This window comes from Pseudomonas sp. 1L-C-7-B-C1 (assembly GCF_057291635.1).
Window position 1 is genome coordinate 1 of the sequence record NZ_JBXAWH010000005.1, and the last position, 55,108, is coordinate 55,108.

Sequence of the window (55,108 nt, forward strand, 5' to 3'; positions counted from 1 at the left end):
GGTGGTTAAGATCTTTCGTCTCAACCGAGGCGCGCATTCTACAGCGTCTCTTGTATCTGTCAAGCGGTTATTTTAAGAAGTTTTCAAAGTTTCCTGATCAACTTCAACCACTTGCGCTTCGTTCGACTTGGCGTCTCACGTCAGCGGGAGGCGAATTCTACAGCGTTACAACCTGCTGTCAACTGCCTTTTTCACCGCTGTCGATTCAAGCATCTGAACCGAAGCATTCCTCGCTGCTTACTTCGTCCAACTCTTTGATTATCAAGGAGTTTTCCGTTTCGTCTGCGCCGGAAGTGGGGCGAATTATAGACACATCCAGAGGGGCGTCAAGCACTTATTTTCACTTACCGCCAATCACTGATATTCGCCGCCTTTGCTGATTAACCGACCTCTATTCATAGATTCCTATATGGAGTGTGAGGCTGGAGCCCCCCCACATGCGGCTCTGAGAAGCGAGCGGGAGCAACGCCATCGGCGTGATACACGATGTCACTGGCATTTGTCTCACTATTGAGCGATGTTTAGCCCGTGCGCCTTAACATGCGCGCCCTCTCCACACGGACGTGAACGTCGGCGGCAGCATGCGAATTCTGGATAGTCACTGACCGCAACGTGCCGGTCAGGTAAGGATATGAATGAAGTACTTTTTGATGGCACTGGCAGCATTGGCTGTCGCTGGATGCGCAGCGACATCTAAACCGGTCATGGGCAAACGCGGTATTCATATCAATTGCTCGGGGCTGTCGTCCTCATGGGAGCAGTGCTATGAAATGGCGACCAACTCCTGCGTTTCCAAGCAATATCGGGTAATCGCCAAATCCGGTGACGGCGCCGAAGACACTGGAGGCTACCCGCTCGGTCTCAATCCGGCCGGGTACACCAGCCGCAGCATGATCATTGTGTGCAAAAAGCCGACTAACCCCTAGTCGGCTACCGGCATACCACCCTCTGCTAACCCGGCAGGTTTCTAACGGCGCCTATAAAGAAAGCCAAAGGCGTCTATATAGAAAGAGGACGCCAGGCACACGACCCGCACGTGGTGCCACCGCCTACACAGCGGCGGCAGTGGCATCAGACCGCTTGAGTACGACCGTTCAGCCACGACAACGCGGCGCCCCCCACTAAGGGACTGAGCCGCTGCCTGACCTGAGCGTGGTATTCATTCAGCCATTCACGCTCCTCTTTCGTCAGCAAACTGATTTCCAGGCAACGCGTGTCTATCGGGCACAGCGTGAGGGTCTCGAACTTGAGAAACTCGCCGAAATCGGTCTTGCCCGCCTCCTGATTGATCACCAGGTTTTCAATGCGCACGCCCCACTGTCCCGGCCGATAGGTGCCCGGCTCGATCGACGTGATCATCCCCGGCTGCATCGCGGTTTGCGGTGTAGCGGCGGCTTGATAGGCAATCACCTGCGGGCCTTCGTGCACGTTCAGGAAGTAGCCGACGCCATGACCGGTGCCGTGGCCGTAGTTGACACCCTCGGCCCAAATCGGTGCGCGAGCGATGGCGTCGAGCAGCGGCGAAAGAATGCCGCGCGGAAAGTGCGCACGAGACAACGCGATGACGCCCTTCAGAACGCGCGTGCAGTCGCGCTTCTGCTCAGCCGTCGGCGTGCCGATGGGTACCATGCGGGTGATATCGGTCGTGCCGCCCAGGTATTGGCCGCCGGAATCGATGAGCAGCAAGCCATCACCTTCGATTTGCGCGTGCTCTTCTTCGGTGGCGCGGTAGTGAGGCATCGCCCCGTTACCGTTGAAGCCGGCAATGGTGGCGAAACTCTGGGACACGTAGCCCGGACGACGGGCCCGCGCCGCGCTGAGCTTCTCGTCGATGGTCAGTTCGCTGACGGGCTCGTTACCCAGCGCTGAATCCAGCCAGGCGAAGAACTCGCACAGCGCCGCGCCGTCCTGCTCCATCGCCTGGCGGATATGCCGGGTGTCGGCAGCACTCTTCTGCGACTTGAACAGCGTGGTCGGGTTCAGACCTTCGACCAGCGTGACTTCGCTGTCCAGGTAATCCAGCAGGCCACAGGTGACCCGCGCCGGATCCACCAGCAGACGCGCGTCCTTAGGCACGTTGCGTAACGCAGTGCCGATGCGTGTGTATTCATGCAGGGTGATGCCGTCTTGCTCCAGCTTGCTTCGCAGCGCGGAATCGACTTTTTCTGATGCGACAAACAGATTGATGCTGTTCGGGCCGATCAGGGCGAAGGAGATGAACACCGGGTTGTAGGAGACATCGGCGCCACGCAGGTTAAACAGCCAGGCGATGTCGTCCAGCGTCGCGAGGAAATGCCAGTCTGCGCCGCGCTCGGCCATCACTGTGCGCAGTCGAGTGAGTTTGTCGGTGCGGGTTTCGGTAGCGTGGGGCGCCGCGTGCTCATAGACAGGCTGGGCCGGCAATGCAGGCCGGTCGTTCCACAGCTCCGTTAAAGGGTCGAGGTCGGTGCGAAGCCGCGCGCCTTTTTCGTACAAGTTGGCAGCCAACGTACGCGACGACGCTACGGCTAATACCGCACCATCCACAGCGACGACGGAATCCGCCTTTGCCTGGCCAGCCAGCCATTCAAGTGGGCCGGTCTGGCCGGGCTGCAGCTTGACCAGTTCGATACCGCTGCCTGCCAGTTCCTTGCTCGCCTGCTCCCAATAACGGCTGTCTGCCCAGAGGCCGGCCAAGTCCTGGGTGATGATCAAGGTGCCGACGGAACCGTGGAAGCCGGACAGCCACTGCCGCCCTTGCCAGTAACCTGGCAGATATTCAGAGAGATGGGGGTCGGCCGACGGCACCAGCCAAGCGTCGATGCCTTCACGGCTCATCAGGGCGCGCGCCTGCGCAAGGCGTTGCATCGCCACTCCAGTGGTTTTCGACTGCGTATTCATTGAATCTCCTGGTGACCCGAATTGTTTGCATCGCAGACCCGGATAATGGAGCAGCGATCAAAGCTGAGCAACCGCAGCGCCGCCTCCACCGTCGGGCGCAGTAAGGGCGCGTAGGATCCACTTCCTGGCGCACTGATGAAAGCTTCGTCATATCAACCACTTCACCCGCGTCGATTTATATATAACCGAACACAGTTCCATCTATAAAACTGCAACACCGCTGTGGTCGCTTAATTAACCACTTACCGCTCAGTGGATTAGTTACTCAACCGCACCATTACGTTTGTATGACGGGATTCAATCATTGAGCGCCATAAAACCGTTAAGCCCACCCGCGCCCAAGTTCTGACGTTGGAAAAACGTCTTTCCGGCTATTTTTGACGGCCAGTTAGGTGGTCTTCAGGAGTGCCTAAAAAGCGTCGCGCACCACGACGGGGCGATGATGTTTTATTGACTACCAATAAAATCAACCACTTAGAGATGCTGTCGGCCCGTTTATCAAAAATCTAACAGAATGATGGCGAAATAATTTGACAGAAACGCCGCCTCCGTCGATATATAGGCACGTCCAATGTTTTCCCGTTTTTGCAGTGCGGCCCTAGAGCTGTGCGCCGAGAGCATTCCGACTTAATTACCCTGCGACTGCCCAAAAAGTTGACGATTCAAACGGTGTGAAATCAGCGCCGGTGGGCAGTTTTTGGTTCAAAGAAAGGCTTTTTCGAATTACTGAATGTGCTCGGTGGGGCGGTAGCTTTGCCCAACGCTTTAGTCGGCCAGTGCTGAATGAAGCCGCTGTTTGAATGCACGCCTAATTAATACGACGGCAGGATCTGCAGATTCGGGCGGTAGCGTGCCTGAAGCGCAATTAACCCCCTGCCCTGCACTCCTCACTCTCAACGAGGGCCTGATGCAATGCCTTTATCTTTCGACATGGATGAGCAGCTGGTTCAGCGACTGGCTGACGAAATCGATACCAACGGCTTTGCAAAACTGAACGCGGCCGTGCCTGACACGGACCTGCAGCAGTTGCGGGCCTGGACTGACGAACAGGCGCAGAAACACCAGGGCGAATACTTTGCCTACCACGGTGAAGCGGCACTGAGCGAAAGCCTGCTGGCGAGTTACTGGTCCGACCCGCGTTTCAAGACGCTGCTCGGTCGCCTCTACAAGCATGCAGCCCGCCGCGACGCTGCCAGTGACCGCATTTTCCCGGTGCTGCGCTGCGTGCAGGGCAATCAGGGCAAGCGCGAATCCAACAGTTTCCACTACGACGCCAGCCTGGTGACCGCACTGATCCCGGTGTTCATCCCCAGTGAAGGCGAAGGACGCGGCGATCTGATGCTGTTTCCGAATATCCGCCGGGTGCGCTCATGGGTGGTGTTCAACGTGATCGAGAAGGCCCTGCTGCAGAACAAGATCACCCGCGGCTGGATCATCAAGGGCATGCAGCGCAACTGGCTCAAGCCGTATGTCCTGCGCCTGGAGCCGGGCAGCGTTTATTTCTTCTGGGGCTATCGCAGCCTGCACGCCAATCAGGCCTGCCGACCGGACGTGAAGCGCGCCACTGCCCTCTTCCACTTCGGCGACCCCCATACCGGCAGCCTGGCCACCCGGTTGATCCTGAAAATCAATCAAGGCCGCGCGCGGCGGATGAGCAACAAGGCAGGCAACCCGCCGCCGGCATCCACCCCCAACTGATTCCCCTTGAACCTGGCGTTGACGGCCCGGCGTCAGACCGGCGCCACCGCATCACTGCCCAAAAGCCTTTTAAAAGCTTTGCATCTGAAATGGAGAATTCGATGATCAACGTCACCAAGACTTACCTGGGCGATATCGACAAGTTCAAGGGCTACGTCGAGGGCATTTATGCGCGCGGCTGGCTGACCAACCACGGGCCGCTGGTGTGCGAGCTCGAACAACGCCTGAAAGAATATCTGGGCGTCAAACACGTCATCCTCACCAACAACGGCACCCTCGCCCTGCAGGTCGCTTATCGCGCGCTGGGCCTGAGCGGCAGCGCAGTGACCACGCCGTTCAGCTTCGTCGCGACCAGCAGTTCGCTGCAGTGGGAAGGCATTCGACCGATCTTCGCTGACATCGACGCCAAGACCTGGAACATCTCGCCCGACCACATCGAGAGCCGCATCGTCTCCGACACCACCGCCATTGTCGGCACCCACGTGTTCGGCAACCCGTGCGCTGTCGAGCGCATCGAAGAGATCGCCCGTCGGCGCAATCTGAAAGTCGTGTACGACGGCGCCCATGCCTTCGCCGTGCGCCACGCCGGCCAGTCGGTGCTCAACTGGGGTGACATCAGCACCCTGAGCTTCCACGCCACCAAGCTGTTTCACACCATCGAAGGCGGCGCGATCATCACCAACGATGACGAAACAGCGCGCCGGGTTCACCTGCTGTGCAACTTCGGCATCGTCGACGTCGACAAGATCGAAGGCATCGGCATCAACGCCAAGCTCAACGAATTCTCCGCCGCGATGGGCCTGTGCATTCTCGACGACATCGAGAACATTCTTCAGGAACGTGCCGAAATCGCTGACCGCTACACCACTCGCCTGGGCGATTACGTCGACCTGCAGCGGCCGGAAAACAACAGCCAGCTCAATCACAGCTATTACCCGATCGCCCTGAGCGACGAACAGCAACTGCTGCGTTTGCGTTCAGCGCTGAACACCAACGGGATCAACCCGCGCCGCTACTTCTATCCGTCGCTGGACACCCTTGAATACCTGCAGCCGCAAGCGGCACAAACCGCCTCGCGTTCACTGAGCGAGCGTGTGTTGTGCCTGCCGATTTACCCGGGCCTGCTGCGCGACGATCAGGACCGCGTGATCAGCACGGTGATCGCCGAAACCAGCGGCGCCCACTCGCCCTACCGTGTGCCGTCCCTCGCGCAGGTCATGTAACACCGCCGGGCCAGCCACTGCGCCATTCACCTGTTTCGCCGGAAGGACTTTCGATGCAAACCAAGCGCTCAGTCATACGCAACACTGCGTTGAGCTATGCAGGCCAGGCCTACACGCTGCTCGTGGGGATCCTGATCATGCCGTTCTATCTCGGCCACATGGGCGCCGAGGCATACGGGCTGATCGGGTTCTTCTCAGTGCTGCAGGCCTGGCTGCAATTGCTGGATGCGGGGTTGTCGCCAAGTCTGGTCAGGGCAGTGGCGCATCGACAAGGCAGTGAGGGACTGGATCGCTACACAGGCCGCCTGCTGCGCTCGTTCGAAATCATTTTCCTGCCACTGGCGGGGTTCTGCTGCGTGGCGATGTACGCCGGCAGCGAATGGATCGCCGTGCACTGGCTCAATGCTCAGCAATTGTCGACCGAGACGCTGGTGCAGTGCATCGGGCTGATGGGCATCGTTATCGCCCTGCGCTTGTTTTCAACGCTCTATAAAAGCGGGATTCAAGGCCTTGAACAGCATGCATGGCTGAACATTGCCAACGTGATCATCGCCACGCTGCGCTACTTCGGTGGCCTGCTGCTGGTGAGCACGATTTCCAACGACCCGGTGCACTTCTTCGAATTCCAGGCGCTGGTGGGCCTGATCGAAGCTGTGATCTTCGCGGCCCGTGCCTATCAGCAGATGCCGACGCCATCGCCGCTGACCGGTTTTGACTGGGATCTGGTCAAGCCGATCATCCCGTTCGCGGCGAGCATGTCCGGCACCGCGGTGCTGTGGATCGTGCTGACCCAGATCGACAAGGTGCTGCTCTCCGAGCTGCTGCCGCTCAATGAATATGGTTACTTCTCGCTGGTGGCGCTGATCACTACCGGGATCATGATGCTCTCCAACCCGCTGGCGCAGACGCTGCTGCCCCGCCTCACCGTGTTGATGGCCGAAGGGCGCCGGGACGACATGCATCAGCTGTATCTGGCGGCCAATCGGTTTGTGTGCACGTTCCTGTTTCCGCTCGCGGCGCTGATCGCGCTGCACGCCGACGAAATGGTCTTTGCCTGGTCAGGGGATCGCCCTGCTGCCGACTGGAGCCGAACGATTCTGCCGTGGTACTCGCTGGGCAGCGCCATCATGGCCGTCAGCGCTTTCCAGTTCTACCTGCAATATGCCTACGGGCGCATGCACCTGCATGTCTGGTACAGCATCGTTTCGGCGCTGATCACGGTGCCAGTGATGTTTCTGGCGATCCGTGGCTATGGCGCTTACGGCGCGGCGATCGCCTGGTTCGTGTTGCGCGTCGTGTCCTTCGCCGTCTGGCCGGTCATCGTCCACCAGCGCCTGGCCCCGGGCATTCACAGCCAATGGCTGCGCGACATCATCCGCATCAGCGTGATGACCGGCGTGGGCCTTGCGATCACCGAGCCCTTGCTACGCCTGATCGCCAATGAAAACCGCATCAGCATCTTCCTGGGTCTGGCCGTCAGCGGCCTGCTCACGCTGCTGATTGTGGCCGCCAGCTACAAGCCGCTGGTCATGAAGATTTCCGTTCTGTTCAGCAAACCCAGTGTTTAACTCCGAGTACCCAAGCCATGGATGCTAATAGCAATAAGACGAGCACCTCGCCGTCCGCCGCGCCCTTGGTCAGCATCGTCTGTCCAGCCTACAACCAGGAAGCCTACGTCGCGCAGACGCTGGAAGGCTTCCTGATGCAGCAAACCACGTTCGCCTTCGAAATCCTGGTGAACGACGATGCCTCCACGGATGGTACTGCCCGCATCATTGCCGATTACGCCAAGCGCTTCCCGACGCTGATCCGGCCCTTCTATCACGAGACCAATCAGTACTCGCAGAACAACCCGCCGGTGCCGCGCCTGTTCGGCGAAGCGCGTGGCCGCTACATCGCCTACTGCGAAGGCGACGATTACTGGACTGACCCGCGCAAGCTGCAGATCCAGGTGGACTTCCTCGAGAACAACCCGGATTACGTGCTGACCTACCACGACGCGATCCCTTTCGACATCAGCGGCCAGTACCCTATTCAGCTGCAAGGCAAGCTGCGCGGGGACGCCACGGCGCTGGAGCTGCAGAAGGCGCGGCCAATCTCGACGTTGACTACGGTATTCCGCAACGTCTTCGATTCGTTGCCACCCGAACTGCGCGCCGCGCCACTCAACGATCTGGTCTGGTGGTCGCTGCTCGGTGCCTACGGCAAGGGCAAATTCATGGGTGAGGTCAAGCCGGCGATGTATCGGTTGCACCCGGGGGGCGTGTTTTCCATGCGCTCCAACAAACGCAAGCTGCACATGGCGCTGCAGACCTCCGGCGCCCTGGCCAACTACTACAACCGGCTCGGCAATCAGGAGCTGTATGAGCACTTCCTGATGGAGCTGGTCGAGTATTCGCTGTCGGCGATTACCCCGAAGCGCAAAATGCAGACGCTCCTGGCAGTCGGGCAGAACTTCAGCACCAACATCAGCAAGAGACTGATGACGAGCCTCAGCAAAGGTCATGTTCAGTAACGTACTGGTGGTCTGCGTCGGCAATATCTGTCGCAGCCCCATGGCCGAAGCCATGTTCCGACAACGGGTGCCGAACGCGCGCGTCCAGATCTCGTCGGCCGGGACCCACGCCATGCTCAGTTCCACCATTGACCCGCTGGCTCAGGCCGTGCTGCTGGTCAATGACGTCCCCGCCCACAGACATCGAAGCCGTCAGATCGATCGGCAGATGCTCCACGAAGCAGAGCTGATTCTGGTCATGGAGCATCGTCAGACCCAGAGCGTCCTCAAGCTGGCCCCCGAGGTACGCGGCAAGACGTTTCTGATTGGCAAATGGCAACAAGCGCTGGAAATCGCCGACCCCTACCGGCGCCCGAAACTAGCCTTTGAACAGACCTACGAGCAGCTTTCGCGTTGCGTCGACGACTGGCTTCCTTATCTTCAGTCAGGAGATCCAAGATAAATGACCGCTATGAACCGTACTTCTCTGGACGAGGTCCAGGACTCCCGGATCGATCTGGCGACTATCTTGCGCACACTTTTCGATCACAAAGGATTGATTGCGTCGATTGTCGGCATCTGCGTCCTGCTCGGCGCCACCTACGCCATTCTCGCCACGCCGATCTTCCAGGCCAACGCGATGATTCAGATCGAGCCGCGCAAAGTCGGCATCGAGGGTCGCACCGAAGTCTCCAGCAAGCCGCTGTCGGTTTCCCAGGCGACCACCGAAATCGAGCTGATCAAATCCCGCGCGGTGTTGGGCAAGGTCGTCGATGACCTCAAGCTGTACATCGTGCAGAAGCCCAAATACATCCCGGGCCTGGGCAGCTACATGGCGCGTCGGTTCAAGCCCGAGCGTGAAGGCGCGCTGGCCGATCCGATGTTCGGCCTGAACAGCTACGCCTGGGGCGGCGAAAAAATCGACGTCTTTCAGCTGGACGTGCCGGACGCACTGCTGGGCGAAAAGATGACCATGGTGGCGGGCAAACCGGGCACTTTCACCCTGTATGACGAAGACCGCAATAAACTGCTCAGCGGCCCTGTCGGTCAGACCGTCGAAGGCAGCGGCATCAAGATCCAGGTGGCTGCGCTCAACGCCCGTCCGGGCACCGAGTTCACCGTGGTGCGTCAACGCACCCTGACCGCCGCGCTGGATTATCAGGATCGTCTGAAAATCATGGAAGCGGGCAAGGACTCCGGGATCGTCTACCTGTCGATTCAGGACCCCGACCCGGCACTGGCCAAGCGCATCCTCAACGAAGTCAGTCGCCTGTATGTGCGCCAGAACGTCGAGCGCAGTTCGGCCGAAGCCGCCCAGCGTCTGGAATTCCTGCGTTCGCAACTGCCTGCCGTGCGCAAGCAGCTGGAACAGTCGGAAATCGCGCTGAACAACTTCCAGATGGGCGCCAAGTCGGTTGACCTGAGCGTTGAGACCAAATCGGTTCTGGATCAGGTGGTCAAGCTGGAAGGCACCCTGTCGGACCTGAAAATGAAGCGCGTCGACGTCGAGCGTCTGTACACGCCGGAGCATCCGACCTACCGCGCCCTGATGACTCAGATCGGCCAGGTTGAAGCACAGAAAACTGCGCTGCTGAAGAAGATCGAAGCCCTGCCGGCCACGCAACAAGAGCTGCTGCGCCTGAACCGGGACATGCAGGTCACCTCGCAGACCTACACCCTGTTGCTGGACAAGAGCCAGGAGCAGGACATTCTGCGCGCCGGCAGCATCGGCAACGTCCGCATCATCGACAACGCCGACGCCAACGTCGAAGAGCCGGTCAAGCCGATGCGCAAAATCATCGTGCTGGTCGCCGCCCTGATCGGCCTGCTGCTGGCCGTTGCCACCGTGTTCGTGCGCCAGGCGTTCTACCGCGGCGTGGACAACCCGGAAGTCATCGAAAACCTTGGCATGCCGGTGTACGCGTCGCTGCCGTATTCGCGACTGCAGGAACGCATGGAAAAGGCCGCCCAGAGCCGTTCGACAAGCAAGGAGCCACGCCTGCTGAGCGTCAGCGCGCCGACGGAACTGGCGATCGAAGCGTTGCGCAGCCTGCGCACCAGCCTGCACTTCGCCATGCTCGAAGCCCGCAACAATGTGCTGATGATTTCCAGCCCGACGCCGGGCGTGGGCAAGTCGTTCGTCTCCAGCAACCTCGCGGTGATCATCGCGCAGACCGGCAAACGCGTGTTGCTGATCGACGCCGACATGCGCAAAGGCTACCTGCACAAGATGTTCAACCTGACGCCCAAGCATGGTTTGTCGGACACCCTCGCTGCGCGTCTGGGCAGCAAGGAAGTCATCAACCACACCGAAGTGCGGAACCTGGATTTCATCTCCTGCGGTTACGCGGCGCCGAACCCGTCCGAGCTGTTGATGCACGACAACTTCAACAAAATGATCAGCGAGCTGTCGCCGCTGTATGACCTGGTGATCATCGACACCCCGCCGATTCTGGCCGTGACCGATGCCACGCTGGTCGGCCGTCAGTCCGGCACCTGCCTGCTGGTGACCCGCTTCGGCCTGAGCACGGCCAAGGAAATCGAAGCGTGCAAGCGCCGCCTGATGCACAACGGCATTCTGATCAAGGGTGCGATCTTCAACGGCGTCCTGCGCAAGGCGTCGACCGCCGACTACGACTGCGCCGCATACGGTTACGACTACACCACGGTCCGCAAGTAAATCGACACGCACGCCAAGGAGAAACACATGGCCAGGACCCTTGCAGTGATGCAGCCCTATCTGTTCCCGTACCTGGGCTACTTTCAGCTCATCGCTGCTGCAGACGTCTTCGTCCTGGGAGATGATCTGCAGTATGTGCGGTCCGGCTGGGTCAATCGCAATCGCATCCTGCACAACGGCGCGGCCAGGCTGATCAGCTTTCCGTTGAAGAAAGACCGCTTTCAGCTGCAGATCAATCAGCGCCAACTGTGTGAGCACTTTAGCGATGAAGCGCCACGGCTGATCGATCTGCTCGCCGAGAACTACCGAGAGGCGCCCTACTTCGCGCAGGTCATGCCGCTGCTGGAACGGTTGATCCGTTTCCCCCAGCAGAACATCGCGCTGTATGCCGAACACGCCATCCGTGAAATGTGTGCTTATCTCCACATCGTGACGCCGATCCTGCGCAGCTCGGACCTGATATTAGGTAGCGCTGCGGACAAGCAAGAGCGCATTATCCGCATCGCTCACACGTTTGAAGCCACCACGTTCATTACCCCGGAAGGCGGCTCGGTGCTCTACGACCGTGATCACTTTGCCCGCAACGGTTTGCTGGTGCGGTTTTTCCGGATGAACCCCGTGGCGTATCGGCAGTTCGGGCAACCTTTCGTCGCCAACCTGTCGATTATTGATGTGCTGATGTTCAACTGCGTCGAGCAGGTGCAGCAACTGTTGACCGAATACGGGCTGGACAAAAATCCACCCTGCGCAAGGCCCGTCATGATGCACGGGCTGGCGCAAAAACCTGACGTTGTCCTGACCGGGTCGCACCGGATCGCAGTGGAGTGAAGTGTATGTCTGAAGTCGTCAATAGCTCCGGTGGCTCCGCGCGCTGGTACCTCATCCAGACCAAACCCCGTCAGGAAGCACGTGCGGCAGAGCACCTGCAACGTCAGCAGTTCGAGTGCTACCGCCCGGTCAAGCACGGTGAGAAAAAACGCGGCTCACGGGCGCCAGCCGAAGAAGAGCTGTTCCCCGGTTACCTGTTCATCCACATGGACCAGGCCAGCGACAACTGGTACCCGATCCGCTCGACCCGGGGCGTGGCGCGCATCGTTACGTTCGGCGGCATGCCGGTTCCGGTGCAGGATGCGTTGATCGAGCAGATTCGCCAGCGTCTGTTGGCGCCGCCGGCCAGGGTCGCCTTTCAAGAAGGCGAAACGGTGCGGGTCACGGCCGAGGGCTTCAACGACGTCGAAGCGATCTTCCTCGCCGCCGACGGTGATGAACGTGCGGTGATTCTGCTCAACCTGCTGCAACGCGAGCAAAAGGTCACCCTGCCGGTCAGCAGCCTGTCGCGGATGCAAGCGCAGGCGTGAGCCGTTAGCGTTGTCCGTACTGATCCACACATTCTGACCCACACATCCTGATTCCCACGGGGCTGATGCTTTCAGCCTCTTGACCCCCCTTCGCCCGGAACTCGCCATGACCCAGAAAACCACACTGGTGACGCTCACCTATGGTGATCGTTTCAACTACCTGCACACGCTGGTCAGCCGCTCGCTGGAAAGCCCGCTGATCGACCGCGTGATCATTGTCAGCAACGCATCCACCGCGCCGCTGGACACCCTGCGCCGCAACTGGCCGAACCAGGTCAGCGTGATCTACATGCATGAGAACACCGGTTCTGCGCGGGGTTATTCAGTGGGGATTCAGGCCGCGCTGGACGCCGGGGCCGAGCACATCTGGCTGATGGACGACGACAACGCGCCGACCATCAACGCCATTGCCACGCTGCATCAGGTGCTCGAAGAACGTAAACGCGTCGACGGCGAGGACAAGGCCGCCGTACTGGGCTTTCGTCCGACCCATCAGGCGGATATCGCCGCCGGCGTGCCGAATCGCTTCGCCATTCAGCGCCGTTCGAGCTTTTTCGGTTTTCACATCGCGCAGCTGCCGTACAAGGTCTGGCGTCGCCTGCCATGGGGCGCGCCGCAAAGCCCCCATCGCAAACTGCCGATGGTGCAATTGCCATTCGCTACTTACGGCGGCCTGCTCGCCCATCGCAACCTGTATCGCCGCATCGGCCTGCCGCTGGATGCGTTGATGCTCTATGCCGACGACAGCGAATACACCTTTCGCATCACCGCCGGTGGCGGCCGGATCTTCCTGGTGCCGGATGCCTTGCTCGATGATCTGGAAAGCTCGTGGAACATCAAGGCGCGCACCAACAACATCTACGAGAGCTTCCTGCTGGGCGGCTCGGACTTGCGCGCCTACTACGGCGCGCGCAACCAGGCCTGGTTCGACAAGAACATCTGGGCCAATTCGTCGCTGCTGTACGGCCTCAACCGCTGGGTGTTCTTCCGCCTGCTGCGGCTGATCGCCAAGCGACGCGGTGCCGAGGAGCGCCTGGGCCTGATCGAAAAAGCCATCCGTGACGGTGAGTCCGGGGTACTGGGTCTGAATCAGTCGTATCCATTATGAAAATACTGTTCATCAGCAGCCTGTATGCCCCTCACATTGGAGGCGGCGCGGAAATCATTCTTCAGCGTACCGTCGAGGGCCTGCAGCAGCGGGGCTGTGAAGTCAGCGTGCTGGTGACCGGTCCCGACGCAGGTTTGAGCGTTGAGGCGGTGAACGGCGTCAAGGTCTACCGCGCCGGCCTGCGAAACTTTTACTGGCATTTCGGTGCGCAGCGGCCTGGCCGTCTGGCGCGCCTGGGCTGGCATCTGCGCGACCGCTACAACGGCGCGATGCGCAGCTACGTTAAAAAGGTCATCGGCAACGAGCAGCCGCAACTGGTGGTCTGCCACAACCTGGCCGGCTGGTCGGTGTCGGTCTGGGACGAGATCACCGCTGCAAAGCTGCCGATCGTTCAGGTGCTGCATGACATGTACCTGATGTGCCCGAGCAGCAACATGTTCAAACGCGGCCAATGCTGCCAGCAGCAATGCGGCAGTTGCCAGACCTTTCGCAAGGGCCACGATGTTCGGTCGGCGCAGGTCGCGGCGGTGGTCGGGGTCAGTCGCTTCATTCTTGAAAAGCTGCAGCTGCGCGGATATTTCAGCAACGCCAGCCAGTACGTCGTGCACAACGCCAGCCCGTTCACACCGCCGACCGCCTCGCCCCATCAGCGGCGGCAAACGGATCTCGCAGTGAAAAAAGCGCCGTTGCGTTTCGGCTACATGGGCACGCTGTCCCATCAGAAAGGCGTGGCCTGGCTGATCGAGCAATTTCAGCGACTGCCCTTCGACGCCACGCTGCACATCGCAGGACGTGGCCAGACGGATGACGAAGCCACGTTCAAGGCCCTGGCCAATTCGTCGAAGATCAGCTTCGTCGGTTATCAGACGCCTGAAACGTTCTACCGCCAGATCGACGTCGCCGTGGTGCCTTCGCTGTGGAACGAGCCGTTCGGCATGGTTGCCGTCGAAGCCTGCGCCCACTCGGTGCCGGTGATCGCCAGCCGCATGGGCGGTTTGCCTGAAATCATTCAGGACCCCCTCAACGGTCTGCTGTGCGACCCGCAGGATCCCGACTCACTGGGCCAGGCAATGTTGCGGTTGCACCAGAACCCGGAATTATTGGCGCGTCTGAGCGGTGAGGCGCGGGTCAGCGTGGCGTCGTTACTGAACCTGGAGCTGATGCTCGACAGTTACCAAAGTATTTTCGACCAGACGCTGCTGGACGATGTCACCCAGCGCAACCGGCAGACACTGCCGCACCCCGTTTGAACACAGCGGCATGCCTGTACGCGATGCCGACATTACCGCCGACGGCCCGCGACCTACCTGAGCAAGCGCTCCGGACCGTGCCTCTTCATTGAGACAAGCCATGTTTATCCCTTACCTGCCCCGGTTACGACGACCCTCGGCGGTCCTGTTGCTGGGTTTGTTGATCAGCTGCATCACGCGGGCGGACGAAGCGTTCATCATCGGCGTGGACACGCACTTGATGAACAAGCCCGGCACCTCCGTCCGCGCGTTGCAGCTGCTGAAAGCGGCGGGTGTCGACTCGGTGCGCGACGATGCCTATTGGTCCAGCGCCGAGCCCCGACGAGGATCGTTGAAGATCGAGCCTTCGTGGCAGTCATTCCTGAGCGCCACCCAGGAAAACCGTTTGCGACCGCTGTTGGTGCTGGGCTACGGCAACCCGTTTTACGAGAACTACGCCAAACCGCGAAAACCTTCGGTGCGCGATGCTTACGGCAACTACGCCAGCTTCGTCACCCGCCAGCTCACCGACAGCGTGGACTTCTACGAAATCTGGAACGAGTGGGACAAGGAAAACCCGGTCGACCCGGCGTTCGCCAGGGACTACAGCCTGCTCATCGAGCAAACGGCCAAGCGCATTCGCGCCAACCAGCGGCCGATGGTGATTCTGGCCGGCGCCGTGACCAGTCAGGGCATGGACCTGGGGTTCGCCGACCGGCTGGTGGAATCGGGGCTGCTGAACCATGTCGACGGGTTGTCGCTTCATCCGTATGTGTATTGCCGTTCGGATGAGCGCAACACCCCGGAAAACTGGATTGCCTGGCTGCGACGAATCAGCGAGGACCTGACGGACAGGAACCGCAACAAAGGCCCGGTGCCGCTGTACCTCACCGAAATGGGCTGGCCCAGCAACGACGGGCGTTGCGGCGGTGACGAGAAGACCCAGGCAGCGTTCCTGGCGCGCAGTTTCTTCCTTGCGCAGACGATGCCCAACATCAAGGGCATGTGGTGGAACGGCCTGCTCAACGACGGTCCCGACGGCACTGATCCTGAGCAGAACTTCGGCCTGCTCAATCAGGACCTGAGCATCAAGCAGGCGTACCTGACGCTGAAGGCCATCAGCCCGACGCTGCATCAGTTCCGCTACGACGCTGAAAAGAGTCGCGAAATCGACTCGCAATACCTGCTGCGATTCGCCAAGGGGTCAGAGCAGATCATGGTCGCCTGGACCGCCGGGCTGCCGCGATCGATCAAGGTCGACGCCAGCAGTGTGCTGCGCGGCAACGTGCAATACATCGACACTCGCCAGCCACAACGGGGGCAGGTCGACAGCGGTATCCCCTGGAACTGCAACGACGGGCGTTGCTCGGCGCAAGTGCCGATTGATGACTTCCCGAAAATAATAAGCCTGGGCACACGCCCGGCACTGTTTGCCTTGCCCTGAATTCTGCCTTTTTTTTGGCCCGCCTTTCGAGCGCCCCTTCATTCAGGGCGCTGACGGCTCTTGACTGAGCGCGCTGAAGGCGCCTGCGCACGACCCCTTTATCTCTTCTACAGGTCGACCACAATGATTGTGATCAATGCACGTTTCCTGACCCAGGAATTGCGTGGCGTTCAACGCTTCGCCGAACAGATCTGCCTGGCCCTCAAGCAACTGCGCGACGACGTGGTGTTTGTGGCCCCCCACGGCATTCAGATGCACGAGAGCGCCAAAGCCCTCGACGTGCAATGCATCGGCAGTCACAGCGGCCACCTGTGGGAGCAACTGGACCTGCCGCTGTACCTGCGCCGTCAGGGCAACCCGCTGCTGATTTCGCTGTGCAGCACCGCGCCGCTGCTGTACGGCAATCAGATCGCGACCCACCACGACGTCACCTATGTGCGTCACCCGGAAAGCTACACGCGCACCTTTCGCCTGCTCTACCGGACCATGACGCCGATCATGCTGTCGCGGATCAAGTCGCTGCTGACGGTGAGCGCCTTCTCCAAGGGCGAGATCTCGCAGTTCTACAAATTCCCGGAGAAGAAAATCTTCGTGGTGCCCAATGCCGTGAGCGGTGCGTTTCAACCGGGGCCGCCCCTTAAAGAGCAACAGGATTACCTGCTGGCGGTGTCTTCGCCCAGCGCCCACAAGAATTTCAGCCGGATGATTCAGGCGTTCCTGCTGCTGCGCGGCCACGATGATCTGCAGCTGCGCATCGTCGGTGGCGCCAGCGGGATTTTCAGCGACGACAACCTGCAACGCCTGGCCAGTCGTGACCCGCGCATCCGCTTTCTGGGTCGCCTGAGCGATGACGAACTGATCAGCCAGTACCAGGGCGCAACGGCGTTTGTGTTTCCGTCGCTGTACGAAGGCTTCGGCATTCCGCCCCTGGAAGCACAGGCCTGTGGTTGCCCGGTGCTGGCGGCCAACGCGGCGTCGATCCCTGAAGTGCTGCAGGCCAGCGCGCTGTATTTCGACCCGCTGGACATTGAGCACATGGCCGCCGCCATGGAACGCATCCTGACGGACATGCCGCTGCGCCAGTCGCTGCGCCGGCGCGGACTGAACAACGTGGCGCGGTTTTCCTGGGAAGAGTCGGCACGCCAGGTTTCCCAACGCATCGACGCGCTGCTGAGTCCGGCCAGAGACCGGCGCAGTAGCCAGGGCAGCGATGCCCTGGGTCGCGAATCTTCCAGCAAGCTCTGAGGCATTGCCATGAAACGCCTTGCCTATCTCGACGCATTGCGCGGCATCGCCGCCTTGATGGTGGTTTTCACCCATTTGTATGCACCGGTCATCGGTCACGTCTGGGTGCTGGATTACCTGATTGACCCCGGCAAGTTGGGGGTGTTGTGGTTTTTCATGATCAGCGGCGTAGTGATTCCCTACAGCCTGAAGCCGGTCCCCGATGGCGCCCGGCGTTTTCTGATCTCACGCTTCATGCGCTTGTACCCGGCCTACTGGCTGTCACTGGTGCTGTTTGTGCTGATGCTTCAGTTGAGCGGCGCACCGTTGCCGTCCTGGCCGCAGATCGTCGCGAACCTGACCATGGTGCAGGCGGCGCTGGGCTTCGACGACGTGGTCGGCCTGTACTGGACGCTGTTCATCGAACTGGTGTTCTACGGCCTGTGCCTGGCGTTGTTCATCGCCGGCAAGCTGTATGACCTGGCGTTCCGGGCGCGCTGTTCGCTGGTGTTTCTGCTCGCAGCGCTGGCGATGGGCGTGGCCCGCGCGCTGACTGAACACAAACTGCCGGTGGCCCTTCCACTCGCGTTGTCGCTGATGTTCTTTGGCTCCGTGTGGCGCCAGTGGTTGCTGGCGGAACACAGCCCGGCGCTGACGCGGAACCTGAAAATGCTGTTCGTGGCCTTCGCCGTGCTGTTACCGCCGACGCTGATCATGGCTTACAGCAAGGACATGGGCACCGGCGAAACGTGGGGCCGTTATTGCTTCACCTACGCCGTGGCCATTGTCAGCTTCGTGCTGCTGACCCGCAGTGTGCGTCTGAACCACCCGGCGCTGGTCTGGCTGGGCGCAGTGAGTTACTCGCTGTACCTGCTGCACCCGTCGATGGGCATGCTCAGCGAATTCCTGCTGCGCGGCACCGACGCACCGGGCCTGCTGGTGGCGATGGTCGCGACAGTGCTGACCCTGGGCGCTGCCCATCTGTGCTTCCGCTACATCGAACACCCTTTCATACAGCTCGGAAAACGCCTTAATAATCGCAACGCCGAGACGCAGCCTGTCAGCGTCTGATTTAGCGCCTGCGCACATGGATAGGCATGGGATGGCCCTCGCGAGCCTGGCTCGACGTACCGGGCGTCCCTCAGCCGTTAATGCAGAGAATTTCAATGAAGATTGCAATCGTCCACGACTGGTTGGTGACGTACGCCGGTGCCGAAAGGGTTTTGGCATCGCTGATCAAAATCTGGCCCGAGGCGGACCTGTTCTCCGTCATCGATTTCCTCAGCGACGAGGACCGCGCACAGCTGGGCGGCAAAGTCGCGAAGACCACGTTCATACAGCGCCTGCCCAAGGCCAAAACCAAATACCAGCGCTACCTGCCGCTGATGCCGATGGCCATCGAGCAACTGGACCTGTCCGGTTACGACCTGATCATCAGCAGCAGCCACGCGGTGGCCAAAGGCGTCCTGTGCGGCCCGGACCAGTTGCACGTCAGCTACGTGCACTCGCCGATCCGCTACGCCTGGGACCTGCAGCATCAGTACCTCAAAGAGGCGAACCTGAGCACCGGCCTGAAAGGCAAAGTGGCGCGGATGATCCTGCATTACATGCGCATGTGGGATCAGCGCACGGCCGCAGGCGTCGATGACTTCATCGCCAACTCGCACTTCATTGGCGCGCGCATCACCAAGGCCTACCGCCGTGAATCCACGGTGATCTACCCGCCGGTGGACACCCGCGGTTTCGCCCTGCAGGAAGAGAAGCAGGATTACTACTTCACCGCCTCGCGCATGGTGCCGTACAAGCGCATGCCGATGATCATCGAAGCCTTCGCGGCCATGCCGGGCAAGCGTCTGGTGGTGATCGGAGACGGTCCGGAAATGGAAAAGGCCAAGGCCGCTGCGGTCAACGCGCCGAACGTCACACTGCTGGGTTATCAACCGTTTGCGGTGTTGCAGGAACACATGAGCAACGCCAAGGCGTTCGTGTTTGCCGCCGAAGAAGATTTCGGCATCAGCCCGGTGGAGGCCCAGGCCTGCGGCACGCCGGTCATCGCGTTCGCCAAGGGTGGCGTGGTGGAAACGGTCTGCGGGCTGGATCATCCGCAGCCGACCGGGGTGCTCTACCCGGAGCAAAGCGTGGCGTCGCTGATGGCCGCCGTCGAGACGTTCGAGATCAACGGTTCACGCATCACCGCACAAGCCTGCCGGACCAACGCCGAACGCTTCAGCGAAGCCCGCTTCGAACTGGAAATGCGCCAGTTCGTCGAGACCCGCCTGAGTGCAGCTCGTCAAAGCCGCCAGCCTGCGCACATCCGGCCGGTCCAGACCGCGCCGACACTGGTCAGCAACGACCTTTCCGCCCGCGTTGTTCCGATCAAATCCGTCTGAGCGAGCCCAGCCTATGCGCACTCCATTAAGGGGCATCCTGCATGCCCATTCATCGTCGCTGTCCGTCGCTCACCGGCTGCTCGATCTGGCGGTCATCGCGGTTGGCGGTTACGGCGTCAACCTGCTCACCGGTATGCCGATGAGCAGCGAAGCCTGGATGCAGATTCTGCTGGCGGCGGTGGCCTTTCACTGGCTGGCCGAATACCACCAGTTGTACGGCTCGTGGCGTGGCGAGCGCATTGCGCGCGAGCTGCTGAAGGTCGCCAATTACTGGGGCCTGGCCTTCGTGCTGCTGCTGTTCGTCGACTACTTGCTGTTGCAGCCCGACGATCTGGCGAACAACAGCCAGATGGCCTGGTTTGCCGTCGTGCTGGTGGCGTTGTGTGGCTATCGCCTGGCGATCCGCAGCGTGCTGCACACTTTGCGCGCCCAGGGTTTCAACACCCGCCGCGTGGCGATTGTCGGCACCGGCCATTGCGGCGAACGCCTGGCAATGTCCATCGAACGCGCGCCGTGGATGGGCCTGAACCTGCTGGGTTTCTATGACGAAGCGCCGCAGCAGATCGACCTGGCGCGCATCGGCCGACGCATTTCGGTGCTGGGCGATCTGGATCAACTGATCCAGGACGCCCGCGACGGCAAGATCGACAAGGTGTACATCACCCTCGAACTGGGCGCGCAAGCGCGTCTGCAGGAGTTGATCAAAGGCTTGAGCGACACCACCGCGTCGGTCTACGTGATCCCCGACGTGTTCATGTTCGAGTTGCTGCACGCCCGCAGCGAGAGCATCAACGGTTTGCCGAGCATCAGCATTTTCGACTCGCCAATGGATGGCGCGTGGAGCGTGGTCAAGCGTCTGGAAGACATCGTGCTGTCGAGCATCATTCTGACGATGATCGCCCTGCCGCTGATGCTGATCGCTCTGGCGATCAAGCTCACCTCGCCAGGCCCGGTGCTGTTCCGTCAACGCCGTTATGGCCTGGACGGTCGGCCGATCATGGTCTGGAAATTCCGCAGCATGAGCGTGCAGGAAAACGGCGCCGTGGTGACCCAGGCCACGCGCAACGACAGCCGCATCACGCCGCTGGGCGCTTTCCTGCGTCGCACTTCGCTGGACGAGCTGCCGCAGTTCTTCAATGTGCTGCTCGGCGATATGTCCGTCGTCGGCCCGCGCCCCCATGCCGTGGCGCACAACGAGCAATACCGCAAGCAGGTGTCGGGCTACATGCTGCGGCACAAGGTCAAGCCGGGCATCACCGGCTGGGCACAGATCAACGGCTGGCGTGGCGAAACGGACACGCTGGACAAGATGCAGAAACGCGTTGAATTCGACCTGCAGTACATCGAGCACTGGTCGGTCTGGCTGGACTTGAAAATCATCCTGCTGACGCTCTTCAAAGGCTTCGTCAACAAGAACGCCTTTTAAAAAAAATCTGCCAATTACAACAAACATGGCCAAGGGCTAGTAAGCTCGGCGGGAGGTGCACGGGTGCATGAGCGAATGTGATCCGATGTTCGGTGTAAGTAAGGGATGCAAAGAAATCACTGCGGTGCCAGTACGCACCTATTAGGATTAGAAGGAACATTCATATGAAAGTAACGTTAGCGGTCGTGCTGCTTTCCAGTCTGGTGTTGCAAGGCTGCGCATTCGCCCCCGGTCAGTACATGTCTTACAGCGATGTCACCGACAAAGACCCCGACGGTCCCGAGGTCACGCTGATCAACATCACCCCCGCCACGCTTGCGCAGCAGCAGAAAACCGCGGACGCAGCGGCCAAACCGCTGCCCCCGGAATTGCTGAGCTACAAGACGCCTGAATACGTCGTAGGCCCCGGCGACGCCTTGCTGGTGACCGTGTTCGAACACCCTGAACTGACCGCGCCGGGCTCCCAGGAACAACTGGATGCCAACAGCCGCGAAGTGCTGAACGACGGCACCGTGTTCTTCCCGTACGTGGGCCGTATCCAGGCCGCCGGCAAGACCGTTTCACAGATCCGCGACCAACTGCGCATGGGTCTGGCACCGCAGTACACCGAAGTGAAAGTCGACGTCAAAGTGCTGCGTTACAACAGCCAGCGCGTTCTGCTCTCGGGTGCCTTCAAATCGGCGGGCCCGCAACCGATCACCAACATTCCGCTGAGCCTGGTTCAGGCCATCAGCCAGGCCGGTCTTGATTCGACCGACGCCAACCTTGCCGGTCTGACCCTGCGTCGCGACGGTAAGGATTACGTGATCGACGTTGACTCGCTGAACCGCAAGGATTCGCAGATCAGCAAGATCTTCCTGAAGGACGGCGATTACCTGCACCTCAACAGCAACTCGAAGAACAAGATCTACGTACTGGGCGAAGTTCAGCGCCCACAGGTGATCTCGTTCAGCACCACCAGCGTGACGTTGCTGGAAGCCCTCGGCACCTCCGGCGGCCTGAGCCCCGATGCGGCAGATGGCGACGCGGTGTATGTGATTCGTGCACAGGATGCCACCCACGGTGCGACGGTTTTTCACCTGGCGGCGAAGAAGCCGACCAGTTATGCGCTGGCGAAAGGCTTCGAGCTGGCGGCCCAGGACGTGGTGTTTGTCGGCCCGGCCAACATCACTCGCTGGAGCCGTTACGTGAGCCAGTTGCTGGGCTCGAACAACATCATCCAGACGGGTGCGATGTTCAGGAATTGATAGGGCAGGCAGCTTCAAGCGGCAAGTTTGAAGCTGCAAGCTGACAGCCGCGCACCAGAGCAACAGAGAAATCCCCGCAGTGGTCCGACTGCGGGGATTTTTTTTGGATTGAATTTGGCAGCGGCAAGTGTTGCTGGGGAAACAGTGGATCAACAGTCGCGTGCGCCTGGATCAACAGTTTGGGGTGGTTGGCAGGATTGCAGCTGTGGGTGCTCGCTGGATTGACGGGGGCGGCGGGCGATGGAGAGCGCTGGCACGCATGCTGCTTCAGTCCTGGCAAAGGGTCATCACGCCCATTACTTTCGCGTTGAACGCGGCCTGCTCGGTGCCTTGCACCTCGGGTGACTGACCCTAAGGAAACAACCCATGTTAGTAGTCTCGATTTCAGGTAGCCCGTCCACCCGATCGCGCTCGGGCGTAGTGCTGCAACATGCCGCGCACTGGCTCAAGGACCGTGGCGTGGACGTGAACGGTGTGCGCATTCAGGATTTTGCTGCCGAGGATCTGCTGTACGCCAGGTTCGACAGCCCGCAGGTCGTGGCTTTCATCGAAGCGGTGGCGAAGGCCGACGGCTTGCTGATCGGCACGCCGGTGTACAAGGCGTCGTTTTCGGGAGCGCTGAAGACGTTGCTCGACCTGCTGCCGGAGCGTTCACTGCACGGCAAAGTGGTCTTGCCGATCGCCACGGGCGGAAGCATCGCCCACATGCTGACGGTGGATTACGCACTGAAACCAGTGCTGTCCGCGCTGAAATGCCAGGAAGTGCTGCATGGCGTGTTCGCCATCGACAGCCAGATCAGCTACGGCGAAAACGCGTTGGGCGGTGAGTTGGATGAACTGCTGACCCAGCGTCTGCATGACGGTCTGGATCACTTCTTACTGGGCCTGCAACACCGGACCCAGGCGCGTCACAAGGAAGCGGGCGGGCATTTGAAGCTGGCGTTGTAAGCCTTCGACTTAACCCTGACGTGCTTTCGAAGGGAAGCTGACTTCGGCGTTCACTTCGCCACGGTTATCGAACTCGTGGGCGCGTTGCAGCTGTGGCTGTTCCATCAGTTGGGCTTTGCGGGCCTGAAATTCGTCGTAGGACAAGCCGCGACGGTTAAGGTCTTCGAGGGCCAACTGGTGGGTTTCCTCTGCGCTGTAGGGGCGCAGTTCAGGATGACTGCCAGCGGCACAACCGGCGAGAACGGAGGCGGAGAGTAACAGGGAGAGGGCAAGAAGACGGTTCATTGGAGCCTCCATTCGGCTCGTTTCTGGAATGAAGCCAAGGCTACGCGCCGGGCCTTTCCAGCAGAAATCAGTCGTCTTGATAGTGGCTATCGGGTTTGGCGCGTATGCGGGGTTGCCCCGGTGCATCTGCCTGCATAGAACCTGCGGGCTCTGATCATAATCACACCGAAGATGTATCTGCCGGCGCAGATCCTGTGGGAGCGAGCTTGCTCGCGAATGCATTCTGCCTGCGACGAATCAATCGCCTGACACGCCACCTTCGCGAGCAAGCTCGCTCCCACATCTACGGTGTTCGCACGACGGGGATCCCCGACATGGATCTGCGTGAGACCGGAAGATCGTCAGACCAGAAAGTGCCACAACAGCGACGTGCCGATCAGCCCCACCACCGACACGATGGTCTGCAGCACCGACCACACCCAGATGGTCTGCTTCAGTTGCAGGCCGAAGTATTCGCGAACCATCCAGAACCCGGCGTCGTTGACGTGGCAGAAGAACACCGAGCCTGCGCCGATCACCAGCGCCACCAGTGACGCTTCAACCGGCGCCAGCCCGGCCATCATCGGCGCGAGAATGCCCGCCGTGGTGGTGGTCGCAACGGTGGCCGAACCGGTGGCCTGACGCAGCGCGACCGCAATCAGCCACGCCAGCAGCAGGTACGGCATGTGCGCACCTTCGGCCACTTTGCTGATGGTCTGGCTGACGCCGGCGTCCAGCAACGTTTGCTTCAGGCCGCCGCCCGCGCCGATGGTCAACAGCAGCACGGCAATCGGCGCCAGGCTCTTACGCAGCGTGCCGCCCACCTGCTCGCGGGAGATACCGTTGGCCCAGCCCAGACACACCGTCGCCGCCAGCACCGCGATGCCCAACGCCACCAGCGGCTCACCGAGGAATTTCAGCGTCAGCGCAATGTTGCTCTCCGGCTCCATAGCGATTTTCGCCAAGGTGCTGCCGAGCATCAGGATCACCGGGAGCAGAATGATCAACAACGAGATACCGAAGCTCGGTTGGCGGGAGGCGCTGGGTTTGGCCGAGAACAGCTCGCCCAGCTCTGCCGGTTCCTCGATGTGCATGCGCTTTGACAGCCAGTTGCCGTACAGAGGACCGGCCAGAATCACCGCCGGCACCGCCACGCAGAAACCCAGCAACATGGTCAGGCCCAGATCGGCGTGCAAGGCGCTGACAGCGATCAGCGGCCCCGGGTGCGGCGGCATCAGCGCATGCAGCGTGGTCATGCCGGCCAGCGCCGGAATCGCGATTTTCAGCAGCGGCTGATTCGACTGGCGGGCCATGACGAAGATGATCGGCACCATCATCACCAGGCCCACTTCGAAGAACAGCGGCAGGCCGATGACCATGGCCACTAGGGCCATGACCCACGGCAGCGCCTTGCCCTTGCCCAGCCCCAGCAGCGTCGAGGCAATGCGATCCGCCGCGCCCGATTCGGCCATCAGCGCACCGAGCATGGCACCCAGGGCAATGATGATCCCGGCCTCACCGAGAATCCCGCCCGCGCCCTTGCTGAACGCCTTCGCCACTGCCTCCGCTGGCAACCCCGCGCCTATCCCTGCGATGAATGTGCCCACCAGAATCGACAGAAACGGCGGAAGTTTGGTGGCGCTGATCAGCACGATGATGGTGGCAATGGCGATCAGGCAGCAGATGATCAGACGAGTGTCATGAAACACCCAGGCAGCAGACGACAGATCCAACGCGGAACCCCTTATCGTTCGGTTTTTATTTCAGGAAGGTTTGAAACAATATGTTTCAACCGGCCGAACCATACCGGATGCGGCATTGCGTCGCAGTTAAATTTTTCACAGGATCTGGCCGTTTCGCCACCGGCCCCTACTTGAACCGCAGCATCACGCTGGGGGTGCGAGCTTGCTCGCGAAACCAGCATTTGAGTCACGCGCGCATTCAATCAGCACCTCGCGCAACCCCTGAGCGGCGGCTGACAACTGGTGGTCCGCCTGGGTCATCAAGCCAATACGACGCTCGATGCGCGGGCCTTCCAATGCGATGCAGCGGGCGCCGAGTTCTTCCATCTGCGCGATGCACAGCGACGGCACCGCGCTGACGCCCAGGCCATTGGCGACCATGCGGCCCACTGTCGACAGCTGATGGCTTTCGAACGCCACCGACAGCTTGCCGTGCTGGCTGTGCAGGTCCTGCTCCAGCAGCAAGCGCACGGCGGACGGGCGTTGCAGGGTGATGAAGTCGTGACGCAGCAGCTCGTCCCAACTCACTTCGCGGCGTGCGGCCAGTGGCGAATCCTTCGGCACCACCGCTACAAAACGATCCATGTAAAACGGCGTGAAGATCAGGTTGTTGCCCGCTTCGGGCTCAAAGCCGATGCCCAGTTCGACGCGCCGATGCCCGACCATTTCCACCACCTGCTCGTTGATCACGTCGTGCACCGCGACGTTTACCCGTGGGTAGCGCTCACGAAAAATCTTCAGCGCGATCGGCAGCGAATTGCCCGCGTAGGACGGCATGGCGGCCACCGACACTTTGCCCATCTGCAGGGTGAAACGCTGTCGCAGCAGCTCTTCGGTGTTGTCCCAGTCGGCGAGCAGCTGCCGGGCCAGCGGCAGCAAGGCCTCGCCCTCGGGCGTCAGGCTGACATTGCGCGTAGTGCGGGTCAGCAACTGCCCGCCCAGGTCTTCCTCCAGCGCCTTGATGGTCAGGCTTAACGCGGGTTGCGAGACATGCAGCCGTTCGCCGGCCTGAGCGAAACTCAAGCACTGCGCCACTGCCAGAAACGCCCGAAGCTGCTTCACGTTCATATATTTGGATTACTTATCAATCAATCAAAAAAACAAAATTAACAAATCAGTGCACGCGAGAGAAGATGCGGCCAATGCTCTCCGATGCTTACATTGTCGGACACAACTACAAATAAGGCGGGATCTCACCATGGCTGGACTCGACAAACGCGTGGCAACCTACGCTGAAGCCCTCGCCGGGCTGACCGACAACATGACCGTGCTCTCCGGCGGCTTCGGACTCTGCGGCATTCCCGAAAACCTCATCGCCGAAATCAAGCGCATGGGCGTGAAAGGCCTGACGGTGATTTCCAACAACTGCGGCGTCGACGGATTTGGCCTCGGCATCCTTCTGGAAGACCGGCAGATTCGCAAAATGGTCGCCTCCTACGTCGGTGAAAACGCCCTGTTCGAGCGGCAGTTGCTCAGCGGCGAGCTGGAAGTCGAGCTCACCCCCCAAGGCACCCTGGCGGAAAAAATGCGCGCAGGCGGCGCCGGCATTCCTGCGTTCTACACCGCCACCGGCTACGGCACCCCCGTTGCGGAAGGCAAGGAAACCCGCCAGTTCAATGGCCGCAACGTGATCTTGGAAGAAGCCATCACCGGCGACTTCGCCATCGTCAAAGGCTGGAAGGCCGACCACTTCGGCAACGTGGTCTACCGTCACACCGCACAGAACTTCAATCCGGTCGTGGCCACCGCCGGCAAGATCACCGTGGTGGAAGTCGAAGAAATCGTCGAGCCCGGCGTGCTGCTGCCCACCGAGATCCACACTCCCGGCATCTATGTCGATCGCGTGATCCTGGGCACGTTCGAGAAGCGCATCGAGCAGCGAACCGTCCGAAAAGCCTGACGTCAGCGTCGTACTCGAACCGATTCCCCCCTTTGTATCTCCGGCGTCCCACGAGCCGGACAGAATAAAAGAGACCCAAGACCATGGCACTCTCCCGCGAACAAATGGCACAGCGCGTCGCGCGCGAACTGCAAGACGGCTTCTACGTGAACCTGGGCATCGGCATTCCGACCCTGGTCGCCAACTACGTTCCGGACGGCATCGACGTGATGCTGCAATCGGAAAACGGCCTGCTCGGCATGGGCGCCTTCCCGACTGAAGAGACCATCGACGCCGACATGATCAACGCCGGCAAACAAACCGTGACCGCGCGCAAGGGCGCGTCGATTTTCTCGTCGGCCGAATCCTTCGCCATGATCCGTGGCGGCCACGTCGACCTGACCGTGCTCGGCGCCTTCGAAGTGGACGTCGAAGGCAACATTGCCTCGTGGATGATCCCCGGCAAGCTGGTCAAGGGCATGGGTGGCGCGATGGACCTGGTGGCCGGCGCCGAGAACATCATTGTCACCATGACCCATGCGTCCAAGGACGGCGATTCCAAGCTGCTGTCGCGCTGCAGCCTGCCGTTGACCGGCGCCGGCTGCATCAAGAAAGTGCTGACCGATCTCGCCTACCTGGAGATCGAAAACGGCGCTTTCGTGCTGCGCGAAACCGCACCGGGCGTGACCGTCGACGAAATCATCGCCAAGACTGCCGGCAAACTGATCGTGCCGGATGACGTGGTGGAAATGACGTTCTGATCAGCCCGGCAATGGCGCGGTTCTGCAGGACCCGCGTCATGCCCCACGTTGCCGCCACGGCTTAAGCGTTTGCCACACCCGCACCTTTCGTCAGACCGCCCTGCCCCTTCAGCGATGAAGGGGCTTTGCTGTATCTGAAGCGGTGCTTTTCGCGTCACCGTCAACACTTGAAACCGCCGTCCAAAAAACCTGAACAATAACTAAAAGAGGTAACACACGTGGCCGCCGACATCGAAGAAAGCCGCTCCGCCCGCTTTGCCCTGCGTTGCGCCAAATGGGCGGAACGCTGGTTCCCGGACTCGTGGGTGTTCGCCGCCCTGGCCGTGGTCATCGTCACCCTCGCCACGCTGGTCATCGGCGCCAAACCCGCCGACACCGCCAAAGCCTTCGGCGACGGCTTCTGGAGCCTGATCCCGTTCACCATGCAAATGGCCTTCGTGGTCATCGGCGGCTATGTCGTCGCCAGTTCGCCGCCGGCGGTCAAGCTGATCGACCGCCTGGCCCGCCTCCCGAAAAACGGCCGTTCGGCCGTGGCCTGGGTCGCGCTGATCAGCATGGTGGCGTCGTTGCTCAACTGGGGTTTGTCGCTGGTCTTCGGCGGCTTGCTGGTGAGGGCCCTCGCGCGGCGTACTGACTTGAAAATGGACTACCGCGCAGCCGGTGCTGCCGCCTATCTAGGACTCGGCGCGGTGTGGGCTTTGGGACTGTCGTCGTCCGCCGCGCAGTTGCAAGCCAACCCCGCCAGCCTGCCGCCGTCGATCCTGGCGATCACCGGGGTGATTCCGTTCACCCAGACCATCTTCCTCTGGCAGTCCGGCGTGATGCTGCTCGCACTGGTGGTGGTCTCGATCATCGTCGCCTACGCCACAGCGCCCGGCCCGGCCAACGCCCGCGATGCCAAGGAATGCGGGATTGACCCGAGCTTTAGCCTGCCACCGCTGCCGCCGCGCACCCGCCCGGGGGAATGGCTGGAATACAGCCCGCTGCTGATCATTCTGATGGTCGCGCTGGCGTCCGGCTGGTTGTACAACGAGTTCAGCACCAAGCCGGCAATCACCGCGATTTCCGGCCTGAACACCTATAACTTCCTGTTCATCATGGTCGGCGCGCTGCTGCACTGGCGTCCGCGCAGCTTCCTTGATGCGGTCGCCCGCGCCGTGCCGACCACCACAGGCGTGCTGATCCAGTTTCCGTTGTACGGGTCGATCGCCGCCCTGCTGACCACGGTCAAGGGCGGTGATGCGCAAACCGTCGCGCACCACATCTCGACCTTCTTCACCAGCATCGCCTCCCACGACACCTATGCGCTGCTGATGGGCGTGTACTCGGCGATTCTCGGGTTCTTCATCCCGTCGGGTGGCGGCAAGTGGATAATCGAAGCGCCGTACGTGATGCAGGTCGCCAATGACCTCAAATACCACCTCGGCTGGGCGGTGCAGATCTACAACGCCGCCGAAGCGCTGCCGAACCTGATCAACCCCTTCTACATGCTGCCGCTGCTGGGCGTGCTTGGCTTGAAGGCGCGGGATTTGATCGGCTTCTCGTTCGTGCAGTTGTTGGTGCATACGCCGCTGGTGCTGTTCCTGTTGTGGGTGCTGGGCACGACGTTGGCGTACATCCCGCCGGTCATGCCTTGATTGGATAAGTAGGAACGGCTTTAGCCGGGAATGTGAGCTGCGCTCGCCGCAGATTACCGGGGTTGGCGCAAGCTATTGTGGGAGCGAGCTTGCTCGCGAAGGGGGCCAGTACATCCGCTAGGTCATTTAGCGGATGGAAGACAGTCTTCGCGAGCAAGCTCACTCCCACAGGCACCGTGTTTGCCGCGTGACACCGCGGTGTCAAAACGACAGGTTAAGAGTGCGCGTCAACACCCAAAACTGTATTCCCGCTCCACCCTGGAAACCCGCGTGGTGCATCGCCGATACCAGGTCGACCGGCCGCGCTCGCGGATTTCCCGGTGTTCCGGATGCTGCTTCCACGCCAGGATCGCGGCCTCGTTCCCCCAGTAAGACACGGTGATCCCGAGCCCATCTTCGCCCCGTACCGATTCCACACCGAGAAACCCTGGCTGCTGACGAACGAGTTCGAGCATCCGCCGGGCCGCGTCGTCATATTCCTGTGCATCGAGCTCAGTGCGGACCGAAGTGAAGATCACCGCGTAATGCGGCGCGCCGAAGGTGTTTGCCATCATCATGTCAAATCAACTCCGCCGCGCAGGCCAGGACAAACGCCTTCACCAGTGGCGGGGTGCTGCCCTCCAGCGCTGCGCGTTCCGGTTGAAACAACGTCGCGACGAAAAACGGATGACCGTCGAGCTCCATCGCGCGGACCTCGTCGTCTTCGTCATAGCCCGACACTTTAAGCGGGCCGGCAAACACGTCGGCCTCCAGTTCCTTGCGCAAACCATAGCGGCAGCGGTAGCGCTCCTGCGTTTCCAGCGCGTCGTAGGCGGCGGCAACCCGCGAACCCGGCCGCAGACGGATCGGCGCGAAGGCTTCGACCAGCGAGCAACTCAAGGGCGTGATGATGGCGTTCTCCGATTCCGGCGCGGTCTCGGCGTGCTCGGCATCGGCCCAACCCAGATAATTGCGCGCGTACTCCAGCAACGCATGCTGAAAGCCGCCGCATGTGCCGAGGAAGGGAACCTGCCGCTCGCGGGCGAAACGAATTGCCGTCAGCGCGCCGTCCATGTTGCGGTAGGGGCTGGCCGGCACACACCAGATGCCATCGAACGCCTGCAAGCCCACGCCATCCCCGATCTCCGTCGTCGGCACCCACGTTGCCTGAACGTCGAGCCCGGTTTCGCTCGCCACCCTGTCCAGCGCCACCGGTATGGCCTGATGTGCCGGCACGCTCACGTCGTAGTCACCTACCAACGCGATCTGGATTTTTTGCCCTTGAGTCATGTGTGCTCCCTGATATCAAAACGCTTTGCATGAGGTCCGGAGGCGACTATAAGCTTGTCGCTCTGCAATCAGAATTGGCGTCCAGGCAAGTGATCAATGCAGCCGCGCACTATCGAATCAATCATGCCGACCTCACCCTCATCCTAGCGCTGGTGCGTGGGCGGACGCTGGCCAAGGCTGCTGAACTGCTGAAGGTCGATGTCTCGACGGTATTCCGCGCAGTGCGTCGGATGGAGAAAGCGGTGGGCACGGCGCTCTTCGACAAGAGCCGTGCGGGGTATGTGCCGACCAGCGCAGCCCTCGCGCTCGCCCAGCAGGCCGAAAGCGCCGAGAACGCCCTGGCGCTGGCGCAATTGAGCCTTGAGCAGGGCCGACAGGTTGTCAGTGGCACCGTGCGCCTGACCTGCACGGAAGCCGTATTGCAAAGCCTGCTGCTTCCCGCCTTGAGCCGTTTCATGCCGGATTACCCGGGCCTGCGTCTGGAGCTGAACACCTCCAGCACCTTCGCCAACCTGAGCCGCCGCGACGCCGACATTGCGCTACGGCTGACCAACACACCGCCTGAGCATCTGGTTGGCACTCGACTGGGCACGGTTGCGTATCGGATCTGTTCGAGCGCGGCCTACGCGGGACGCATCGGTGATCTGGCCCTCGACGACATGGCCTGGATCGCCCCCGACGATTTCCTCCCTGATCACCCGACCGTGATGTGGCGGCGGCAGCAGCTGCCCGGCGTGAACCTCGCCTACCGCTGCAGCTCCATGCTGGCCGTGGCCCAACTGGTGCGCGCAGGCATGGGCGTAGCAGCCCTGCCGGATTTCATGCTGAAGGACAGCGAGGTTCAGCCCATCAGCGAAGCAATCGAAGGGCATGACACCGGGCTGTGGCTGCTGACGCGGCCGGATTGCCGGGCGCTGCGCTCGGTGTCGGCGTTGTTCAGCGAACTGACCAGGGCGATTGAGTTATAAAAAAGTGTCTCGCGCCTGCGAAACAAAAACCTGTGAGAGTGAGCTTGCTCACGAAGGGGCCGGTACATCTGCTAAATGACTGGCGGATGGAAGGCAGCCTTCGCGAGCAAGCTCACTCCCACAAGGGCCGCGTTCGCTGAAGATAGATGTGGAGTGCAACCGATCAACAACTCGCCAACCCCTCTCAACCACCCCGCCGCTCCCGGCGAAACTGTCCCGGCGGCATGCCGTGGGCTTTGCGGAAGCGCCGCGAGAAATACGCTTCGTCGGTAAACCCGCAGATTTCGGCGATGTGGCTCAAGGGTTTGCTGCTGTTCATCAAATGCGTCCGCGCCAGCCGCATACGCCGCTCCAGGACCAGTTCGGAAAAGCTGTTGCCGGTTTCCTTGCGCAGCAGGTGGGTCAGGTAATTGGGCGACAGAAAGGCCGCCGCCGCCGCATCGGTAAGGGTCATGGCCGGATCGGCGATGTGTTCGCGAATGTAGTCGGTCACCCGGCTCATCGCGTCGCGCCGTCCACGCCGCTCAGCCTTGTTCGCCGACAGCGCCAGCAACTGCGCTTCGTAGCGATTGCACACTGCGCCGATCAATTGCAGCAGGCATCCCCGCAGGATGGCGCCTGAGCCCAACTGCCTGGCGCGATCCATGACGCGCATCTGCGCCAGCAGCGCGGTCACTTCGGCGAAATCGGTGTCATCGAGGGTGAAATCCAGATGTTCCTGAAAGCGGAACGGCGCCAGTTCAGGCGCCTCGGCGACGGGCACGTCTTCAAGGTCCATCGGGTCGCACTGCAGGTGCTGCAGGAGAAATTCCTGAGAGAAGTTGATGACGACAAAATTGCTTTCTTCCGGGTGCGGAATCACGTGCAGGCGATGGGGCAGGATGAACGCCAGGGTGTTGCGCGGAAACGGCCTGACCGCGCCACCGATGTGCTGCACGGTGTCGCCGCCGAGGTTGATCTGGATCTGGAAATAGTCGTGACGATGGGGCGCGGTCAGCGCGGGTCGGGCAGACTTGTCACGGATGTAGAAATCCATGCGGTCGCTGCGCTGCTGCATGCCATAGGTCTGGATGCGGGAGGGATGGGCCATCGCTGAAACACCTGAAATCGCCGGTTCGGACTGCCCCATGGTAGGGCAACGGCGGCAGCCGAACCAAAGGATTCTCAGGCGGGCTTGAACCTGGGCTCAGCCAATCGTCACACTCAGTTCGGCAAGGCCTTCGATCCCGGCGCTGACCACATCGCCGCGCTGCAACGCGCCCACCCCGGCTGGCGTTCCGGTATAGATCAGGTCGCCCGCCTTGACCCCAACCGATTGCGACAGGTACGCGATCACGTCCCTGACCGCCCAGATCTGGTCAGACAGATCGCCACGCTGGCGGCGCTCGCCATTGACGTCGAGCCAGATCGCACCGGCTTCCGGGTGGCCGATCTCGCTGACCGGGCGCAGCGGCGTGGCGGGCGCGGAGGCGTCGAATGCTTTGGCCCACTCCCACGGCCGGCCCATTTTCTTGGCCTGCGCCTGTAAATCGCGGCGGGTCAGGTCCAGACCGACGCCGTAGCCCCAGACGTGGGTCAGGGCGTCCTGCGGGTCGATGTTCACACCGTCCTTGCCGATCGCAACGACCAGCTCAATCTCGTGATGCAGGTCCTCGGTGAGCGGCGGGTAAGCGATGTGGCCTTCGGCGGGCACCACGGCGTCAGCCGGCTTCATGAAGAAGAATGGCGGCTCGCGGTCAGGGTCATGGCCCATTTCCCGGGCGTGATCGGAGTAATTGCGGCCGACGCAGAAAACCCGACGAATCGGAAAGCGGCTGGCAGTCCCGGCAACGGCCAGGGACGGTGTGGCAACGGGGGCAATAACGAACTCGGTCATGGCGGTGTCCTCGATTCAAGGTGGCTCGGCATGGGTTGAGTGTGACGATTGATCGCTTAGCCAGGTTGGACGGATCCCACCAGGTTTTGGACAAAACAACGCAACCACTTGAACCGATGATCAGCCGCGGCCCACAAACGGCATGCCGCTGGCCATGACGGTCATGTTCAGCACGTTGGCGGACAATGGCAGCCCGGCCATGTAGCTCACCGCGTCGGCCACATGCTGCACGTTCATGGTCGGCTCGACCTGCAGCTCGCCGTTGGGCTGCAACACGCCTTTGGTCATGCGATCAGTCATTTCGGTGAGGGCGTTGCCGATGTCGATCTGGCCGCAGGCGATGTTGAACTGCCGACCGTCAAGCGCGGTGCTTTTGGTCAGGCCCAGCACGGCGTGTTTGCTGGACGTATAAGGCGAGCTGAAGAGCCGGGGCGTGTGCGCGGAAATCGAGCCGTTATTGATGATCCGGCCACCCTGAGGCACCTGACGCCGCATCAAGCCGAAGGCGGCGCGCACGCACAAAAACACCCCGGTGACGTTGGTGTCGATGACGTTCTTCCACTGCTCGACCGACAACTCGTCCATCGGCACGGCCGGTGCGCCAATGCCCGCGTTATTGAACGACACGTCCAGTCGACCGAACGTGCTTTCAATGGTCGCGAACAGCGCTTCGACGCTGGCCGGGTCTCGCACATCCGTCGGCACCGCCAGCGCCTGCTGTCCGGCAGCCTCGGCCTGATCGACCAACGCCTGCAACGGCTCGGGCCGACGTCCGGCCAGCACCACGGCAAAACCGTCAGCCAGCAGTTGAAGGGCTACGGCACGGCCAATGCCACTGCCGGCGCCCGTCACCAGAGCGACTTTCAACACCGAAGATTGAGACATACGCGGTTCCTTGTTCTTGTCAGGGAGGGTTCTGTGGTTGATCGTCAGCTGTGAACAGGTGTCAACACCGGCTGCCCGGCGTAAAACGCCAGCAGGTTGTCGGCGACCATTTTCACGGTGTCGCGCGACGCTTCCGGCGACAACCCCGCCAAGTGCGGCGTGAGAACCACGTTGTTCAACGCTTTCAGGGCATCGGGGACGTGGGGCTCGTCGTCGAATACGTCCAGGGCCGCCCCGGCCAGGCGCCCCTGTTTGAGCGCATCGATCAGCGCATCGGTGTCGACGACGCTGGCACGCGCGATGTTGACGAGAAAGCCGTCAGCGCCCAACGCTGCGATGGCCGCCTTGTCGATCAGGTGCCGCGTCGACCCGCCACCCGGCGTCGCCACCACCAGAAAGTCGGACGCTTCGGCCAGTGCCAGCGGGGTCGCGCAATAGTTGAAATCCACGCCCGCGCGCGGCGAACGGCTGTGATAGTGGATGACCATGTCAAACCCCTGCGCGCGTTTGGCGATGGCCATCCCGACCGAACCAAGGCCGAGAATGCCCAGGCGTTTGCCGGCGAACGAGGGCCGTGTGACCTTGCGCCATTCGTTGCGGCGCACCGATACGTCGGCCTGGGGAATGTCGCGAACCGCTGCCAGCAGCAAGGCCATCGCGTGGTCTGCCACCGTCGGGGCATTCACCCCTGCCCCATTGGTCACCACGATGCCCCGCGCCTCGGCGGCTTCGAGGTCGACACGTTCGTAGCCCGCGCCAATCACACAGATGATGCCGAGTTTCGGCAGCGCGGCCATTTCCTCGGCAGTGAACCCCAGCGGCCCGCGGGTCAGCACGGCGTCGATCTCCTCGCCCCCGTTCGCCACCGCCTCGGCACGCATTGCCGGCGTCGGCGCCAGAATCAGGCGAAAGCCGCTGCTTTCCAGAATCGGCAAATACATGTTCACGTTTTCCACCAGCACCAACACCGTTTTCATCATCCCTCCGCCAGGCAAAATTCGTGGTGCTGACAGTAGCGCGAGTGAGAGCGGTTGGGCAGGGTTCCTACTTCAAAAAAAACACACCATGCCCGAACGTCGCGCAACCATCGGCGGCCGCCGGTCAATTTTTGTGGTGGTTGAGTTCTGGCTCATTGCGCTGATCCACGTTCAACTCTCCGATTCCAGGACAATCCGTCAGTCGTCTTTGGAGCAAATGCGGCACCAGGACGTTCGCAAAAATGACAATCGGTGAGTAAACTAAAAACCTAACGGATGGGTTAAAGATGAGGGTGTGCAGTCATAAGGGTTTCGTGATCGCGGTTTTTACGAGAGATGAGCATTGTCCACCTCATGTTCACGTCGGCACCAGCAAGTGGGACGCGCGGTTTTTATTCAGTTTCTGGCATAACAGCGTGAGGCTTTGGGACGTGACTCCCGCAAAAAACGAGCCGTGCGTCCGTGTGCTGGAAGAATTACGTCGAGTTATCAAGCGCCGAGATAATCTGCGCAAGGCAAGGGACACCTGGTGGCGTAGCCGCAGCACGCTCTGCCTGGAGAATATGGGATGGAGTTCAAGGACCGATGAAGTCGTCTCCACTCTCCTTGATCAGCCTCAGATATCGAAGATCGTCAAAGGTACCTATGACGCTTACACCTACAAAACGCTGCTGTACCTCGCCGGACACGTCGAGCCACTGGAGATTGAGTTATGAAGACCATTAAAGCGCAGGAGCGTGATGATCAGCCCGTTACCCAGCGCGTCCTCAACCAAGTCGATCAGGGACGCAAGCGGAATACGCCGAACATTCAGGCGACGACATTGCGCTTTCTGGGTGAGTTAAATGCCTTGGCCATCGGGTTTTCGGACCAGACAGCCCTCCTCCTCCCCGTCGCCAATTACCCCGAGCTGCGCGAGCTCTCACTTAAAGAGTTCGAGCAGATCGAGCTGGGCTTCGGCGGCAAGGCCATCTGCCTCGAGCATCGCGATTTGCACATGTCGATCTCGGGCATGATTTCGGCCAGCGAGTCGCTCATGGGCGTTGCCAGTAGCCTGATCGCGGCGCGGAACGGGCGGCGCGTCAGTGCGGCAAAAGCCACCGCTTCGAAGGCTAACGGGGCGAAAGGCGGGCGACCGCGCAAGAAAGTTGCCGAGACATAGGCCCCGATTAGCTTCCGTCAGCATCTCAATGTCATAAAGGTCCCGGAAACTGGCAGCGCTCGATGCCACTCAAACCGACAGTAACCCCCTTCACAACGACAATCCTGATTGCCCACTATGCGCTTTGCTGTTTAAGGTCTGAGCCCTGCGACACCTGATTTTTCACGACAAAACGATGTGCCACGCGGTGCGGCAACGGCTGCGCCATGAACGGACATGCAGAAAAGGAACGTCAGAACCATGTTGAAAGGATTATCCAGAACGATTAGCGGCGCCGCGATTGCCGGTGTGTTGTTGTCATCCGCCGTGGCCATGGCCGCCGCTGATACTGGCAAGGAACCGGGTCGGGCGCTGGCGGCGAAGATCGGCGTGCCATGGCCAGCAGTGATCGCCCATCGTGGCGCATCGTTCAATGCACCCGAAGAAACGGTTCCTTCCTACACCCTGGCTCGCGAGCTGGGCGCGGATTACCTGGAGATGGACATCCAGCGCACCAAGGACGGCGTGCTCATCGCGCTGCACGACAACACGCTGGAGCGCACGACGAATATCGCGGAGGTCTACCCGCAACGTGCCAAGGACCCGCTGAATACTTTTACGCTGGAAGAAATCAAGCGCCTGGACGCTGGCTCCTGGTTCAACAAGGCCTACCCCGATCGCGCCCGCGCCACCTACGCCGGGCTGAAGATTCTGACGCTGGATGAGGTCATCGACATCGCTGAAGGCGGAAAGAACAAGCCCGGTCTGTACATCGAAACCAAGGTGCCGGCGCAGTTTCCGGGCATTGAAGAAGATTTAAAGAAGAAGCTCGATCAGCGCGGTTGGCTGAGCCAGCGTCCTGCCGCCGAGAAAGGCTACGTCAACGTCGCCCACATGCCCGGCCGCGTGGTGCTGCAGACCTTTGAAAAGCCAAGCATGGAGTTGCTGCAGAAGGCCATGCCCGACACGCCGAAAGTCCTGCTGCTGTGGCTGGGTGACGGCTCTATCGAAACGGCTTCGGGCAAGACGTTCAAGGATTCGGGCGCCAAGGACAAAGCCAGCTTCTACGCCAGCCAGCAGGTGAAATCCAAAGAAGAGTTCGCCGCCTGGATGGATTGGGCCAAGGCCCACGGCGCCGTAGGGACCGGGCCGTCTGCAGCGCTGAAGAACGGCGGTGACCAGAGCTACAGTGACCTGGTGCAGCCGTGGATGAACAAGATGGCCCATGATCGCGGGATGATCGTCCACCCGTACACCGTGGATGACGCCGTGGATTTCAAAGCGATCAGCGAACAGGGCGTGGACGGGTTCTTTACCAACCGTGCTTCAGAACTGCTGAAATTCTACGGTCGACCGTCGAAGGAAAGCATGGACTCGATCCTGAAACGCAGCGGCTTTTGAGCTAGAGACCGCAGCGTGATTTGCAAAGCGCGCGGCAGTGGGAGTGGGAGTGACCGAGTTTAATTCCCGGCCGCGCGGCGTCTGCTCGATGGTTCTCTCATACGACTTGACGCTGCTTGCCGATATTCACGCCGATCAAAACTGTGGGAGTGAGCTTGCTCGTAAAGAGTCCGGTTTAGGCGCTAAATATTCAGCGGCCGAAATACTGCCTTCTCGAGCAAGCTCACTCCCACAAGGCTCGACGTTCTTACGCCAGCTCTGCCACCACCGCTGCCAACGCTTTCGCCGGATCGGCCGCCTGGCTGATCGGGCGGCCGATGACCAGATAGTCGGAGCCTGCATCCAGCGCCTGGCGCGGCGTTAGAATGCGGCGCTGATCGTCCAGCGCGCTGCCGGCGGGGCGAATGCCCGGCGTCACCAGTTGCAGCGACGGATGCGCGGCTTTCAGCGCCTGAGCTTCCAGCGCGGAACACACCAGACCGTCCATCCCGGCTTTTTCCGCCAGCGCCGCCAACCGAAGCACCTGCTCCTGGGGCTCGATGTCCAGACCGATCCCGGCCAGGTCTTCGCGCTCCATGCTGGTCAGCACGGTGACCCCGATCAACAGCGGCTTGGGGCCGGTACGCTGATCCAGCACGTCACGGCAGGCCGCCATCATGCGCAGGCCGCCGGAGCAATGCACATTGACCATCCAGACGCCCATTTCAGCGGCAGCCTTGACCGCCATCGCCGTGGTGTTGGGAATGTCGTGGAATTTGAGGTCCAGGAACACCTCGAAGCCTTTGGCGTTGAGGGTTTCAACGATGTCCGATGCGCAGCTGGTGAACAGCTCTTTGCCTACTTTGACGCGGCACAGTTTTGGGTCCAGTTGATCAGCCAGGTTCAACGCGGCTTCGCGGGTCGGAAAATCCAGGGCGACGATGATGGGGGTCTGGCAGGCGGACATGAGCAGGTTCTCTGGCAAGTCGAAATCGGCGCGCATTGTAGCCGAACATCTTGCAGGGCGGGACCCGGCAATCGGTAAATGCCTGCCCCATGCGCGCCAGGCGTCGGGCATCTCCTACAATTGAACCACTGGACAGCGTCGCTGCTCCAACCCTTATCACAAGAAGGAGAGCGTTATGCCCTGGTATGCCTGGTTAATTCTGCTCGTTGCAATCGGCTCGATCGTCGGCGGTCTGCTGATGCTCAAGGATTCAGCGAAGAAACTGCCCCTGACCGATGAACAACTCAAACGCGTCCACGAGCGCAATGCCGAGATGGACGCAAAAGAAGCGCGAGATCGCTGAGTCACTTTGGCGACGCTGACCAACATCGTTCAAGCACATAGTGGGAGCGCGCATTCAGCGCGCTCCCACCAAGTGCTCGCCAATCATCCGCCAATCACCCGCCAATAACCCGCCGCGCGTCCCCAGCCGGTAATGCGTGCCTTCGTCAGTCCCTTTCCCTATCTTCGCCCTGAGCCACCGCGTGATGAGTTGCCTGCGGTGTCACAGCGATCCGAAACGGCTGGAAGATCTTGAACATTTCCCCGTTCTCCCGAAGCTGCCGGAGCAATTCGCTGAAGCGCTCGCCGCTGATGGGCGCATCCGGGCGCAGCAGCGCATAGTGCCGATACACCTGGTCCACGCGGTCCGAGACAAGGAACTGTTCGGCGTCCTGCGGGTTGTTCGACATGAACGTGCTCAGGTAGGAGCGCGTCACCAGCGCGATGTCCGCGCGGTCACGCAGCACCATCAGCAGGTTGCTGTCGTGGGAATAGGTCAGCGTGGCATTGTAGTTATCGGCCAGAAATTTAGGGTCGGCGTCGAAGCGCGCGAACGCATAGTGATAGCCGCTGAACAGCGCGAGGCGCTTGCCGTGCAGCTCATCGAAATACGTCTGGGTCCTGCCCTGCAACCGGTGGGCGACAAACACTTCGGCGTCTTCGAGCCCCATGTCGACATCTTGATGGGGAATGCCTTTCCAGCCCCAGGCAGGGTTTTCGAAAATGGCCATGTCGAAGCGCGCCTGCTGGAAATCGCGAAACCGGCGCGGGATGGACGTAGGCACTGCCTCGAAGCGGTAGTCGTTCTGCATCGCGTTCAGTGCGCTGATCATCTGCGGCAGCAATCCGGTGTCTTCGCCGCGCTCGGGACGAATCGTATACGGCGGAAAATGCGCCGCACCAATGCGCACGATCTGCGTCGCACCCGCCTGCCAGGCCCACAGTGTTGTGGTCGTGAACAGCAGGGTTTTAAAAGCCATCCGCATCGGCGTGGACATCAAGACAGGGCACCTCAGGCGAAACGGAGTGCGTAAGCTATGCGTTCGCGATCATTTAGACAACGGTCAAACGGAGGCTAAATCACCTCTGTCGTTCCAATTCTCGCCCTCCTTGCGCCTTGCTGCCCCCTTTCCCTTGCGGCCTTTCCGGCCCTTTCCCGGCTGAAGCCGGTCCTGCCAAAAGCGCTGAAGCTGTCCGTGTCCTTTGCGTTATCGACCGCGCCGCGCTTTATATGAGGATCGGACGCACATGCAATTTATGCCGAGGCGCGTTGGCCAGGCAAGCGCTGTCCCGGCCATATGCGCGTCAGGGACTACAAAAGACGCTGCGCCGGCAAACCTTCCGGCATGTCACGAGTCCCAATCATGGATCATCTGCGCCGGGCAGTTGGACGTGACGGCCGTCATCTGGCTACGCTCCAGGGCGCTGCCGCAGGTTACGAAACAGGAGTTGAAGATGTCCTACTGGCTGGTGATAGACCTGGAGGCCACCACCGAAGAGGGCGGATGGCCGGTGGCGGAGATGGAAATCATCGAAATCGGTGCGTCACTGGTCAATCAGGACGGGCGGGAAATCGATCATTTCGAACGTTTCGTGCGGCCCGTACGCCGGCCGTTGCTGACGCCCTTCTGCCGTGAGCTGACGCACATTCAGCAGAGCTTCATCGACAGCGCCTCGACGCTGCCCGCTGTATGGCCACAGTTCGAACGCTGGATTGCTCAACACCGGGAGCGGCTGGTCGCCTGGACAAGCTGGGGGGATTACGACCGTCAGCAGCTGCAACAGGATTGGCGTCAGCACCAGCTCACCAGCGAACTGGCGACCCTGCCCCACATCAACCTGAAACAACGTTTCGCCAAAGCACGTCACCTGCAAAAACCCTGCGGCCTGAACACCGCGCTGCAACTGGCGGGAATGCATTTCAACGGTCCGCAACACCGGGCACTGTCGGACGCGCGCAATACCGCACGCCTGTTACCGCTGGTGATGCCAGGCTGAAGGGTGGCGCATTTACCAAAGCGGATGACGGCCTTTTGTACGTTCGGCATACTGTCCGGCCTTTTCCAGCCCTTTCCAAGGAGATCAGCCATGTTCAAGGTCAACGAGTATTTCGACGGTACCGTCAAATCCATCGCCTTCAAGCAAGCAGAAGGCGACGCGACCATCGGCGTCATGGCTCCCGGAAAATACAACTTCGGCACCAGCGACCGAGAAATCATGCATGTGATTTCAGGCGAGCTGAAGGTGCTGCTACCGGGCGCTGATGACTGGGAAACCTTCGAAGCCGGCACGGATTTCAAGATTCCGGCGAACGTCAAATTCGACGTCGAAGCGACCGAAGAAACCGCCTACCTCTGTGAATACCGCAAAGACTGATACGCAGATTCAGGTCGGCACTCAGTCGACCTGCTCCACCCCGGCATTGAACTGCAAGGCGGCCAGCCGCGCGTACAGCGGGTTGCTGGCAATCAGCTCACGGTGGGTTCCCACCGCGACCAATTTCCCCTGATCCATCACCGCAATGCGGTCTGCGTTCTGCACCGTCGCCAGCCGATGGGCGATCACCAGGGTCGTGCGGCCCTTCATCAACGTCGGCAGTGCCTGCTGAATCAGGTACTCGCTCTGGGCATCCAGTGCGCTGGTGGCTTCGTCGAGCAGCAGAATCGGCGCATCGGCCAGCAAGGCCCGAGCAATCGCAAGACGTTGACGCTGCCCGCCCGACAAGCCCATGCCGCCGTCCCCCAGATGGGTCTGATAACCCTGTGGCAGCAGTTGAACGAACTCATGGGCATGGGCAATCCGCGCTGCCGCTTCCACTTGCTCGACGCTGGCCGCCGGGTTGCCGTAGCGAATGTTGTCCTCCACCGAGCCGAAAAACAGCGCAGGGGTTTGCGACACCCAGGCGAAGCAACGGCGCAGATCCAGCGGATCGAGGCGTTCGGCAGGCATGCCTTCAATCAGCACGCGCCCCTGTTTCGGGTCATAGAAGCGCAGCAGCAGGTCGAACAGCGTCGACTTGCCCGCACCGGAAGGCCCGACCAGCGCCAGGGTTTCCCCCGCGTCGACGGTCAGGCTCAAGCCGTCCACGGCATTGCGCTCCGGCCGTGAGGGGTAGGCGAAACTGAGGTTTTCCAGCGCCAGGCGACCACTGATACGTTCGGGCAGCGTGAGCAGATCGCTGGCGGGCGCAGTGATTTCGCTGCGCGCCTGCAGCAATTCGGTGATGCGCTCAGCAGCGCCCGCTGCCCGTTGCATCTCACCGATGACCTCGCTGAGGGTGCCGAACGCGCTGCCAACGATCAAGCTGTAGAACACGAACGCCGCCAGCTCGCCGCCTGAGATACGACCGGCAATCACATCCATGCCGCCGACCCAGAGCATTACGCCGACCGCGCCCAGCACCAGCACGATCACCAGGGTAATCAGCCACGAGCGCTGCAGAATTCGTTTGCGCGCCGTCTCGAACGCGTCCTCGGCGGTCTGCGCGAAACGCTGACGATCCTGCTCCTGATGGTTGTAGGCCTGAACGGTCTTGATTTGCCCCAGCGCCTCGGACACATAGCTGCCGACGTCCGCGACGCGGTCCTGGCTCTCCCGCGACAGACTGCGCACACGGCGCCCGAAAATCAGGATCGGCGCGATCACCAGCGGCAACGCCACAACCACGATGCTGGTCAGCTTGGGGTTGGTGAAAAACAGCAGAATGATGCCGCCGATGACCATCAGCGCGTTACGCAGGAACATCGACAGCGACGAGCCGACCACCGATTGCAGCAGCGTGGTGTCGGCCGTCAGGCGCGACTGGATTTCCGAGCTGCGATTGTTCTCGTAGAAACCGGGATGCAGGCTGACGAGGTGGACGAACACCTGCTTGCGCAAATCAGCGACCACCCGTTCGCCAATCCACGACACCAGATAAAAGCGCGCGAAGGTGCCAACCGCGAGGGCGACCACAAGCCCCATGAACAGGCCGATGGTTTCATTGAGCAGGGTCGGTGAACGGGTCATGAAGCCCTGATCGACCATCAGCCGGATACCTTGCCCCATGGACAGCGTGATGCCCGCAGTGACCACCAGTGCAAGCAACGCGCCGATGGCTTGCTTGCGGTACGGCGCGATCATGCGCAGGGCAAGACGAATGGCATGCCGCTGACGGCCGGAAAAGACTGAAGCCATGGAAGACACCCGGTAGACGAATCAGCCGCAGAGCCTACACCTCCCTCCCCGTGTACGCTCGTCAGCTTTCGCTGAACTCTGCAGGCGGGTTTCAGTCAAGGAATGCTGTCACGGCCTGGTCATGCAGCCGTGATTACTATCGACGCGCACGTACCTGATGAGGAGACAGGCCATGACCTTGCACAGCAGCAGCAATCAAGAACCCGTGTTCCGCCCTCAACCCGAGCTGCAACTGGGCGGCGCGATTCTCGATAGAAACGGGCAGGAAATCCTGATCACTGAAGAAATGGTTCAGGCAGCCTGCCAGGAATGCGAGAAGTACTGGGTGCAGCCCGAAAAACAAGATTGATGTACAGATTTGCTTGAAACCCGGCCCGGTTGCCGGGTTTTTTATGGGCGCCGATCAGCCGCCCACAACCGTCGCGCCCAGGGCCTCGACGATCTGACGCAGGGCCGCCGACTCGCCGTTGATGCGCACCTGCAGGCCGTCGATTTCCCGACGCGGCGGGTAATGCTTGCGCAACGCATCGAAGGCCAGCCGCTGGCTCTCGGCATCGCCCACCAGACTGCGGCGGAAATCGGCGTCGTCGCGACGAGGATCGTACACGCCGCGACACAGCGTATTCAGCGCCCACACCGGGTCGGTGGCGGCATCCAGAGTGACCTGCGCCAGCCAAGGCTTGGGCAGCAGGTCTTCAAGCCTGATGCTCGCCGGTTGGCCGAGGTGCGCGCACAGGGCCTGATAGATCTGCGCCGTACCACGCTGGCGCCCGTCGAGGCTGTAGCCGGCGATGTGCGGCGTGCCGATGACGCACAGCTCGGCCAGTTCGACGTCGACCGCCGGTTCTTTCTCCCAGACGTCCAGCACCGCTTGCAGGTCTTCATGTTCCAGCAGCACTTCGCGCAGGGCGCTGTTGTCGACCACCGGGCCGCGCGCGGCGTTGATCAGCCAGGCACCTGGCTTGAGCTGCTGCAAACGGACGCGGTCGAACAGGTGCCAGGTGGGCGTGTCGCCGGTTTTATCCAACGGTGTGTGCAGGCTGATCACATCGCAACGGGCGATGATTTCGTCGAGGCTGACGTAATCGCCGCCTTCGCTGGCCTGTCGGGGCGGGTCGCAGACCAGAACGTTCCAGCCCAGGCCTCGCAAAACCTTGATCAAGCGACCGCCGACCTGCCCTGCGCCCACGACGCCATAGGTGCGGCTGGAGAGCTCGACGCCTTCGATTTCCGCCAGGGTCAGCAAGCTGCCCAGCACGTAGTCCACCACGCCACGGGCGTTGCAGCCCGGGGCGCTGGACCATTGAATGCCGGCTTCCTTGAAGTAGTCGAGGTCGAGGTGATCGGTGCCGATGGTGCAAGTGCCGACAAAGCGCACCGGCGTCCCTTCGAGCAATCCCCGGTCGACCCGGGTCACCGAGCGCACCAGCAGAATATCGGCCTCGGCGACGGCGGCGCGGTCGAGCGTACGGCCCGGATAACGCTGGATATCACCAACGCCTGCGAAAAAAGCATCGAGCAAGGGAATGTTTTCGTCGGCAACTATGCGCATGTCAGGGCTCCTGGAGTGGCCGCAGTGTAGGCGCCAGCGCCCCGACGAGCCAGCGGGATGCGAAACGCGTCAGCGGAGGCAGAACCTGATCAGTCGAGCTTTTTGCGAATCCAGTAGAGGAACTCACCGTCACCGGCCTGTTTGTCCACCAACTCGTGGCCGAGGAACACACAGAATTTGGGGATATCGCGCTGGGTGGACGGATCGGTGGCGATCACTTTCAGCAAGCCGCCGGGCGGCAGGTCACGCACCTTCTGGTGCAGCATCATGACCGGCTCGGGGCAGTTGAGGCCGGTGGCGTCGAGGACGGCATCGACGGCGGGGCTTTCAATGGGATCAGACATGGGGGTGATCGAATCAGACATGAGGGGGGGCTCCGAAAACAGGCCGGCATTGTCGCCTAATCGGTACAGGTCGCCAATCGGCACTTTGCCCCGGCCCCTTCGCGAGCAAGCTCGCTCCCACAATAGGGCAGATAGCCGCCAACCTTACGCGACACAGACTGTCAACTACGCTGCTGCCTACAAACTTTGTAGGATTCTGCGACATCTTGGCGTTTGGTCATCCCGGACCCGGCACGTATGATCCTTGACATTTCTCCGCAGATTAGAAGCCTATGTCCCTGATAGTTCTACTGCTTCTGCCTTTCATCGGCAGCTGTCTGGCGGCGCTCTTGCCGCACAACGCACGCAACAGTGAATCCCTCCTCGCCGGCCTGATCGCGTTGATCGGCGCGGTGCAGGTGGCATTGTGGTATCCACAGATCGCTCACGGCGGGGTCATCAGAGAAGAGTTCTTCTGGCTGCCGAGCCTGGGCCTGAACTTCGTCCTGCGCCTGGACGGTTTTGCCTGGCTGTTCTCGATGCTGGTGTTGGGGATCGGCGCGCTGGTGTCGCTGTATGCGCGTTATTACATGTCGCCGGACGACCCGGTGCCGCGCTTCTTCTCGTTTTTTCTGGCGTTCATGGGCGCCATGCTCGGGCTGGTCATGTCCGGCAACCTCATTCAAATCGTGTTTTTCTGGGAGCTGACCAGCGTCTTCTCGTTCCTGCTGATCGGCTACTGGCACCACCGCGCCGACGCTCGACGCGGCGCTTACATGGCGCTGATGGTCACCGGCGCGGGCGGCCTGGCGCTGCTGGTCGGGATGATGCTGCTCGGGCATGTCGTCGGCAGCTATGACCTGGATCGCGTCCTGGCCTCGGGCGATGCCATCCGCGCCCACGCGCTGTACCCCGTGCTGCTGACGCTGATTCTGATCGGCGCGCTGAGCAAGAGCGCGCAATTCCCTTTCCATTTCTGGCTGCCCCACGCCATGGCGGCACCGACACCGGTGTCGGCGTATCTGCACTCGGCGACGATGGTCAAGGCCGGGGTATTCCTGCTCGCGCGCCTGTGGCCGTCGCTGTCCGGAAGCGAACAGTGGTTCTGGATGGTCAGCGGCGCCGGTGCCTGCACGCTGGTGATCGGCGCTTACTCGGCCATCTTTCAGAACGACCTCAAGGGCCTGCTGGCCTACTCCACCATCAGTCACCTGGGGCTCATCACCCTGCTGCTGGGCCTGAACAGTCCATTGGCAACCGTTGCAGCGGTGTTTCACATCCTCAACCACGCCACATTCAAGGCGTCGCTGTTCATGGCGGCGGGGATCATCGACCACGAAAGCGGCACCCGCGACATCCGTAAACTCAGTGGGCTGATCAAGCTGATGCCCTACACCGCGACACTGGCGATGGTCGCGAGCGCGTCAATGGCCGGGGTGCCGCTGCTGAATGGCTTCCTGTCCAAGGAAATGTTCTTCGCGGAAACGGTGTTCATCACCTCGACCGACTGGGTGGAAATCGCCCTGCCGGTGATCGCCACGATCGCCGGTATCTTCAGCGTGGCCTATTCCCTACGCTTTACCGTCGATGTGTTTTTCGGCCCGAAAGCCACGCGCCTGCCCCATACGCCCCATGAGCCGCCGCGCTGGATGCGCCTGCCGGTGGAACTGCTGGTGCTGGCCTGCCTGATCGTCGGCATTTTTCCTACGCACTCCGTTGGCCCGTTACTGGCCGCTGCGGCACAGCCGGTGGTGGGCGGGGAATTGCCCGAATACAGCCTGGCGATCTGGCACGGGTTGAACGCGCCGATGATCATGAGCCTGATCGCCATGGCGGCTGGCATCGTTCTGTATCTGTTGCTCCGCGGCCCGATCAAGCGCAAGCAAGTCAATGGGCCGCCGCTGATGTGGCGTCTCAACGGCAAGCGCATGTTCGAGCGCGTGCTGGTGTGGAAGATGCGCGGCGCCCGTCGACTGATGAGGCTGCTGACCACACGTCGTTTGCAGGCGCAGTTGTTCTTGATGGTTCTGGCCGCGCTGGTCGCCGGTTTCGTGCCAATGTACGAGAGCGGGCTGAGTTGGGGTGATCGACCGAAGATCCCCGGCTCCGGCGTCTTTGTGATGCTCTGGCTGATCGCGATTGCCTGCGCCATCGGCGCTGCGTGGCAGGCCAAATATCACCGGCTGGCGGCCGTGACCATGGTCAGCGTCTGTGGGCTGATGACCTGTGTGACCTTTGTCTGGTTCTCCGCGCCGGACCTGGCACTGACCCAACTGGCGGTGGAAGTCGTCACCACGGTGTTGATCCTGCTGGGCCTGCGCTGGCTGCCGCGACGCAACGAAAACGTGCCGCCACCGTCCCAGGCGCGACGCCGGGCCAAGGTGCGCAGGATCCGCGATTTCGTCCTGGCCGTGGCGGTGGGCGGAGGCATGGCGGTGTTGTCCTACGCGATGCTGACGCGGCCGACGCCGAACGCCATTTCCGAGTTTTACCTGAGTCGCGCCCTGGCCCAGGGCGGCGGCACCAATGCTGTCAACGTCATGCTGGTGGACTTCCGTGGCTTCGATACTTTCGGCGAGATTACCGTGCTGGCGGTAGTGGCGTTGACCGTCTTCGCGCTGCTGCGCCGCTTCCGTCCGCCGAAAGAGAGCATTGCCCTGCCAGCGCAACAGCGCTTGCTGGCCCGTGACGTGGTTACCGATCTGGTCAACCCGCGTCACGCTGCCGACACGGCACTGGGCTTCATGATGGTGCCGGCGGTGCTGGTGCGCCTGTTGCTGCCAGTGGCCTTCGTGGTGTCGATGTACCTGTTCATGCGCGGGCATAACCAGCCGGGTGGCGGTTTCGTCGCAGGACTGGTGATGTCGGTGGCGTTCATCCTGCAATACATGGTCGCCGGCACCCAGTGGGTCGAGGCCAACATGAGCCTGCGGCCGTTGCGCTGGATGGGCACCGGTCTGTTCTTCGCGCTGGCGACGGGGCTGGGTTCGATGGCCCTCGGTTATCCGTTCATGACCACCCACACCGCGCATGTGGTCCTGCCGATACTGGGTGACCTGCACATCGCCAGCGCCCTGTTTTTCGACATCGGCGTGTACGCCGTGGTGGTCGGCTCGACCCTGTTGATCCTCACGGCGCTGGCTCACCAGTCGGTGCGCAGCCATCGCCCGACGTCACTGCCGCAGCCCATTGAACCGGTCCCGGCCGATAGCCCGATTTCACAAGGAGCCATCTGATGGAAGAAGTCATCGCCATTGCCATCGGCGTGCTCGCCGCCTCCGGCGTCTGGCTGATCCTGCGTCCACGGACCTTTCAGGTCGTCATGGGCCTGTGCCTGCTGTCCTATGGCGTCAATCTGTTCATCTTCAGCATGGGCAGCCTGTTCATCGGCAAGGAGCCGATCATCAAGGACGGCGTGCCCCAGGACCTGCTCAACTACACCGATCCCCTGCCCCAGGCGCTGGTGCTGACGGCCATCGTCATCAGCTTCGCCATGACCGCGCTGTTTCTGGTGGTGCTGCTGGCGTCGCGCGGCCTGACCGGCAACGACCACGTCGACGGCCGGGAGCTGGGTGAATGAGTGTGATGAATCAACTGATCGTCGCGCCGATCCTGTTGCCGGTGCTCACCGCTGCGCTGGTGCTGTGGCTCGGCGAGAAACACCGCCCGCTGAAAGCGCGGATCAACCTGTTCTCCACCGGCCTGGGCTTGGCGATCGCCATCACGCTGATGATGTGGGTGCAGAAAACCGGTACCACCGGCTCCATCGGCGTGTACCTGCCGGGCAACTGGGAAGCGCCGTTCGGCATCGTGCTGGTGGTCGATCACTTGTCAGCATTGATGCTGGTGCTGACCGGCATCGTCGCCTTCAGCGCGCTGCTCTTCGCCCTCGCCCGCTGGGATCGCGCCGGCGCCAGTTTCCACGCCCTGTTTCAGATTCAGCTGATGGGGCTGTATGGCGCGTTTCTCACCGCCGACCTGTTCAACCTGTTCGTGTTCTTCGAAGTCCTGCTGGCCGCATCCTACGGCCTGATGCTGCACGGCTCGGGACGGGCGCGGGTCTCGGCGGGCCTGCATTACATCACCATCAACCTGCTGGCCTCGTCGCTGTTCCTGATCGGCGCGGCGCTGATCTACGGCGTCACCGGCACGCTGAACCTGGCCGACCTGGCGGTGAAAATTCCTCAGGTGCCGGACGGCGATCTGGGCTTGCTGCACGCAGGCGCGGCCATTCTGGCGGTCGCGTTTCTGGCCAAGGCCGGCATGTGGCCGCTGAATTTCTGGCTGGTGCCAGCGTATTCCGCTGCCAGCGCACCGGTGGCGGCGCTGTTCGCGATCATGACCAAGGTTGGCTTCTACACACTGCTGCGGTTGTGGACGCTGCTGTTTTCCGGTCAGGCCGGCGCCTCGGCGTTCTTCGGCGGGGACTGGTTGATCTGGGGCGGCATGGCGACCGTGACTGTGGCGGCGATTTCCGTGGTGGCTGCCCAGCGCCTGGAACGCATGGCCAGTCTGAGCATTCTGGTGTCGGCGGGCATTCTGCTCTCGGCGGTCGGTTTCGCGCAGCCGAGCCTGACCGCTGGCGCGCTGTTTTATCTGGTCAGCTCGACGCTGGCGCTGAGCGCGCTGTTCCTGCTGGCGGAGCTGATCGAACGTTCGCGCTCGGCCAATGACATCGCCCTCGACGACGACGCCGACCAGTTGCCCAAGGCGCTGGAGTCGTTGCACCCGGTGCCGGGCACGAATCTGGATGACGAACAAAAAGCCGTGGTCGGCCATGTCATCCCCTGGACCATGGCGTTCCTGGGCCTGAGTTTCATCGCCTGCGCGCTGTTGATCATCGGCATGCCGCCGCTGTCAGGTTTCCTCGGCAAGCTGACACTGATCAGCGCCCTGCTCAATCCGCTGGGCCTTGATGTGGCGAAGGACGAAGCCATTCGTGGCGACAGCTGGACGCTGGTGGCCCTGCTGATTATTTCCGGCTTGACGTCGCTGTTTGCGTTTGTGCGTGTAGGCATCAAGCGTTTCTGGACGCCTCAGGAACACGCGGCGCCGCTGCTGCGGCTCAACGAATGCCTGCCGATCGCCTTGCTGGTGGGTTGCGCCATTGTGCTGACGTTCAAGGCTCAAGCGCTGTTGCACTACACCCAGGACACCGCACAGGCGCTGCATGATCCGCAGCAATACGTGCTGTCAGTCAAGGCAGCCAGACCGATACCGGGGCCTGCTTCGGCAGCGGCGGAGGTGCAGCCATGAAGCGCCTGTTTCCCGCGCCGCTGTTATCGCTGTGCCTGTGGGGTTTGTGGCTGTTGCTCAATTTGTCCCTGACCCCGGGCAACCTGCTGCTGGGCGCACTGCTCGGCTTTTTCGCGCCCTACATTTTCGCGCCGTTGCGCCCGTCGCCGTCGCGAATTCGCAAACCCGGTGTCGCCCTGCGCCTGTTCCTGCTGGTCGGTCGCGATGTGGTGGTGTCCAATCTGGCCGTCGCCTGGGGCGTGCTGCGCGCAGGGCGTCGTCCGCCCCGCTCGGCTTTCGTCAAGGTCCCGCTGGAGCTTCACGATGCCCACGGTCTGGCGGCGCTGGCGATGATCTGCACGGTGGTGCCGGGCACGGTCTGGTCCGAACTGGCGCTGGATCGCAGCGTGCTGCTGATGCACGTGTTCGACCTGGACGACGAAGCGCGCTTCATCGCGCATTTCAAAAGCACGTACGAACGGCCACTGATGGAGATTTTCCAATGAGCGCCCTGCTCACAAACGCGATTCTGTTTACGCTGTCGGTGTTCACCCTTGCCATGGTCCTGACGCTGATCCGGCTGTTCAAAGGCCCGTCGGCGCAGGACCGGGTACTCGCCCTGGACTACCTGTACATCCTGGCAATGCTGATGATGCTGGTGCTGGGCATTCGTTACGCCAGTGACACCTACTTCGAGGCCGCGCTGCTGATCGCGCTGTTCGGCTTCGTCGGCTCATTCGCGCTGGCCAAATTTCTGTTGCGCGGCGAGGTGATCGAATGAATTCGTTGCAGGTTCTGCCGTTCTGGGTCGAAGTGCTGACCGCCGCCCTGCTGGTGCTCAGCAGCCTGTTCGGCCTGATCGGCGCGCTGGGCCTGTTGCGCCTGAAGGACTTTTTCCAGCGCATGCACCCGCCCGCGCTGGCCTCGACCCTCGGCGCATGGTGCGTGGCGCTGGCGTCGATCGTCTACTTCTCGGCACTGAAGGATGAGCCCGTGTTGCATGCCTGGCTGATCCCGATCCTGCTCGCAATCACCGTCCCCGTGACCACTTTGCTGCTGGCGCGCACCGGGCTGTTTCGCAAGCGCATGGCCGGTGACGACGTGCCACCCGAGGTCAGCGACGGCAGACAGCAGGGGCATTGAGCCCGGTCTGCGGATTTTCAGCGCGCAGGCGGCCCCGTCACCCGCCGCTTGGTACGTGGGGGATGTGGGCGCGTTCCATGTGCAGGTTTTGCTGAAGGGGTGCTCTTATTCGCTGGCCTTGAACGTCAGTTCGCCCTTGCGCCATTTGGCTGCTTTGGCGGTCGCTGCTTTGAGGACTTTGCTCAGGCCGGACTGGATCTGTTCGTGGGAGGCAAACACCATGAAGATGCTGTGGGACTCTTTGAAGACGATGCCGTGGCCTTCGGGGACTTCGACAAACGCGTATTCGCCCAGGCCGTAGATGGTCATCTTGATGTCACGGAAACGGATTTCGAACTTGCCGCCCTCGCGGCTGGGCAACACCGAAGCACGGAAGTGGTCGCCCACCTTTAAGTCCAGCCCGGGTTTGTCATCGACCACCAGTGCGGTTTCGGTGTCGATCTCAGACATGTAGATGCCTTCAGGGGACTGTTCGATGACATAAACGAATCGCGCCTGGAACAGCTTCACCAACTTTGCGCGCACGTCGCCGAGCACGAATAACGCATGGGTATCCAGATTACCTACTGCCAATGTACAAACTCCCAACATGATAGGAACTCGTCCGTACAGCGAACCGGGCGAGAAAGAAACGAGAAAGGGTGCGCCCTGAAACCGGACGCTGGCGTGTGCATGGATTCTACCGGCAGTGAGTCTATAGGGGATATATCCCTTTCGTCCGCAGTGATGACGTTTTTGACGCCGTAGGCTGTTTCAGTTGGCCTGACTCCACACAGCAAGACGCTATGGGATGTTTTAGTGGGACCGGCTTCAGCCGGGAAGAAGCCTGATTGGACACCCTCGATTTCGCGGTGTGACACCTGACGCTTTCCCGGCTAACGCCAGTCCTGCTAAAAGCGCGTGGTGCGTCGGCGGCCCTGCAGGCAATCAGTTAGAACTCTTGTCCGTTCCGGGCACTCCCATGCTACAGAAGGTTACTTACTGACCACGCCAATCCGGGTCCTCGACCCGTCCGGGAGAAAAAATGGAAATCATGACACCGTCGCTTGAGCTGTTGTTTGAACAACTGGGGCTGGAGTCCGATGAGGCCAGCATCGACGCATTCGTCTCCGAGCATCAGCTGCCTGAAGGTGTGAAAGTGTCCGAAGCCGAGTTCTGGACGCCGAATCAAGGTGCGCTGCTCAAGGAAAAAATCCAGCTGGATGACGATTGGGCGCCCATCGTCGACGAGCTGAACGTTTTGCTGCACACGCCGACCTGACACGTCGCACGTATAAAAATGACGGCCCTGGAGGCCGTCATTTTTTTTCCTGATCCGCCATCATCGCCACCGGTTGGTTTGATGCGCTCTGCTCACTGTGGATAACCGGGCTGACCAATATTGGTAAACATCTGCCGCCCTTCGAGCGCAGGGGCATGCACGAACAACCCGTCCACCAGCGCGTCGCGTCGGGCGTTGTTCCAGTGGGCCGAGCGATGGATGTAGCGCCGGTACAACAGGGTTTGCTCGGCATCACTCAACGCACCGCCCTCACCTTTAGCGTGACTCAGCAGCTTGGCGGCAATGGGACGCAACTCCGGTGGCAGGCTTATTTCCGCGGAGTCCTTGATGGGCAGGAACGGCACGCCCTCTTCGCTCGCCAGCGCGTGCATCACCCGCAGATAAACCAGCGCAAGATGGTTGTAGACACGGCGTTCCAGCGTCACTGTCGCGACGACTGTCTTGACGCCTCGTGAAGTGCTGCCGAACCGCTCGAAACATTCCACCCCCAGCGAGGCGCTTTCATCCGCAGGGTCGAGCAAGCGTTGTGCATCGAGCGTGGACAGCTCGGCGTGGGCCTGCAGCCAGGCGTCTGTGGCGTCGTACGGCGTATTGACGGTGACCAGACTGCGGCGAGGCCGGAACAGCGACACTTTCTCCACTTCCTGGGGCTGGTAGCCGCCGCCAATGTCCGAATGGCTGCCGGGGAGCACGATTTCCCGGGGCCAGTCGGGCTTGACGCTGTTAAGCACGAAGTTGCGCCGATGCTCGTCGCCGGCGACCAGGTGCAGCACCTGCTGCGCACACCCTGGCGGCAGAAACAGATTGACCCGTTTATTGACGGCATCCCGAACGCTACCCAGGTCGGAAATCCCGCCCACGGCGGCCACCGTATCGAACAGCCCAATGACCTTCAGCCGCACGCTGCCACTGGCCCATGAAAAGCTGTCCGACAGCGGCAGCTTGCGGGGATCGAGAACCGGGTCCAGCGCGCCCCGGGATTTTTTCAGCACTTCGTTGGCCAGATGCCGGGCCGACGCCGCACCCCGACTGAAGCCAAACACGTCCAGTTCCAGCGCCCCGATGACACAACCCGGGTTATCGCTCTCAAACATGTGGAGTTCGTCGGCAAGTTTTTTGATGCCCCACGACACTTTCGCCACCACGCCGGTAGTACCGCGCCCAAAGCCCTGACCCGACAGGCGGGAATCGCGCCCGCCAGAGGTAGTACCAACACCACTGACATACACCGCGCCATACACATAAGCGCCATCGGCGTTAATGATTGCCTTGCGTTGGCGTGCATATAACCCGGCCAGTCTCGCGATATTGGTGAGGCTGTTGCTGTAACTGCTGCCAGGGTCAGTGTGTCGACCCCCGCATTCTTTTGTATGCACGCCACCGTTCACTTCCGCCATGGCCTGGCAGTCGGCGCCTATCTGGCTATTGACCCGGTTATTACCGGTCCCGTCGAAGAACACGCCGAGGCGAACGGTGACTTGGGGCGCGTCGGTGCGGGCATCGCTTGCTACGTGCGTATTGGATATTTTTGTCATTTGATTCATCCGTGAGTACTGACATGAGTCCCGAACAGGGCATTTACATATTCGGACATATACTCACAGGATGATCGCAGTTGACGCTCCGTCAACCGATGGAACTGCACTTCAGACGCGTCCTACTCCAATATCGGACGGTTAAATAATTAAAGGGCCTAAGTCGCACAACTAACGCTCCTCGAAGAGCTGCAGGCTTCAAGCGGCAAGCCACAAGCCACAAGCCACAAGCCACAAGACGCCCGATCATCGCTCATTGCTCTTCACTTGAAGCTTGCAGCTTGCAGCTTGATATTCAACTTTTCTCCGGCCTATAGCCCAGCCGCAGCCCGCCCCAATGCCGGCCCTTGACGATGATGGGCACGGAAAGATCGTGCATCAGTTCGCCGGTGTCGCGGGTGTAGGTCTGCAACAGAACCGGCTGCTGGTGACTGCCGCAGCGGATG

The 55,108-nt window shown here is 61.2% G+C and carries 55 protein-coding genes (1 of these 55 cut by a window edge); 37 read left to right on the top strand and 18 right to left on the bottom strand.

Annotated features, from left to right (window positions below; translation table 11 throughout):
- On the top strand, positions 1-380 hold a 380-nt coding region (locus AC0Z8Z_RS09335), incomplete at its 5' end, for a hypothetical protein (RefSeq protein WP_485618907.1).
- A 255-nt stretch (positions 381-635) separates the two neighbouring features.
- The gene (locus tag AC0Z8Z_RS09340; protein ID WP_122537798.1) at positions 636-926 is read left to right on the top strand and encodes a hypothetical protein; all 291 of its coding nucleotides are present in this window, start codon (positions 636-638) and stop codon (positions 924-926) included.
- 145 nt (positions 927-1,071) lie between these two features.
- Here the strand turns inward: AC0Z8Z_RS09340 and AC0Z8Z_RS09345 are convergent, their stop codons facing one another.
- On the bottom strand, positions 1,072-2,880 hold the full coding sequence (locus AC0Z8Z_RS09345; RefSeq protein ID WP_485618908.1) for an aminopeptidase P family protein: 1,809 nt from the start codon (positions 2,878-2,880) through the stop codon (positions 1,072-1,074).
- Positions 2,881-3,792: 912 nt separating this feature from the next.
- Between AC0Z8Z_RS09345 and AC0Z8Z_RS09350 the strand changes: the two genes are divergently transcribed.
- The 17 genes from AC0Z8Z_RS09350 to ssuE all read left to right on the top strand — a co-directional run bounded on the left by AC0Z8Z_RS09350 (position 3,793) and on the right by ssuE (position 23,349).
- The gene (locus tag AC0Z8Z_RS09350; RefSeq protein ID WP_485618909.1) at positions 3,793-4,578 is read left to right on the top strand and encodes a hypothetical protein; all 786 of its coding nucleotides are present in this window, start codon (positions 3,793-3,795) and stop codon (positions 4,576-4,578) included.
- Positions 4,579-4,679: 101 nt separating this feature from the next.
- Positions 4,680-5,801: a DegT/DnrJ/EryC1/StrS family aminotransferase gene (locus AC0Z8Z_RS09355; protein ID WP_485618910.1), complete on the top strand. Its 1,122-nt coding sequence runs from the start codon at positions 4,680-4,682 to the stop codon at positions 5,799-5,801.
- A gap of 53 nt (positions 5,802-5,854) precedes the next feature.
- Complete coding sequence (locus tag AC0Z8Z_RS09360) at positions 5,855-7,369, top strand: oligosaccharide flippase family protein (protein ID WP_122537790.1); 1,515 nt, start codon at positions 5,855-5,857, stop codon at positions 7,367-7,369.
- A 17-nt stretch (positions 7,370-7,386) separates the two neighbouring features.
- Positions 7,387-8,316: a glycosyltransferase family 2 protein gene (locus AC0Z8Z_RS09365; RefSeq protein ID WP_122624811.1), complete on the top strand. Its 930-nt coding sequence runs from the start codon at positions 7,387-7,389 to the stop codon at positions 8,314-8,316.
- Positions 8,306-8,758: a low molecular weight protein-tyrosine-phosphatase gene (locus tag AC0Z8Z_RS09370; RefSeq protein ID WP_485618911.1), complete on the top strand. Its 453-nt coding sequence runs from the start codon at positions 8,306-8,308 to the stop codon at positions 8,756-8,758. Before AC0Z8Z_RS09365 ends, AC0Z8Z_RS09370 begins: the two co-directional genes overlap by 11 nt.
- Positions 8,759-10,975, top strand: coding sequence for a polysaccharide biosynthesis tyrosine autokinase (locus AC0Z8Z_RS09375; protein ID WP_122537786.1), 2,217 nt, complete (start codon positions 8,759-8,761; stop codon positions 10,973-10,975). It abuts the gene before it with no gap.
- Between the two features lie 27 nt (positions 10,976-11,002).
- Positions 11,003-11,803 (top strand): WbqC family protein, encoded by an 801-nt coding sequence (locus AC0Z8Z_RS09380; protein WP_205484240.1) that lies wholly within the window; start codon positions 11,003-11,005, stop codon positions 11,801-11,803.
- A gap of 5 nt (positions 11,804-11,808) precedes the next feature.
- Positions 11,809-12,333 carry a transcription/translation regulatory transformer protein RfaH gene (gene rfaH, locus AC0Z8Z_RS09385; RefSeq protein WP_205484242.1) on the top strand — a complete coding sequence of 175 codons (525 nt, stop codon included), beginning with the start codon at positions 11,809-11,811 and terminating at the stop codon, positions 12,331-12,333.
- 106 nt (positions 12,334-12,439) lie between these two features.
- A complete protein-coding gene (locus AC0Z8Z_RS09390) occupies positions 12,440-13,441 on the top strand; it encodes a glycosyltransferase (protein WP_172611435.1) in 1,002 nt (333 codons plus the stop codon).
- Positions 13,438-14,691, top strand: coding sequence for a glycosyltransferase family 4 protein (locus tag AC0Z8Z_RS09395; protein WP_485618912.1), 1,254 nt, complete (start codon positions 13,438-13,440; stop codon positions 14,689-14,691). The genes AC0Z8Z_RS09390 and AC0Z8Z_RS09395 overlap by 4 nt, the downstream gene beginning before the upstream one ends.
- Before the next feature lie 100 nt (positions 14,692-14,791).
- Positions 14,792-16,114 carry a hypothetical protein gene (locus tag AC0Z8Z_RS09400; RefSeq protein ID WP_485618913.1) on the top strand — a complete coding sequence of 441 codons (1,323 nt, stop codon included), beginning with the start codon at positions 14,792-14,794 and terminating at the stop codon, positions 16,112-16,114.
- 123 nt (positions 16,115-16,237) lie between these two features.
- On the top strand, positions 16,238-17,359 hold the full coding sequence (locus AC0Z8Z_RS09405; protein ID WP_122537780.1) for a glycosyltransferase family 4 protein: 1,122 nt from the start codon (positions 16,238-16,240) through the stop codon (positions 17,357-17,359).
- 9 nt (positions 17,360-17,368) lie between these two features.
- Positions 17,369-18,409: an acyltransferase family protein gene (locus AC0Z8Z_RS09410; protein WP_485618914.1), complete on the top strand. Its 1,041-nt coding sequence runs from the start codon at positions 17,369-17,371 to the stop codon at positions 18,407-18,409.
- Between the two features lie 95 nt (positions 18,410-18,504).
- Entirely contained in the window at positions 18,505-19,728 is a 1,224-nt protein-coding gene (locus tag AC0Z8Z_RS09415; protein ID WP_485618915.1) for a glycosyltransferase family 4 protein, read from the top strand.
- A 13-nt stretch (positions 19,729-19,741) separates the two neighbouring features.
- Complete coding sequence (locus tag AC0Z8Z_RS09420) at positions 19,742-21,154, top strand: undecaprenyl-phosphate glucose phosphotransferase (RefSeq protein WP_485618916.1); 1,413 nt, start codon at positions 19,742-19,744, stop codon at positions 21,152-21,154.
- 164 nt (positions 21,155-21,318) lie between these two features.
- A complete protein-coding gene (locus AC0Z8Z_RS09425) occupies positions 21,319-22,401 on the top strand; it encodes a polysaccharide biosynthesis/export family protein (protein WP_122537776.1) in 1,083 nt (360 codons plus the stop codon).
- A gap of 366 nt (positions 22,402-22,767) precedes the next feature.
- The gene (ssuE, locus tag AC0Z8Z_RS09430) at positions 22,768-23,349 is read left to right on the top strand and encodes an NADPH-dependent FMN reductase (protein ID WP_485618917.1); all 582 of its coding nucleotides are present in this window, start codon (positions 22,768-22,770) and stop codon (positions 23,347-23,349) included.
- A 9-nt stretch (positions 23,350-23,358) separates the two neighbouring features.
- Here ssuE and AC0Z8Z_RS09435 read toward each other — a convergent pair whose 3' ends face one another.
- The 3 genes from AC0Z8Z_RS09435 to AC0Z8Z_RS09445 form a co-directional block, all read right to left on the bottom strand.
- Positions 23,359-23,634: a hypothetical protein gene (locus AC0Z8Z_RS09435; RefSeq protein ID WP_485618918.1), complete on the bottom strand. Its 276-nt coding sequence runs from the start codon at positions 23,632-23,634 to the stop codon at positions 23,359-23,361.
- Between the two features lie 341 nt (positions 23,635-23,975).
- Positions 23,976-25,346 (bottom strand): GntT/GntP/DsdX family permease, encoded by a 1,371-nt coding sequence (locus tag AC0Z8Z_RS09440; RefSeq protein ID WP_192174020.1) that lies wholly within the window; start codon positions 25,344-25,346, stop codon positions 23,976-23,978.
- Positions 25,347-25,499: 153 nt separating this feature from the next.
- Entirely contained in the window at positions 25,500-26,423 is a 924-nt protein-coding gene (locus AC0Z8Z_RS09445; protein ID WP_485618919.1) for a LysR family transcriptional regulator, read from the bottom strand.
- A 130-nt stretch (positions 26,424-26,553) separates the two neighbouring features.
- Between AC0Z8Z_RS09445 and AC0Z8Z_RS09450 the strand changes: the two genes are divergently transcribed.
- From AC0Z8Z_RS09450 to AC0Z8Z_RS09460, 3 genes are all read left to right on the top strand, one after another.
- Entirely contained in the window at positions 26,554-27,255 is a 702-nt protein-coding gene (locus AC0Z8Z_RS09450; RefSeq protein WP_485618920.1) for a CoA transferase subunit A, read from the top strand.
- 83 nt (positions 27,256-27,338) lie between these two features.
- Complete coding sequence (locus tag AC0Z8Z_RS09455) at positions 27,339-27,995, top strand: CoA transferase subunit B (protein ID WP_485618921.1); 657 nt, start codon at positions 27,339-27,341, stop codon at positions 27,993-27,995.
- A gap of 218 nt (positions 27,996-28,213) precedes the next feature.
- Positions 28,214-29,632 carry a short-chain fatty acid transporter gene (locus AC0Z8Z_RS09460; RefSeq protein ID WP_065986241.1) on the top strand — a complete coding sequence of 473 codons (1,419 nt, stop codon included), beginning with the start codon at positions 28,214-28,216 and terminating at the stop codon, positions 29,630-29,632.
- 227 nt (positions 29,633-29,859) lie between these two features.
- On the opposite strand, the gene AC0Z8Z_RS09465 is transcribed toward AC0Z8Z_RS09460, so the two are convergent.
- Positions 29,860-30,186: an antibiotic biosynthesis monooxygenase family protein gene (locus AC0Z8Z_RS09465; RefSeq protein ID WP_485619097.1), complete on the bottom strand. Its 327-nt coding sequence runs from the start codon at positions 30,184-30,186 to the stop codon at positions 29,860-29,862.
- A gap of 4 nt (positions 30,187-30,190) precedes the next feature.
- Positions 30,191-30,901 (bottom strand): CTP synthase C-terminal region-related (seleno)protein, encoded by a 711-nt coding sequence (locus tag AC0Z8Z_RS09470; RefSeq protein ID WP_485618922.1) that lies wholly within the window; start codon positions 30,899-30,901, stop codon positions 30,191-30,193.
- A gap of 29 nt (positions 30,902-30,930) precedes the next feature.
- On the opposite strand from AC0Z8Z_RS09470, the gene AC0Z8Z_RS09475 reads away from it, so the two are divergent.
- On the top strand, positions 30,931-31,869 hold the full coding sequence (locus AC0Z8Z_RS09475; protein ID WP_485618923.1) for a LysR family transcriptional regulator: 939 nt from the start codon (positions 30,931-30,933) through the stop codon (positions 31,867-31,869).
- Between the two features lie 184 nt (positions 31,870-32,053).
- Here the strand turns inward: AC0Z8Z_RS09475 and AC0Z8Z_RS09480 are convergent, their stop codons facing one another.
- From AC0Z8Z_RS09480 to AC0Z8Z_RS09495, 4 genes are all read right to left on the bottom strand, one after another.
- Positions 32,054-32,959, bottom strand: coding sequence for a helix-turn-helix transcriptional regulator (locus AC0Z8Z_RS09480; RefSeq protein ID WP_485618924.1), 906 nt, complete (start codon positions 32,957-32,959; stop codon positions 32,054-32,056).
- Between the two features lie 96 nt (positions 32,960-33,055).
- Positions 33,056-33,745, bottom strand: a complete 690-nt coding sequence (locus tag AC0Z8Z_RS09485; RefSeq protein WP_485618925.1) for a fumarylacetoacetate hydrolase family protein — start codon at positions 33,743-33,745, stop codon at positions 33,056-33,058.
- A gap of 120 nt (positions 33,746-33,865) precedes the next feature.
- Positions 33,866-34,630, bottom strand: coding sequence for an SDR family oxidoreductase (locus AC0Z8Z_RS09490; protein ID WP_485618926.1), 765 nt, complete (start codon positions 34,628-34,630; stop codon positions 33,866-33,868).
- A gap of 44 nt (positions 34,631-34,674) precedes the next feature.
- Positions 34,675-35,607, bottom strand: coding sequence for a 2-hydroxyacid dehydrogenase (locus tag AC0Z8Z_RS09495; protein ID WP_485618927.1), 933 nt, complete (start codon positions 35,605-35,607; stop codon positions 34,675-34,677).
- A 464-nt stretch (positions 35,608-36,071) separates the two neighbouring features.
- Between AC0Z8Z_RS09495 and AC0Z8Z_RS09500 the strand changes: the two genes are divergently transcribed.
- From AC0Z8Z_RS09500 to AC0Z8Z_RS09510, 3 genes are all read left to right on the top strand, one after another.
- Positions 36,072-36,323 (top strand): hypothetical protein, encoded by a 252-nt coding sequence (locus AC0Z8Z_RS09500; RefSeq protein WP_485618928.1) that lies wholly within the window; start codon positions 36,072-36,074, stop codon positions 36,321-36,323.
- Positions 36,320-36,769 (top strand): DUF2442 domain-containing protein, encoded by a 450-nt coding sequence (locus tag AC0Z8Z_RS09505; protein ID WP_485618929.1) that lies wholly within the window; start codon positions 36,320-36,322, stop codon positions 36,767-36,769. Before AC0Z8Z_RS09500 ends, AC0Z8Z_RS09505 begins: the two co-directional genes overlap by 4 nt.
- Before the next feature lie 240 nt (positions 36,770-37,009).
- Positions 37,010-38,149: a glycerophosphodiester phosphodiesterase gene (locus tag AC0Z8Z_RS09510; protein WP_485618930.1), complete on the top strand. Its 1,140-nt coding sequence runs from the start codon at positions 37,010-37,012 to the stop codon at positions 38,147-38,149.
- 247 nt (positions 38,150-38,396) lie between these two features.
- Here AC0Z8Z_RS09510 and pyrF read toward each other — a convergent pair whose 3' ends face one another.
- Positions 38,397-39,095 (bottom strand): orotidine-5'-phosphate decarboxylase, encoded by a 699-nt coding sequence (gene pyrF, locus AC0Z8Z_RS09515; protein WP_163022158.1) that lies wholly within the window; start codon positions 39,093-39,095, stop codon positions 38,397-38,399.
- A 175-nt stretch (positions 39,096-39,270) separates the two neighbouring features.
- Here pyrF and AC0Z8Z_RS09520 point away from each other — a divergent pair, with 175 nt between their 5' ends.
- Positions 39,271-39,438 (top strand): DUF2897 family protein, encoded by a 168-nt coding sequence (locus AC0Z8Z_RS09520; RefSeq protein WP_122537759.1) that lies wholly within the window; start codon positions 39,271-39,273, stop codon positions 39,436-39,438.
- A 145-nt stretch (positions 39,439-39,583) separates the two neighbouring features.
- Here the strand turns inward: AC0Z8Z_RS09520 and AC0Z8Z_RS09525 are convergent, their stop codons facing one another.
- Positions 39,584-40,414, bottom strand: coding sequence for a substrate-binding periplasmic protein (locus AC0Z8Z_RS09525; RefSeq protein ID WP_172611417.1), 831 nt, complete (start codon positions 40,412-40,414; stop codon positions 39,584-39,586).
- 457 nt (positions 40,415-40,871) lie between these two features.
- On the opposite strand from AC0Z8Z_RS09525, the gene AC0Z8Z_RS09530 reads away from it, so the two are divergent.
- Both AC0Z8Z_RS09530 and ppnP read left to right on the top strand, forming a co-directional pair.
- Entirely contained in the window at positions 40,872-41,414 is a 543-nt protein-coding gene (locus AC0Z8Z_RS09530; protein ID WP_485618931.1) for a 3'-5' exonuclease, read from the top strand.
- A 90-nt stretch (positions 41,415-41,504) separates the two neighbouring features.
- Positions 41,505-41,792, top strand: coding sequence for a pyrimidine/purine nucleoside phosphorylase (gene ppnP / locus AC0Z8Z_RS09535; RefSeq protein ID WP_172611415.1), 288 nt, complete (start codon positions 41,505-41,507; stop codon positions 41,790-41,792).
- Positions 41,793-41,813: 21 nt separating this feature from the next.
- On the opposite strand, the gene AC0Z8Z_RS09540 is transcribed toward ppnP, so the two are convergent.
- Positions 41,814-43,592, bottom strand: coding sequence for an ABC transporter transmembrane domain-containing protein (locus AC0Z8Z_RS09540; protein WP_485618932.1), 1,779 nt, complete (start codon positions 43,590-43,592; stop codon positions 41,814-41,816).
- 172 nt (positions 43,593-43,764) lie between these two features.
- On the opposite strand from AC0Z8Z_RS09540, the gene AC0Z8Z_RS09545 reads away from it, so the two are divergent.
- Entirely contained in the window at positions 43,765-43,941 is a 177-nt protein-coding gene (locus tag AC0Z8Z_RS09545; RefSeq protein WP_485618933.1) for a PA1571 family protein, read from the top strand.
- A 54-nt stretch (positions 43,942-43,995) separates the two neighbouring features.
- Here the strand turns inward: AC0Z8Z_RS09545 and pdxB are convergent, their stop codons facing one another.
- Together pdxB and tusA are read right to left on the bottom strand one after the other, a co-directional pair.
- Positions 43,996-45,144, bottom strand: coding sequence for a 4-phosphoerythronate dehydrogenase PdxB (gene pdxB / locus AC0Z8Z_RS09550; RefSeq protein ID WP_485618934.1), 1,149 nt, complete (start codon positions 45,142-45,144; stop codon positions 43,996-43,998).
- A gap of 89 nt (positions 45,145-45,233) precedes the next feature.
- Positions 45,234-45,488 carry a sulfurtransferase TusA gene (gene tusA, locus AC0Z8Z_RS09555; RefSeq protein WP_065986265.1) on the bottom strand — a complete coding sequence of 85 codons (255 nt, stop codon included), beginning with the start codon at positions 45,486-45,488 and terminating at the stop codon, positions 45,234-45,236.
- A gap of 272 nt (positions 45,489-45,760) precedes the next feature.
- Between tusA and AC0Z8Z_RS09560 the strand changes: the two genes are divergently transcribed.
- From AC0Z8Z_RS09560 to AC0Z8Z_RS09585, 6 genes are read left to right on the top strand one after another with little or no spacing between them, the layout of a single operon-like run.
- A complete protein-coding gene (locus AC0Z8Z_RS09560; RefSeq protein WP_485618935.1) occupies positions 45,761-48,703 on the top strand; it encodes a monovalent cation/H+ antiporter subunit A in 2,943 nt (980 codons plus the stop codon).
- Positions 48,703-49,047: a Na+/H+ antiporter subunit C gene (locus AC0Z8Z_RS09565; RefSeq protein ID WP_065986226.1), complete on the top strand. Its 345-nt coding sequence runs from the start codon at positions 48,703-48,705 to the stop codon at positions 49,045-49,047. Before AC0Z8Z_RS09560 ends, AC0Z8Z_RS09565 begins: the two co-directional genes overlap by 1 nt.
- The gene (locus AC0Z8Z_RS09570; protein WP_485618936.1) at positions 49,044-50,723 is read left to right on the top strand and encodes a monovalent cation/H+ antiporter subunit D; all 1,680 of its coding nucleotides are present in this window, start codon (positions 49,044-49,046) and stop codon (positions 50,721-50,723) included. Before AC0Z8Z_RS09565 ends, AC0Z8Z_RS09570 begins: the two co-directional genes overlap by 4 nt.
- Positions 50,720-51,208, top strand: coding sequence for a Na+/H+ antiporter subunit E (locus AC0Z8Z_RS09575; protein ID WP_485618937.1), 489 nt, complete (start codon positions 50,720-50,722; stop codon positions 51,206-51,208). Before AC0Z8Z_RS09570 ends, AC0Z8Z_RS09575 begins: the two co-directional genes overlap by 4 nt.
- Positions 51,205-51,483: a K+/H+ antiporter subunit F gene (locus AC0Z8Z_RS09580; protein ID WP_065986223.1), complete on the top strand. Its 279-nt coding sequence runs from the start codon at positions 51,205-51,207 to the stop codon at positions 51,481-51,483. Before AC0Z8Z_RS09575 ends, AC0Z8Z_RS09580 begins: the two co-directional genes overlap by 4 nt.
- Positions 51,480-51,845 (top strand): Na+/H+ antiporter subunit G, encoded by a 366-nt coding sequence (locus tag AC0Z8Z_RS09585; protein WP_485618938.1) that lies wholly within the window; start codon positions 51,480-51,482, stop codon positions 51,843-51,845. Before AC0Z8Z_RS09580 ends, AC0Z8Z_RS09585 begins: the two co-directional genes overlap by 4 nt.
- A 105-nt stretch (positions 51,846-51,950) precedes the next feature.
- On the opposite strand, the gene AC0Z8Z_RS09590 is transcribed toward AC0Z8Z_RS09585, so the two are convergent.
- Positions 51,951-52,418, bottom strand: coding sequence for a hypothetical protein (locus AC0Z8Z_RS09590; RefSeq protein WP_485619098.1), 468 nt, complete (start codon positions 52,416-52,418; stop codon positions 51,951-51,953).
- A 451-nt stretch (positions 52,419-52,869) separates the two neighbouring features.
- Here AC0Z8Z_RS09590 and AC0Z8Z_RS09595 point away from each other — a divergent pair, with 451 nt between their 5' ends.
- On the top strand, positions 52,870-53,106 hold the full coding sequence (locus AC0Z8Z_RS09595) for a DUF2789 domain-containing protein (protein ID WP_172611404.1): 237 nt from the start codon (positions 52,870-52,872) through the stop codon (positions 53,104-53,106).
- A gap of 92 nt (positions 53,107-53,198) precedes the next feature.
- Here the strand turns inward: AC0Z8Z_RS09595 and AC0Z8Z_RS09600 are convergent, their stop codons facing one another.
- Positions 53,199-54,662 (bottom strand): T6SS phospholipase effector Tle1-like catalytic domain-containing protein, encoded by a 1,464-nt coding sequence (locus AC0Z8Z_RS09600; protein WP_485618939.1) that lies wholly within the window; start codon positions 54,660-54,662, stop codon positions 53,199-53,201.
- A 295-nt stretch (positions 54,663-54,957) separates the two neighbouring features.
- Positions 54,958-55,108, bottom strand: the final stretch of a protein-coding gene (locus tag AC0Z8Z_RS09605; RefSeq protein WP_485618940.1) for a methyl-accepting chemotaxis protein. It continues 1,532 nt past the right edge of the window; 151 of the gene's 1,683 nt are visible here — the last part of the coding sequence; its start codon lies off the right edge, out of view; its stop codon occupies positions 54,958-54,960.

What these genes read in the sequence shown, in the direction of transcription:
- AC0Z8Z_RS09370 (WP_485618911.1), top strand. Translation starts at nt 8,306, where the DNA reads ATGTTCAGTAACGTACTGGTGGTCTGCGTCGGCAATATCTGTCGCAGC.
- pyrF (WP_163022158.1), bottom strand. Translation starts at nt 39,095, where the DNA reads ATGTCCGCCTGCCAGACCCCCATCATCGTCGCCCTGGATTTTCCGACC.
- AC0Z8Z_RS09405 (WP_122537780.1), top strand. Translation starts at nt 16,238, where the DNA reads ATGATTGTGATCAATGCACGTTTCCTGACCCAGGAATTGCGTGGCGTT.
- AC0Z8Z_RS09340 (WP_122537798.1), top strand. Translation starts at nt 636, where the DNA reads ATGAAGTACTTTTTGATGGCACTGGCAGCATTGGCTGTCGCTGGATGC.
- AC0Z8Z_RS09350 (WP_485618909.1), top strand. Translation starts at nt 3,793, where the DNA reads ATGCCTTTATCTTTCGACATGGATGAGCAGCTGGTTCAGCGACTGGCT.
- AC0Z8Z_RS09400 (WP_485618913.1), top strand. Translation starts at nt 14,792, where the DNA reads ATGTTTATCCCTTACCTGCCCCGGTTACGACGACCCTCGGCGGTCCTG.
- AC0Z8Z_RS09495 (WP_485618927.1), bottom strand. Translation starts at nt 35,607, where the DNA reads ATGAAAACGGTGTTGGTGCTGGTGGAAAACGTGAACATGTATTTGCCG.
- AC0Z8Z_RS09520 (WP_122537759.1), top strand. Translation starts at nt 39,271, where the DNA reads ATGCCCTGGTATGCCTGGTTAATTCTGCTCGTTGCAATCGGCTCGATC.
- AC0Z8Z_RS09490 (WP_485618926.1), bottom strand. Translation starts at nt 34,630, where the DNA reads ATGTCTCAATCTTCGGTGTTGAAAGTCGCTCTGGTGACGGGCGCCGGC.
- AC0Z8Z_RS09360 (WP_122537790.1), top strand. Translation starts at nt 5,855, where the DNA reads ATGCAAACCAAGCGCTCAGTCATACGCAACACTGCGTTGAGCTATGCA.
- AC0Z8Z_RS09485 (WP_485618925.1), bottom strand. Translation starts at nt 33,745, where the DNA reads ATGACCGAGTTCGTTATTGCCCCCGTTGCCACACCGTCCCTGGCCGTT.
- AC0Z8Z_RS09390 (WP_172611435.1), top strand. Translation starts at nt 12,440, where the DNA reads ATGACCCAGAAAACCACACTGGTGACGCTCACCTATGGTGATCGTTTC.
- AC0Z8Z_RS09585 (WP_485618938.1), top strand. Translation starts at nt 51,480, where the DNA reads ATGAATTCGTTGCAGGTTCTGCCGTTCTGGGTCGAAGTGCTGACCGCC.
- rfaH (WP_205484242.1), top strand. Translation starts at nt 11,809, where the DNA reads ATGTCTGAAGTCGTCAATAGCTCCGGTGGCTCCGCGCGCTGGTACCTC.
- AC0Z8Z_RS09345 (WP_485618908.1), bottom strand. Translation starts at nt 2,880, where the DNA reads ATGAATACGCAGTCGAAAACCACTGGAGTGGCGATGCAACGCCTTGCG.
- ssuE (WP_485618917.1), top strand. Translation starts at nt 22,768, where the DNA reads ATGTTAGTAGTCTCGATTTCAGGTAGCCCGTCCACCCGATCGCGCTCG.
- AC0Z8Z_RS09455 (WP_485618921.1), top strand. Translation starts at nt 27,339, where the DNA reads ATGGCACTCTCCCGCGAACAAATGGCACAGCGCGTCGCGCGCGAACTG.
- AC0Z8Z_RS09530 (WP_485618931.1), top strand. Translation starts at nt 40,872, where the DNA reads ATGTCCTACTGGCTGGTGATAGACCTGGAGGCCACCACCGAAGAGGGC.
- AC0Z8Z_RS09435 (WP_485618918.1), bottom strand. Translation starts at nt 23,634, where the DNA reads ATGAACCGTCTTCTTGCCCTCTCCCTGTTACTCTCCGCCTCCGTTCTC.
- AC0Z8Z_RS09480 (WP_485618924.1), bottom strand. Translation starts at nt 32,959, where the DNA reads ATGGCCCATCCCTCCCGCATCCAGACCTATGGCATGCAGCAGCGCAGC.
- AC0Z8Z_RS09600 (WP_485618939.1), bottom strand. Translation starts at nt 54,662, where the DNA reads ATGACAAAAATATCCAATACGCACGTAGCAAGCGATGCCCGCACCGAC.
- AC0Z8Z_RS09420 (WP_485618916.1), top strand. Translation starts at nt 19,742, where the DNA reads ATGCGCACTCCATTAAGGGGCATCCTGCATGCCCATTCATCGTCGCTG.
- AC0Z8Z_RS09425 (WP_122537776.1), top strand. Translation starts at nt 21,319, where the DNA reads ATGAAAGTAACGTTAGCGGTCGTGCTGCTTTCCAGTCTGGTGTTGCAA.
- AC0Z8Z_RS09505 (WP_485618929.1), top strand. Translation starts at nt 36,320, where the DNA reads ATGAAGACCATTAAAGCGCAGGAGCGTGATGATCAGCCCGTTACCCAG.
- AC0Z8Z_RS09410 (WP_485618914.1), top strand. Translation starts at nt 17,369, where the DNA reads ATGAAACGCCTTGCCTATCTCGACGCATTGCGCGGCATCGCCGCCTTG.
- ppnP (WP_172611415.1), top strand. Translation starts at nt 41,505, where the DNA reads ATGTTCAAGGTCAACGAGTATTTCGACGGTACCGTCAAATCCATCGCC.
- AC0Z8Z_RS09560 (WP_485618935.1), top strand. Translation starts at nt 45,761, where the DNA reads ATGTCCCTGATAGTTCTACTGCTTCTGCCTTTCATCGGCAGCTGTCTG.
- AC0Z8Z_RS09450 (WP_485618920.1), top strand. Translation starts at nt 26,554, where the DNA reads ATGGCTGGACTCGACAAACGCGTGGCAACCTACGCTGAAGCCCTCGCC.
- AC0Z8Z_RS09570 (WP_485618936.1), top strand. Translation starts at nt 49,044, where the DNA reads ATGAGTGTGATGAATCAACTGATCGTCGCGCCGATCCTGTTGCCGGTG.
- AC0Z8Z_RS09470 (WP_485618922.1), bottom strand. Translation starts at nt 30,901, where the DNA reads ATGACTCAAGGGCAAAAAATCCAGATCGCGTTGGTAGGTGACTACGAC.
- AC0Z8Z_RS09525 (WP_172611417.1), bottom strand. Translation starts at nt 40,414, where the DNA reads ATGTCCACGCCGATGCGGATGGCTTTTAAAACCCTGCTGTTCACGACC.
- AC0Z8Z_RS09510 (WP_485618930.1), top strand. Translation starts at nt 37,010, where the DNA reads ATGTTGAAAGGATTATCCAGAACGATTAGCGGCGCCGCGATTGCCGGT.
- AC0Z8Z_RS09565 (WP_065986226.1), top strand. Translation starts at nt 48,703, where the DNA reads ATGGAAGAAGTCATCGCCATTGCCATCGGCGTGCTCGCCGCCTCCGGC.
- AC0Z8Z_RS09445 (WP_485618919.1), bottom strand. Translation starts at nt 26,423, where the DNA reads ATGAACGTGAAGCAGCTTCGGGCGTTTCTGGCAGTGGCGCAGTGCTTG.
- AC0Z8Z_RS09375 (WP_122537786.1), top strand. Translation starts at nt 8,759, where the DNA reads ATGACCGCTATGAACCGTACTTCTCTGGACGAGGTCCAGGACTCCCGG.
- AC0Z8Z_RS09575 (WP_485618937.1), top strand. Translation starts at nt 50,720, where the DNA reads ATGAAGCGCCTGTTTCCCGCGCCGCTGTTATCGCTGTGCCTGTGGGGT.
- AC0Z8Z_RS09395 (WP_485618912.1), top strand. Translation starts at nt 13,438, where the DNA reads ATGAAAATACTGTTCATCAGCAGCCTGTATGCCCCTCACATTGGAGGC.
- pdxB (WP_485618934.1), bottom strand. Translation starts at nt 45,144, where the DNA reads ATGCGCATAGTTGCCGACGAAAACATTCCCTTGCTCGATGCTTTTTTC.
- AC0Z8Z_RS09465 (WP_485619097.1), bottom strand. Translation starts at nt 30,186, where the DNA reads ATGATGGCAAACACCTTCGGCGCGCCGCATTACGCGGTGATCTTCACT.
- AC0Z8Z_RS09415 (WP_485618915.1), top strand. Translation starts at nt 18,505, where the DNA reads ATGAAGATTGCAATCGTCCACGACTGGTTGGTGACGTACGCCGGTGCC.
- tusA (WP_065986265.1), bottom strand. Translation starts at nt 45,488, where the DNA reads ATGTCTGATCCCATTGAAAGCCCCGCCGTCGATGCCGTCCTCGACGCC.
- AC0Z8Z_RS09545 (WP_485618933.1), top strand. Translation starts at nt 43,765, where the DNA reads ATGACCTTGCACAGCAGCAGCAATCAAGAACCCGTGTTCCGCCCTCAA.
- AC0Z8Z_RS09380 (WP_205484240.1), top strand. Translation starts at nt 11,003, where the DNA reads ATGGCCAGGACCCTTGCAGTGATGCAGCCCTATCTGTTCCCGTACCTG.
- AC0Z8Z_RS09365 (WP_122624811.1), top strand. Translation starts at nt 7,387, where the DNA reads ATGGATGCTAATAGCAATAAGACGAGCACCTCGCCGTCCGCCGCGCCC.
- AC0Z8Z_RS09355 (WP_485618910.1), top strand. Translation starts at nt 4,680, where the DNA reads ATGATCAACGTCACCAAGACTTACCTGGGCGATATCGACAAGTTCAAG.
- AC0Z8Z_RS09540 (WP_485618932.1), bottom strand. Translation starts at nt 43,592, where the DNA reads ATGGCTTCAGTCTTTTCCGGCCGTCAGCGGCATGCCATTCGTCTTGCC.
- AC0Z8Z_RS09595 (WP_172611404.1), top strand. Translation starts at nt 52,870, where the DNA reads ATGGAAATCATGACACCGTCGCTTGAGCTGTTGTTTGAACAACTGGGG.
- AC0Z8Z_RS09580 (WP_065986223.1), top strand. Translation starts at nt 51,205, where the DNA reads ATGAGCGCCCTGCTCACAAACGCGATTCTGTTTACGCTGTCGGTGTTC.
- AC0Z8Z_RS09475 (WP_485618923.1), top strand. Translation starts at nt 30,931, where the DNA reads ATGAGGTCCGGAGGCGACTATAAGCTTGTCGCTCTGCAATCAGAATTG.